This window comes from Ruegeria sp. AB11 (assembly GCF_056536325.1).
Genome location: NZ_JBQFJO010000002.1, coordinates 285853 through 342316 on the forward strand (window position 1 = coordinate 285853; position 56464 = coordinate 342316).

General features: G+C 54.5%; 54 protein-coding genes and 1 pseudogene (1 of these 55 cut by a window edge). 40 read left to right on the plus strand and 15 right to left on the minus strand.

Annotated elements, in window-relative coordinates; all coding sequences use genetic code 11:
• The 3 genes in view from ACR3EJ_RS20875 to ACR3EJ_RS20885 are tightly spaced (at most 51 nt apart) and all read left to right on the plus strand, a layout consistent with a single transcriptional unit that may run on beyond the window.
• Positions 1–242 carry the end of an FAD-binding oxidoreductase gene (locus ACR3EJ_RS20875; RefSeq protein ID WP_170703511.1) on the plus strand. 1414 nt of this gene lie to the left of the window's left edge, so 242 of the gene's 1656 nt are visible here — the last part of the coding sequence; its start codon lies off the left edge, out of view; it ends in the stop codon at positions 240–242.
• A gap of 51 nt (positions 243–293) precedes the next feature.
• On the plus strand, positions 294–1640 hold the full coding sequence (locus ACR3EJ_RS20880; protein ID WP_170547035.1) for a dihydrolipoyl dehydrogenase family protein: 1347 nt from the start codon (positions 294–296) through the stop codon (positions 1638–1640).
• A gap of 42 nt (positions 1641–1682) precedes the next feature.
• Positions 1683–2387 carry an SDR family NAD(P)-dependent oxidoreductase gene (locus ACR3EJ_RS20885; protein WP_170547031.1) on the plus strand — a complete coding sequence of 235 codons (705 nt, stop codon included), beginning with the start codon at positions 1683–1685 and terminating at the stop codon, positions 2385–2387.
• A gap of 349 nt (positions 2388–2736) precedes the next feature.
• Here the strand turns inward: ACR3EJ_RS20885 and ACR3EJ_RS20890 are convergent, their stop codons facing one another.
• Positions 2737–4416, minus strand: a complete 1680-nt coding sequence (locus ACR3EJ_RS20890; RefSeq protein WP_170547028.1) for a tetratricopeptide repeat protein — start codon at positions 4414–4416, stop codon at positions 2737–2739.
• A gap of 426 nt (positions 4417–4842) precedes the next feature.
• Here ACR3EJ_RS20890 and ACR3EJ_RS20895 point away from each other — a divergent pair, with 426 nt between their 5' ends.
• Positions 4843–5340, plus strand: coding sequence for a hypothetical protein (locus ACR3EJ_RS20895; RefSeq protein WP_170547025.1), 498 nt, complete (start codon positions 4843–4845; stop codon positions 5338–5340).
• Positions 5341–5575: 235 nt separating this feature from the next.
• Here the strand turns inward: ACR3EJ_RS20895 and ACR3EJ_RS20900 are convergent, their stop codons facing one another.
• Positions 5576–6463, minus strand: coding sequence for a LysR family transcriptional regulator (locus ACR3EJ_RS20900; protein WP_480423478.1), 888 nt, complete (start codon positions 6461–6463; stop codon positions 5576–5578).
• A gap of 156 nt (positions 6464–6619) precedes the next feature.
• Here ACR3EJ_RS20900 and ACR3EJ_RS20905 point away from each other — a divergent pair, with 156 nt between their 5' ends.
• From ACR3EJ_RS20905 to ACR3EJ_RS20920, 4 genes are read left to right on the plus strand one after another with little or no spacing between them, the layout of a single operon-like run.
• Positions 6620–7234, plus strand: coding sequence for a nitroreductase family protein (locus ACR3EJ_RS20905; protein WP_170547019.1), 615 nt, complete (start codon positions 6620–6622; stop codon positions 7232–7234).
• 9 nt (positions 7235–7243) lie between these two features.
• Positions 7244–8212, plus strand: coding sequence for a DMT family transporter (locus ACR3EJ_RS20910; RefSeq protein WP_170547016.1), 969 nt, complete (start codon positions 7244–7246; stop codon positions 8210–8212).
• 46 nt (positions 8213–8258) lie between these two features.
• Positions 8259–9332 (plus strand): DoxX family membrane protein, encoded by a 1074-nt coding sequence (locus ACR3EJ_RS20915; RefSeq protein ID WP_170547013.1) that lies wholly within the window; start codon positions 8259–8261, stop codon positions 9330–9332.
• Between the two features lie 46 nt (positions 9333–9378).
• Positions 9379–9726, plus strand: coding sequence for a hypothetical protein (locus ACR3EJ_RS20920; RefSeq protein ID WP_170547010.1), 348 nt, complete (start codon positions 9379–9381; stop codon positions 9724–9726).
• Positions 9727–9783: 57 nt separating this feature from the next.
• On the opposite strand, the gene ACR3EJ_RS20925 is transcribed toward ACR3EJ_RS20920, so the two are convergent.
• The 4 genes from ACR3EJ_RS20925 to ACR3EJ_RS20940 form a co-directional block, all read right to left on the minus strand.
• Complete coding sequence (locus tag ACR3EJ_RS20925; RefSeq protein WP_480423481.1) at positions 9784–10257, minus strand: hypothetical protein; 474 nt, start codon at positions 10255–10257, stop codon at positions 9784–9786.
• 187 nt (positions 10258–10444) lie between these two features.
• Positions 10445–11272: a Rossmann-fold NAD(P)-binding domain-containing protein gene (locus ACR3EJ_RS20930; protein ID WP_170547007.1), complete on the minus strand. Its 828-nt coding sequence runs from the start codon at positions 11270–11272 to the stop codon at positions 10445–10447.
• Positions 11273–11290: 18 nt separating this feature from the next.
• Complete coding sequence (locus tag ACR3EJ_RS20935; protein ID WP_170547004.1) at positions 11291–11908, minus strand: isochorismatase family protein; 618 nt, start codon at positions 11906–11908, stop codon at positions 11291–11293.
• A gap of 40 nt (positions 11909–11948) precedes the next feature.
• Positions 11949–12815: a pirin-like C-terminal cupin domain-containing protein gene (locus tag ACR3EJ_RS20940; protein ID WP_170547001.1), complete on the minus strand. Its 867-nt coding sequence runs from the start codon at positions 12813–12815 to the stop codon at positions 11949–11951.
• A 109-nt stretch (positions 12816–12924) separates the two neighbouring features.
• Here ACR3EJ_RS20940 and ACR3EJ_RS20945 point away from each other — a divergent pair, with 109 nt between their 5' ends.
• On the plus strand, positions 12925–13845 hold the full coding sequence (locus tag ACR3EJ_RS20945; protein ID WP_480423484.1) for a LysR substrate-binding domain-containing protein: 921 nt from the start codon (positions 12925–12927) through the stop codon (positions 13843–13845).
• Between the two features lie 261 nt (positions 13846–14106).
• On the opposite strand, the gene ACR3EJ_RS20950 is transcribed toward ACR3EJ_RS20945, so the two are convergent.
• The gene (locus ACR3EJ_RS20950; protein ID WP_170546995.1) at positions 14107–14811 is read right to left on the minus strand and encodes a helix-turn-helix transcriptional regulator; all 705 of its coding nucleotides are present in this window, start codon (positions 14809–14811) and stop codon (positions 14107–14109) included.
• Positions 14812–14919: 108 nt separating this feature from the next.
• On the opposite strand from ACR3EJ_RS20950, the gene ACR3EJ_RS20955 reads away from it, so the two are divergent.
• Together ACR3EJ_RS20955 and ACR3EJ_RS20960 are read left to right on the plus strand one after the other, a co-directional pair.
• Positions 14920–15357 carry a VOC family protein gene (locus ACR3EJ_RS20955; RefSeq protein ID WP_170546992.1) on the plus strand — a complete coding sequence of 146 codons (438 nt, stop codon included), beginning with the start codon at positions 14920–14922 and terminating at the stop codon, positions 15355–15357.
• Positions 15358–15397: 40 nt separating this feature from the next.
• Positions 15398–15754 (plus strand): VOC family protein, encoded by a 357-nt coding sequence (locus ACR3EJ_RS20960; protein WP_170546989.1) that lies wholly within the window; start codon positions 15398–15400, stop codon positions 15752–15754.
• A gap of 361 nt (positions 15755–16115) precedes the next feature.
• Here ACR3EJ_RS20960 and ACR3EJ_RS20965 read toward each other — a convergent pair whose 3' ends face one another.
• Together ACR3EJ_RS20965 and ACR3EJ_RS20970 are read right to left on the minus strand one after the other, a co-directional pair.
• Complete coding sequence (locus ACR3EJ_RS20965; protein ID WP_170546986.1) at positions 16116–16622, minus strand: ATP-binding protein; 507 nt, start codon at positions 16620–16622, stop codon at positions 16116–16118.
• A gap of 9 nt (positions 16623–16631) precedes the next feature.
• Positions 16632–17537: a LysR family transcriptional regulator gene (locus ACR3EJ_RS20970; RefSeq protein WP_170546984.1), complete on the minus strand. Its 906-nt coding sequence runs from the start codon at positions 17535–17537 to the stop codon at positions 16632–16634.
• Between the two features lie 97 nt (positions 17538–17634).
• Here ACR3EJ_RS20970 and ACR3EJ_RS20975 point away from each other — a divergent pair, with 97 nt between their 5' ends.
• Together ACR3EJ_RS20975 and ACR3EJ_RS20980 are read left to right on the plus strand one after the other, a co-directional pair.
• The gene (locus ACR3EJ_RS20975; RefSeq protein WP_170546981.1) at positions 17635–18282 is read left to right on the plus strand and encodes a class I SAM-dependent methyltransferase; all 648 of its coding nucleotides are present in this window, start codon (positions 17635–17637) and stop codon (positions 18280–18282) included.
• A 572-nt stretch (positions 18283–18854) separates the two neighbouring features.
• Positions 18855–19910 (plus strand): tyrosine-type recombinase/integrase, encoded by a 1056-nt coding sequence (locus ACR3EJ_RS20980; RefSeq protein ID WP_170546978.1) that lies wholly within the window; start codon positions 18855–18857, stop codon positions 19908–19910.
• An 84-nt stretch (positions 19911–19994) separates the two neighbouring features.
• Here ACR3EJ_RS20980 and ACR3EJ_RS20985 read toward each other — a convergent pair whose 3' ends face one another.
• A complete protein-coding gene (locus tag ACR3EJ_RS20985) occupies positions 19995–21047 on the minus strand; it encodes a ParB N-terminal domain-containing protein (protein WP_170546975.1) in 1053 nt (350 codons plus the stop codon).
• Positions 21044–22354, minus strand: a complete 1311-nt coding sequence (locus ACR3EJ_RS20990; protein WP_170546972.1) for an AAA family ATPase — start codon at positions 22352–22354, stop codon at positions 21044–21046. The genes ACR3EJ_RS20985 and ACR3EJ_RS20990 overlap by 4 nt, the downstream gene beginning before the upstream one ends.
• 374 nt (positions 22355–22728) lie before the next feature.
• On the opposite strand from ACR3EJ_RS20990, the gene ACR3EJ_RS20995 reads away from it, so the two are divergent.
• The 4 genes and pseudogenes from ACR3EJ_RS20995 to ACR3EJ_RS21010 all read left to right on the plus strand — a co-directional run bounded on the left by ACR3EJ_RS20995 (position 22729) and on the right by ACR3EJ_RS21010 (position 28086).
• A complete protein-coding gene (locus ACR3EJ_RS20995; RefSeq protein WP_170546969.1) occupies positions 22729–23427 on the plus strand; it encodes a hypothetical protein in 699 nt (232 codons plus the stop codon).
• Positions 23428–24585: 1158 nt separating this feature from the next.
• Complete coding sequence (locus ACR3EJ_RS21000; protein ID WP_480423488.1) at positions 24586–26283, plus strand: ABC transporter ATP-binding protein; 1698 nt, start codon at positions 24586–24588, stop codon at positions 26281–26283.
• A 7-nt stretch (positions 26284–26290) separates the two neighbouring features.
• The gene (locus ACR3EJ_RS21005) at positions 26291–27202 is read left to right on the plus strand and encodes a glycosyltransferase family A protein (RefSeq protein WP_170546961.1); all 912 of its coding nucleotides are present in this window, start codon (positions 26291–26293) and stop codon (positions 27200–27202) included.
• A 203-nt stretch (positions 27203–27405) separates the two neighbouring features.
• A pseudogene (locus ACR3EJ_RS21010) lies at positions 27406–28086 on the plus strand (IS6 family transposase).
• Positions 28087–28142: 56 nt separating this feature from the next.
• On the opposite strand, the gene ACR3EJ_RS21015 reads toward ACR3EJ_RS21010, so the two are convergent.
• Positions 28143–28853: a GntR family transcriptional regulator gene (locus tag ACR3EJ_RS21015; RefSeq protein ID WP_170546958.1), complete on the minus strand. Its 711-nt coding sequence runs from the start codon at positions 28851–28853 to the stop codon at positions 28143–28145.
• 228 nt (positions 28854–29081) lie between these two features.
• Between ACR3EJ_RS21015 and ACR3EJ_RS21020 the strand changes: the two genes are divergently transcribed.
• The 6 genes from ACR3EJ_RS21020 to ACR3EJ_RS21045 all read left to right on the plus strand — a co-directional run bounded on the left by ACR3EJ_RS21020 (position 29082) and on the right by ACR3EJ_RS21045 (position 34415).
• Positions 29082–30269, plus strand: a complete 1188-nt coding sequence (locus tag ACR3EJ_RS21020) for an ABC transporter substrate-binding protein (RefSeq protein ID WP_170546955.1) — start codon at positions 29082–29084, stop codon at positions 30267–30269.
• A 95-nt stretch (positions 30270–30364) separates the two neighbouring features.
• Entirely contained in the window at positions 30365–31234 is an 870-nt protein-coding gene (locus ACR3EJ_RS21025; RefSeq protein WP_010442322.1) for a branched-chain amino acid ABC transporter permease, read from the plus strand.
• A 4-nt stretch (positions 31235–31238) separates the two neighbouring features.
• Positions 31239–32225 carry a branched-chain amino acid ABC transporter permease gene (locus ACR3EJ_RS21030; RefSeq protein ID WP_170546952.1) on the plus strand — a complete coding sequence of 329 codons (987 nt, stop codon included), beginning with the start codon at positions 31239–31241 and terminating at the stop codon, positions 32223–32225.
• Positions 32222–33004, plus strand: coding sequence for an ABC transporter ATP-binding protein (locus ACR3EJ_RS21035; RefSeq protein ID WP_170546950.1), 783 nt, complete (start codon positions 32222–32224; stop codon positions 33002–33004). The genes ACR3EJ_RS21030 and ACR3EJ_RS21035 overlap by 4 nt, the downstream gene beginning before the upstream one ends.
• Before the next feature lie 3 nt (positions 33005–33007).
• Positions 33008–33730 carry an ABC transporter ATP-binding protein gene (locus ACR3EJ_RS21040; RefSeq protein WP_010442325.1) on the plus strand — a complete coding sequence of 241 codons (723 nt, stop codon included), beginning with the start codon at positions 33008–33010 and terminating at the stop codon, positions 33728–33730.
• 7 nt (positions 33731–33737) lie between these two features.
• A complete protein-coding gene (locus ACR3EJ_RS21045; RefSeq protein ID WP_170546947.1) occupies positions 33738–34415 on the plus strand; it encodes an aspartate/glutamate racemase family protein in 678 nt (225 codons plus the stop codon).
• Between the two features lie 272 nt (positions 34416–34687).
• On the opposite strand, the gene ACR3EJ_RS21050 is transcribed toward ACR3EJ_RS21045, so the two are convergent.
• Positions 34688–35374, minus strand: a complete 687-nt coding sequence (locus tag ACR3EJ_RS21050) for a GntR family transcriptional regulator (protein ID WP_170546943.1) — start codon at positions 35372–35374, stop codon at positions 34688–34690.
• A gap of 201 nt (positions 35375–35575) precedes the next feature.
• Here ACR3EJ_RS21050 and ACR3EJ_RS21055 point away from each other — a divergent pair, with 201 nt between their 5' ends.
• From ACR3EJ_RS21055 to ACR3EJ_RS21105, 11 genes are all read left to right on the plus strand, one after another.
• The gene (locus ACR3EJ_RS21055; protein ID WP_170546940.1) at positions 35576–36943 is read left to right on the plus strand and encodes an extracellular solute-binding protein; all 1368 of its coding nucleotides are present in this window, start codon (positions 35576–35578) and stop codon (positions 36941–36943) included.
• Between the two features lie 86 nt (positions 36944–37029).
• Positions 37030–37911, plus strand: a complete 882-nt coding sequence (locus ACR3EJ_RS21060; RefSeq protein ID WP_170546937.1) for a carbohydrate ABC transporter permease — start codon at positions 37030–37032, stop codon at positions 37909–37911.
• Positions 37908–38765 (plus strand): carbohydrate ABC transporter permease, encoded by an 858-nt coding sequence (locus ACR3EJ_RS21065; RefSeq protein WP_170546934.1) that lies wholly within the window; start codon positions 37908–37910, stop codon positions 38763–38765. The genes ACR3EJ_RS21060 and ACR3EJ_RS21065 overlap by 4 nt, the downstream gene beginning before the upstream one ends.
• A 4-nt stretch (positions 38766–38769) precedes the next feature.
• Complete coding sequence (locus ACR3EJ_RS21070; protein WP_170546931.1) at positions 38770–39813, plus strand: iron-containing alcohol dehydrogenase; 1044 nt, start codon at positions 38770–38772, stop codon at positions 39811–39813.
• Entirely contained in the window at positions 39810–40325 is a 516-nt protein-coding gene (locus tag ACR3EJ_RS21075; RefSeq protein ID WP_170546928.1) for a RidA family protein, read from the plus strand. Before ACR3EJ_RS21070 ends, ACR3EJ_RS21075 begins: the two co-directional genes overlap by 4 nt.
• Positions 40322–41374: a sn-glycerol-3-phosphate ABC transporter ATP-binding protein UgpC gene (locus tag ACR3EJ_RS21080; RefSeq protein WP_170546924.1), complete on the plus strand. Its 1053-nt coding sequence runs from the start codon at positions 40322–40324 to the stop codon at positions 41372–41374. The genes ACR3EJ_RS21075 and ACR3EJ_RS21080 overlap by 4 nt, the downstream gene beginning before the upstream one ends.
• A complete protein-coding gene (locus tag ACR3EJ_RS21085) occupies positions 41367–42575 on the plus strand; it encodes an aminotransferase class V-fold PLP-dependent enzyme (RefSeq protein WP_170546920.1) in 1209 nt (402 codons plus the stop codon). The genes ACR3EJ_RS21080 and ACR3EJ_RS21085 overlap by 8 nt, the downstream gene beginning before the upstream one ends.
• Positions 42565–43335 carry an SDR family oxidoreductase gene (locus ACR3EJ_RS21090; RefSeq protein WP_170546918.1) on the plus strand — a complete coding sequence of 257 codons (771 nt, stop codon included), beginning with the start codon at positions 42565–42567 and terminating at the stop codon, positions 43333–43335. The genes ACR3EJ_RS21085 and ACR3EJ_RS21090 overlap by 11 nt, the downstream gene beginning before the upstream one ends.
• Positions 43335–44210 carry an SMP-30/gluconolactonase/LRE family protein gene (locus ACR3EJ_RS21095; protein ID WP_170546915.1) on the plus strand — a complete coding sequence of 292 codons (876 nt, stop codon included), beginning with the start codon at positions 43335–43337 and terminating at the stop codon, positions 44208–44210. The genes ACR3EJ_RS21090 and ACR3EJ_RS21095 overlap by 1 nt, the downstream gene beginning before the upstream one ends.
• A 443-nt stretch (positions 44211–44653) precedes the next feature.
• The gene (locus tag ACR3EJ_RS21100) at positions 44654–45724 is read left to right on the plus strand and encodes an iron-containing alcohol dehydrogenase (protein ID WP_170546912.1); all 1071 of its coding nucleotides are present in this window, start codon (positions 44654–44656) and stop codon (positions 45722–45724) included.
• Between the two features lie 4 nt (positions 45725–45728).
• Positions 45729–46685, plus strand: coding sequence for a sugar kinase (locus ACR3EJ_RS21105; protein WP_170546909.1), 957 nt, complete (start codon positions 45729–45731; stop codon positions 46683–46685).
• A gap of 401 nt (positions 46686–47086) precedes the next feature.
• On the opposite strand, the gene ACR3EJ_RS21110 is transcribed toward ACR3EJ_RS21105, so the two are convergent.
• The gene (locus tag ACR3EJ_RS21110; protein WP_170546905.1) at positions 47087–48343 is read right to left on the minus strand and encodes a M20 family metallo-hydrolase; all 1257 of its coding nucleotides are present in this window, start codon (positions 48341–48343) and stop codon (positions 47087–47089) included.
• Positions 48344–48452: 109 nt separating this feature from the next.
• Between ACR3EJ_RS21110 and ACR3EJ_RS21115 the strand changes: the two genes are divergently transcribed.
• Together ACR3EJ_RS21115 and ACR3EJ_RS21120 are read left to right on the plus strand one after the other, a co-directional pair.
• The gene (locus ACR3EJ_RS21115) at positions 48453–49190 is read left to right on the plus strand and encodes a FadR/GntR family transcriptional regulator (RefSeq protein ID WP_480423495.1); all 738 of its coding nucleotides are present in this window, start codon (positions 48453–48455) and stop codon (positions 49188–49190) included.
• Positions 49190–50119: a glutaminase gene (locus tag ACR3EJ_RS21120; protein ID WP_170547104.1), complete on the plus strand. Its 930-nt coding sequence runs from the start codon at positions 49190–49192 to the stop codon at positions 50117–50119. Before ACR3EJ_RS21115 ends, ACR3EJ_RS21120 begins: the two co-directional genes overlap by 1 nt.
• On the opposite strand, the gene ACR3EJ_RS21125 is transcribed toward ACR3EJ_RS21120, so the two are convergent.
• Positions 50089–50778: a DUF1028 domain-containing protein gene (locus ACR3EJ_RS21125; RefSeq protein ID WP_170546902.1), complete on the minus strand. Its 690-nt coding sequence runs from the start codon at positions 50776–50778 to the stop codon at positions 50089–50091. The two genes, ACR3EJ_RS21120 and ACR3EJ_RS21125, sit on opposite strands and share 31 nt — an antisense overlap.
• 104 nt (positions 50779–50882) lie before the next feature.
• Between ACR3EJ_RS21125 and ACR3EJ_RS21130 the strand changes: the two genes are divergently transcribed.
• The 4 genes from ACR3EJ_RS21130 (at position 50883) to ACR3EJ_RS21145 (ending at position 56314) form a co-directional block, all read left to right on the plus strand.
• Positions 50883–52460: an ABC transporter substrate-binding protein gene (locus ACR3EJ_RS21130; protein WP_170546899.1), complete on the plus strand. Its 1578-nt coding sequence runs from the start codon at positions 50883–50885 to the stop codon at positions 52458–52460.
• 67 nt (positions 52461–52527) lie between these two features.
• Positions 52528–53475, plus strand: coding sequence for an ABC transporter permease (locus ACR3EJ_RS21135; RefSeq protein ID WP_170546897.1), 948 nt, complete (start codon positions 52528–52530; stop codon positions 53473–53475).
• On the plus strand, positions 53472–55355 hold the full coding sequence (locus ACR3EJ_RS21140; protein ID WP_170546894.1) for a dipeptide/oligopeptide/nickel ABC transporter permease/ATP-binding protein: 1884 nt from the start codon (positions 53472–53474) through the stop codon (positions 55353–55355). The genes ACR3EJ_RS21135 and ACR3EJ_RS21140 overlap by 4 nt, the downstream gene beginning before the upstream one ends.
• Positions 55352–56314, plus strand: coding sequence for an oligopeptide/dipeptide ABC transporter ATP-binding protein (locus ACR3EJ_RS21145; protein WP_170546891.1), 963 nt, complete (start codon positions 55352–55354; stop codon positions 56312–56314). Before ACR3EJ_RS21140 ends, ACR3EJ_RS21145 begins: the two co-directional genes overlap by 4 nt.
• Positions 56315–56464: the final 150 nt, after the last annotated feature.

The following is a 56464-nucleotide window of genomic DNA, read 5'->3' on the forward strand; positions in this document are numbered from 1 at the left end:
GGTCGGGGATCACGACTCATGTGGCGTATAGTCAACCTACGCCGGTGGATGAGATCGGGGTGGATTTTGACACGCATGGTCGCGTTGACGCAGCACTTCTGGCGCAACTGATCGACGATGCCAGCGCACATTATTTTCTGTGCGGCCCTGTCGGTTTCATGGCCGAGATGCAGACCGATCTGGAACGCCGAGGCATCTCTCCGGTGCATATTCATACCGAAAGTTTCGGTCCCGCTGGGTGATCTGACATGATCCTTCGGGGCAAATGAAACTCAAACCATAGGAGCAAGGACATGCGCGAATTTTATGATGTAGTGATTATCGGTGGCGGTAATGCCGGGTTTGGAGTGTCGGCCGTTGCGCATGAAGCCGGGAAATCCATCGCCTTTATCGAGGCCCGCGATTTTGGCGGCACCTGCCCCAATCGCGGCTGCACGCCTAAGAAAGTGCTGGTAGCAGCCGCCCACGCCATGCACGAGATCGAACGGGCCGCAACCCACGGGATCGACGTTGGCAAGCCACGGTTGGACTGGGCCAAACTGATCCAGCGGGAAAAGGATCTGATCGGGTTTATTCCGGACGCGATGCACGGGCTGGCCGAAAAACGCGGCGATGTTTTTCGTGGCACCGCGCGCTTCGTCGGACCGGACAGCGTCGATGTGGATGGTCAGGTCATCCGGGGCCGGAACATCGTCATTGCCACGGGATCGAAGCCAAGACCGCTGCCTATCCCCGGGGCCGAACACATGATCACCTCGGACGAGGTGTTGTCCGACCCTACCCTGCCGCGTGAGGTCGTGTTCATCGGCGGTGGTGTCATCGCAATGGAGTTCAGCCATGTCTACGCGCGTGCAGGGGTACAGGTGACGATCCTGGAGGCACTGCCGCAGCTATTGCCGCGTCTTGACAGTGACGCCGTTACCGCTTTGCGTGCCGAAACCGAACGCCTTGGCGTTGTTGTCAAAACCGGAGTGTCGGTGACGGCCATCGAAAAGACCGCCGATGGCCTAGACGTCCGGTTTCAGCGTGAAGGCCGCGACCAGAGCGTGACCGCCGAGCGGGTCGTCAACGGCGCGGGCCGTATCGCCAATATCGACGGCCTGAACCTGGAGGCTGGCGGCGTCGACCATGACGGGCTGCGCATTCTGATCGACGACACGATGCGGTCCACCTCGAACTCCACGGTCTGGGTGGTGGGTGATGCCGTCGCACATTCGGCGCAACTGTCCCCTGTTGCGACCTATGAAGGCCAGATCGTCGGCCACAATATCGTCAACGGCCCCACAAAAAAGCCGGACTACAGCGTGATCCCCAGCGCGGTCTATACGGTTCCGGCGCTCAGTTCCGTTGGCCTGACAGAGGCCGAAGCCCGCGAACGCGGTCTGGATGTGGCGGTCACGGTGTCGGACATGTCCGGCTGGTTCTCGGCCAAGACCTATGCTGAATCCGCAGCTTGGTCCAAAGTTCTGGTCGATCAGAACAATGACCGGATCGTGGGTGCCCATATCCTTGGGCATCATGGCGACGAGTTGATCCATCTCTTTGCCATGGCGATGCGCCACGGCATTCCCGCCAATGACCTCAAGACCTCGCTTTACGCCTTTCCGACCTTCGCGGCGGATATGAAGTCCCTGATCTAGGGTATCATCCGGCAAGCGAGATATTTCAGGAGGAGAGCCGTCATGAAAGATAAGGTCTGTATGATCACCGGAGTCGGCGACGGAACCGGAGCATCGGTTGCCCGCCGGTTTGCACGGGATGGGTACCGCGTCGCCTTGCTGGCCCGGAACACTGCGCGTTTGTCGGAGCTTGAAAAGGAACTGCCCGGCGCGCGGTCCTTCGCCTTCGACCTTGAGGACCTCGACCAGCTTGTCCGGGTCTGCCAGCAAGTGAATTCAGAGATGGGCACGCCCGAGGTGATCGTTCACAACGCCGTTCGCGCCACGTTCAAACCCTTCATGGAAGCGGACCCGCAAGAGTTGGAGCGTAATTTCCGGGTCAACACCACAAGCCTTTTGTACATGGCCCGCGAACTGACTCCAGCCATGGTGAAGCGCGGCAGCGGCGCGATCATTGTAACCGGCAACACGGCCGCACTGCGCGGTGTTCCAAATTACGGGCTTTTTGCTCCGACAAAAGCCGCACAAAGGATCTTTGCGCAGGCGCTTGCCCGCGAACTGGGACCGAAGGGCATCCACGTCGCCTATGTGGTGATCGATGCGGCCATCGACACGCCGTGGACCCGCGTGCCTTTTAACGCCGATATGCCCGAGGAGTTTTTCAGCAAACCCGACGCCATCGCTGCAGAGGTCTTTCATATCGCCCATCAGGACCAGTCCACATGGTCCTTCGATGTGGAGCTGCGGCCCTTCGGGGAAAAATGGTGAGTCTTTAGCTGGTCACTCGCAGGCCGATTGAGTTCAATCAGATATGCGGACTACCCAGTGATCGGAAGACGCCTTTTTTCCCCAATACGTGGGCATGGGGCAAAGGGTTTCAGTGTTCAGCCCTGGCACCTGGAGGATGGGATCAACAATGTGCCTGTCCGATTCTAAAGTCTAGGTATTGCTGATGTATTCGTATGTTGTCGGACCGTTGAAAGGAAAACGAAGATCCATGAATGACAATCCGGCCTTCAAACATAGCCCGTCGTCGACAGCATTTTGACCATTCGGCAGACAGGTTGCGGCAGCCCGTCGTTGCCAAGTGTTCAGCACGCGAAAACTTGGATCCGTATTATTCCGGCCATTCCAGCAGAATGATCTTGTAGCTGGGGCTGTTTCGGTAGTCTGGGAACGCTTCTTCGATACTCGAAAAAGCTGAATTCGACGCCTCAACTTTTCCTAAACGTTCCAGCGCAAGAGCCTCATGAATTCGCCCCGGAAGGAATCGGGGATTTCTCGTTACCGTTCGCCGAAAATTGGACAGAGCAGTTTCGAAGTCACCAAGCGCAAAGTAAGCCCGCCCAAGCGCCAGAGTGTAAGTTACGCTGTAGTTTGGATTTAGTTCAATCGCCCGATGGATTGCATTCAGCGCCCCTTCTCCGTCCGATGCCGCGGAGTGGATCATCGATTTCCACAATAGTGCATCGGCAAAATTCGGATCCAGGGTGATCGCAGTTTCTACTGACTTTTGCGCTTCGGTAAGTTCCCTGTGCCATCGGAGAGCCCAAGCAAGGTTGGCGTGGGCCATCGGCAAACGTTGATCAATCCTGATTGCCTTGTTGGCAAGTTCGACGGCGCGTTCGATTGTCTCGCCTTCGGAAGAGTTAATCCCACTGAGAAACGCAAATGTCAGCGCGCGAGCCTTCCAGGCATACGCCTCTGCATAATCCGGGTCGGCGTCAATGGCACTCTGGAACAGCGCGATGGCCTCGGTAACGCCTGCTGCATCAAGATGCCAAAATCGCTCTTGACCGCGAAGGTATAGATCATGAGCCTCGACGCTGGCCGTGTTTCTATGGCTCAATCGTTCTACTTCAGCATCGGTCAGAACCACTTCCAAGGCACTTACGATCTGAGCGGTCACCTCGTCCTGAACATCAAATACATCCGAAACGCCCCGATCAAATCGCGCGGCCCAGATGTGACCCTCGGAGGCGACATCAATCAGCTGGGCGGTAATCCTCAGGCGGTCGCCTTGCTTGCGCACGCTGCCTTCCAGAACGTAACGGACATTCAGATCGTTTCCGACCTCTCGGATGGTGACCGACCTGCCCTTGTAGACGAAGGTGGAATGCCGGGCGATGACACGAAGTCCCGAAATCACAGACAGATCCGTAATAATATCTTCAGTGATGCCGTCGCTAAAATACTCCTGCTCCGGGTCTGCGCTCATGTTGTCAAACGGAAGTACCGCAACCGAATGATCGGTTGATGGAAGAGGTGAAGGCATTTCCCCAGAGTCCTGGCTGAACGCTGACCAAAGGAGAAAAGACATGCCGGCAAAAACGGCCACCAGTGCTGGGTATGCAAGACGGCGCGACATAAGCGCGGTGCCCGTTTGATCGGAACGCTCATTCTGGTCCGAACACTCAGACATGCGCATTGTGATGACCGGCACGTACCCACCCTTCGGTAAATCTATGAGGATCGGGTCGTTCTTGCCCATTGTTGCATAATAGTCGGCAATTCTGGACCGCAACCGCCCGGCTTCAACCCGAACGATTGCATCCGTGGCCGGGTCAAAATCCTGTCCTCGATCAAAGACATCTATGCCGATAGAGAATTGGTTTAGGTCAGAATCCTTGCGCGCTAGAGACCGTTCGACAATGTACCGCAGGAATTTGCTTTGCCGGTCGGCCTGTGCGAATGCCCTGTGGTCGAGAATGCGCTCCAGCTGCTCCCGAACTTCTTTGGTGTCGATATTGTCAGAATTCGCGATCCGAGCCCCCTGACCTGCCACTCTGTCTAACATACGCAACCGTCTCAAGTGTGTCTAACAACGGACCTCGACGCTTCGATCGGTCTGCAACGTAGCCGCAGATACCTATAAGCAATTACTTTTAAATACTTTTCATGAGAGTTACGCCAGCTGGTAACTCTACGATAACCGCTACGTACTTCCGGGTTTCGGATTTTGTTCGCACCTTAAACCCAATCCATTCATTGCAAAGGAAAGGGCGACCAAATGACCGAAGCGTTTACTCGCACACGCAAGTTAGTGAAGCAGGTCAGAACCTTTCTTTCCGATTGGGACGAGGCCATCCACGCAGACCCTACGGATCAATTGCTGTTTCGTATTCAGCAAATGGAAAGGCGTCTCGACAATTTGGAAGCGTCCGAAACCGCTTGCGCTGACACAATCTCCGTCAGGTGAGCCAAGCCAGAAAGGAACCAAAAGATGTCCGTTGATCAGATTTTTTTGTTGCAGTTCGCTCTTAGTCTCGTGGTCTGCACGCTTGTTGCGATCCGAATTTCGCCAGTACTGAACAAACTTGAGTGGCCGGATGCAATGTTCTGGCTGACAGTTCCTCATGCGCTACGACATCTGGGGCTGGTTTTCCTTGTTCCTGGCGTGGTCGCGGAATCGATGCCCGGCGAGTTTGCTGCGGAAGCAGGCTACGGAGATCTGAGTTCAGCAATCGCCGGCATACTGACGCTAATCGCATTGTGGCGTGGCTGGGCCATCGCTGTACCTCTCTTGTGGGTGCTAAATGTTGTCGGCGTCTTTGACCTTATGAACGCGCTGAGGCAGCTTGAGGCCGTTCCGCATTTCAACGCGGCCTGGTACATCCCGACCTTTGTGGTCCCGGTTCTTCTGGTTACACATGCGATGATGATTATTCGGCTGATCCGTCATGCAACAGGGTCTCGATTAACCGCTGAGCAGCCACAATAAAGACACCTATTGTATCCGTGAAACCAGAAAAGGACGTGCATCCTCCAGGACGCGCGTCCCTGCCAGGGCCTACCTTCCGCGATTGCTGGAACTTACCCCGATTGAAAGGGCCCGATTTAACTCCAATGGTGAGGACGCAATGATGCCTACTGAACAGTTCCTTCCGTCAACACAGCGCGGTCGACGACTAACTGCGCAGTGGGTCGGCGCATTCGCGCGCCAGGTGCGAGCGCATCTATCCCTGAAGTTCTTCAACAAGAAAATCGAGAAACACCCGGACCTTCGACATCACGTAGCGCCGGGAGGGATAAACGGCGTAGAGTCCGGTTTCGTTCGGCGTCCAGTCTTCCAGAGCCGTACTCAGCCGTCCCGCGGCAAGATCTTCCGCGACATACATACGAGGGACAAGGCTCAGACCGAACCCGGCACGCAAGGCATCCCGGACCGCAAGGCTGGAGGACACCTTGTAGCGACCGCGAACGGGGACTTTGACGGTTCGCCGGCCCTGCATGAACGTCCATTGAACGGCATGGTCCGACAAGGTGAACTGGACGCAATTGTGCTGCGCCAGATCCTCGGGCCGGGTTGGACGACCGTGCTGTTCGAAATAAGATGGTGCCGCGCAGACGACGTGATCCATGATCATCAGCTTTCGCGCAATCAGCCCCGAGTCCTCAAGATTGTCGCTCCCGCGCAGAGCTACATCAAACCCTTCTTCCACCAGATTGACCCGCCGGTCATACAGCCTCAGATCCAGCGTCAGATCGGGATAACGGTCAAGAAACTTCGGGATTTTTTCCGACAGGCCGATCAGCGTCACCGTAACTGGTGCGCTCACACGCAAAACGCCCGATGGCGTATCCTGAATGGCCTGAAGTGTTGCGTCGGCCTCATTCAAATCATCCAGGACTTGCACGACACGCTCGAAATACAGCGTGCCGGCCTCGGTCAGACTCATGCGTCGGGTCGTGCGATTGATCAGACGCGCCGAAAGATGCCCCTCCAACTCACCGACATTCTTATTGATCGCAGCAGGAGACAAGTTCAACTTGCGCGCCGCAGCTGCGAAACTGCCAAGCTCGACCACGGTTCGAAACACGGTAAGGGCGGTCATACGGTCCATGATTGTTTACTATAAGTGAAGTAAGACTTCATCGATAGCCGTATTCTCTACTTTCATGCATCTCTGTATTTCTTAAGGCATCAAGCTGCGTAGGCGATTTTGGCCACGCATCCACGACAGGACAGAACGTCCGAGTAGATGACTAGGAGTCCCGAAATGCAAACATTCAGAACCGCCCACCATCCAATCGAACCGCTCTTCCTGGATCGCTGGTCCCCACGCGCATATGAAGCAAAACCCATGCCCAATGCCGATCTTCTGACCATCCTTGAAGCAGGCCGTTGGGCGCCCTCGGCATTCAACGTCCAGCCCTGGCGATTTCTGTATGCCCATCGCACCGACAAACATTGGACGGATTTCCTGTCGGTGCTGGACCCAGAAAACCGGCAATGGGCCGGATCGGCGTCGGCACTGATCTATCTGATCTCGGACACGGTGATGCCAGCTGATGAAGACAGGCCCGAGATGATCTCGAAATATAACAGCTTCGATGCTGGGTCCGCCTGGATGCAGATGGCGCTTCAGGCATCCGCGCTCGGGTATGCCGCCCATGCCATGGCGGGCCTCGATTTCGAACATGCGACTACAGTTCTGGGTTTGCCGGACCGGTTTCGACTTGAGGTGGGGATCACTATCGGCCGCCCCGCCGAGGCCATTCGGCTTCCGCACGATCTGCGTGTGCGCGAGTTGCCTAGCAACCGGTATCCGCTTGAGCAGATTTCCTACCCTAGTCCCTACCCCGCCCGCTTCACCGCACTCGCAGCAGAATAGGAGGCTCCTATGTCACGCCACCCAAACACAACCGTCGAACCTCGGGAGGTCGGAACCGATCTGCATGTCCACGGCTTGATGCTGTTGGCGACTTTTCTGGTGGCCACGTCGTTTCCGGTGGTGGCCGCCATCACAGACAGTCTGGATAGTGTTGTGCTGACCTTTGTGCGGTTCACGCTTGCGACACTGCTATTCGCTCCGCTGGTGGCGTGGCGCTTCGGCATCGTCCGTCCCAGCCTGCGCGACCTGTTGCGCTACAGTCTGCTCAGCCTTCTGCTGGTCACGTTTTTCTGGTGTATGTTTGCATCCCTGAGAATGACCACACCGCTGAACACGGCGGCAATCTTTTCGGTAAGCCCCGTCATTACCGCAGGCATGGCAGCGATCCTATTGCGCGAACGGATAACACGAAGCGCGCGAATTGCGCTTCCCCTCGGCGCGATTGGCGCGATTTGGGTGATATTCCGCGGTGATTTGACCGCACTTCTCGCACTGCAGATTGGCATGGGCGACCTGTTGTTCTTTGCAGGCACCATGGCGCTGGCCAGCTATACCACATTGGTCAAGGTTTTGCACAAAGGCGAGCCTATGGCCCAGATGACATTCTGGATATTGGCCACCGGATCGATCTGGCTTTTGTTAGTGTCGCTGCCCCGTCTTGGTAGTGTTTCCTGGGCCGAGATCCCGATACGCACTTTGGCAGGCATCACCTATTTGTCGGTCTTCACCACCATCGTCACCTTTTTCCTGTTTCAGTGGAGTACAACCCACATCGGCCCTACCCGTGTGATGTCCTACACGTTCCTCAACCCGACTCTGGTGCTTGTGATCGGTTTATTTGCGGGAAACACCCTGCCACCATTGGCAACCTGGCCGGGCATGGTGATGGCGATCGCAGCTACAGTCATTCTCCAGTCGGACTTCACCCGATGGTTCGGGTATATGAGACGGGTCGTGCGGCCTGTCGCGCCGAGTTAAGCCAATCGAATTCAACTGCTGTCCTGGGAAACGAAAGGATCGCGAAATGCCAAGTGTTCAACATCGTCTTTTTGCCACGATCCACCGTCCCGCCTTCCAGTGTCTGACCAGTCCTGACCGGACCAAACCAAGACTGCCAGCATTTGGCCTCGGTGGGTTAGTGGGCCTGCTGATAGCTCCGAATGCAACACAAGCGCATGTCCGTTGGTTTGTCGATCCCAACAGCCCCGAGGTTGCAACATTCGAGCCTTATACTCTGTTCGACCCCGCTGTTTTGATCTGGATCGCGATCGCAACTGTCTTGATTGGAACTGCAATCTTCCTCGACTCTCGGTTGCCGACGGTTCCGATCGCCAACACCAAAATTCGCCATGACGTCATGGAGTTGATGCGGATCCTTACCGGTATTTCCTTTCTTTTGACCGCGTATGATGGCGCGCTGGTCGCCCCTCACCTGCAGGCCCATGGCGGCTTTGGGCTGTTTCTGGTGTTCCTGCAGGCCGGGATCGGGATTCTCTTGCTTAGTAACCACTTCCTGCACCATGCCGCGATCCTGATGCTGATCCTGTTCATAGGTATGATGATCCAGTTCGGCGTCGTTCGGTCGTTCGAATATGTCAACGTCGTAGGTATCGCGCTCTTCCTGCTCTTCAATTATTTCCCGACCGATGAATTGCGCGCAAAATTGAAACCATACTCTGTAGACATGCTGCGGATATTTACTGGGCTTTCGCTGATCATGCTCGGTATTTTTGAGAAGCTGCATGGTGCCGCGCTCGGCCAGGCATACCTCTCTGAGTATCAATGGAATTTCATGCAACTGCTTGGCTTCGACTGGTTCAGCGACAGGCTCTTTGTCCTTTCTGCCGGGGTTATGGAAGTTGTTTTTGGTCTCATCCTGGTTCTGGGCGTTGTCACCCGTCTGAACATCCTGGTTGTTGCCGGGTTGATGCTAATCTCCAACGCTGTGTTCATCTTGCAAAACGAGCAGGACGAAGCGCTTAAAGAACTGATTGGCCACCTGCCCATCATAGCAACCGCGCTGATCCTGCTGCTGTTGGGATACGGGCAACGGCTGAAGATCACAGCGCGAAGATCTGCCAAGGTCGCATTGGCCTGATCTACGGGTCGGGTCCGTCAGCCGCACATCTGTTTCGGAGGCTACGATGAAACTACCCAGAAAACTTGAAATCCCGCTGATGTACGTCCTCTATTGGACCCTCGGTTGCCTGTTTCTCGGTATACTGATCGCACCTGCGGTCAGAACCTTTGACGCTGATCCATCTGTCGACCGCGCGCATGGCCATGCACAACTTCACAGCCAAGTCGAAGTTGATCCAGACAACGCACTGGAAGTGTCGATCGAAGTTGTTAAGGACGCGCTCGCCGGTTGGAATGTCTACGTGGCTGTCGAGAACTTTCGGTTTTCACCTGAGCGGGTCAACCAAGCCAACACACCAAACGAAGGGCACGCCCATCTCTACCTGAATGGCAATAAGGTCACGCGGCTCTAAGGAACCGCATTTCACATGACGGGATTGCAACCGGGGCAAAACGTCGTCTCAGTCAGTCTAAACACGAACGACCACTCTGATCTGGTGTTGGGGGGCGAACCAATTGAGGCTGCGGCGTTGGTCGTTGTGGGTGATGGATGAAGGGTTTTGTCGTAACGGGGTTTTTCCAGCGGCTTCGGCACTTTCTTCACCCCCAAGCGACATTGACACCACAACAACCTGTAGCGCGCACCGTTGGCTGCCGTAACGCAAACCTGAAACTGTTAGTGACGAAAGAAGAAGATCTTTCTTTTCAGATGCATGGAAAAATACGCGCCAACGCGTCACAATAGGTGGCCGTGAATCGTCATCGGTACATTGAAGAACACAGTGACGCCAAAACAGCCGACAATGTACACCGGAGCCGACAGAAGGATCAGGACCATCCAGCGCAATGACCGAATAGCCAATGATCAAAAGCGAGACCGGTGCCATGCCCAAAAACAAGCTCATGAACACCCAGCGGTAAACTTCGCGATTGATGACTTGCATGGCCCTTGCGCCTGCGCCAGTGACCGCATGAGAAAATCCGAAAACGCAAATAACACTCCGCCGATTAGCGCATAGGCCAGAATTGCGAACTGAATCATAGCTACAAAAAAACGGGGATATGCCTGACCTCTGTTTTTGGATGAGGAATGGCGGGAAGCGAAATGCATCCCGTAGATTACCTCTGAGATCAAACGCTTAATGACCAGGCACCAGAAGCAGCAGCCTTCACCGCATAGTCGTTGAAATCTCGTGGCGCTCGGCCCAGGGCACGTTGAACGCCGTGGGTGAGATGGGCGTTGCGACCGTCCAGAGTTTCGCGGGCGATCGCTGTAAAGACATCGGCGACAAAGTCGTCTCCGGCTTGAGCGACATTAGCGTGGAAGTCTTCGAAGGTAATCGGCACGTGCTGAACAGGGCGCCCAATCGCCTCAGTCAGCGAAAACGCCATCTCGGCGAAGGTCATGAGGCGCGGCCCAGTGACTTCGTAACGTTCTCCCATATGCCCGTCTTCAGTCAGCGCGGCAACGACCACATCAGCGATATCGTCGATGTCGATGATCGGCTCAGCGATGTCACCGCCAGGCATGGGCAGAACGCCGCCAAGGATCGGGTCGCGCAAGTAACCTTCCGAAAAGTTCTGCGCGAACCACGCAGACCGCACGATGGTAAACCCAACGCCGGAGTTGCGGATCACCTCTTCGCCCATAGTAGCAAAATGTTCGCCCCTGCCAGACAGCAACACGATGTGCTGCAACCCGGTGTCCAAGGCCACCTTTGCGAAGCCTTCCAGCTTTTCGATGGCACCGGGGAAGGCCAGGTCAGGGAAAAAGGTGACATAGGCTTTGGAAACGTCAGTCAGGATCGGTGCCCAGGTCGTCGGATACTCCCAGTCAAACGGCGTGTCCGAACGGCGTGCGCCGCGCCTGACGGTCATGCCTTTCGCTTCGAGTTTCGTGGCGACGCGTGATCCGGTTTTTCCAGTGGCACCGATGACTAGGATTGGTTGCTTTGTCATTTTTGCATCCTCCGAAAGCTAAGCCGCACTCGCACGGACTTGGCCAACCAGGATCGACCAATCCATGCCCAGGGCACCGTAGACATCCCAGGCCTGATTGCTCGCATTGTCGGCGAGAATTTCGATCATCAGGCTAGCACCATCGGCGACAACAACCCCGGCCTGGGTCAGACGGACCAAAGCGGTCTCGCGCTTTGTCATATTGAAGGTGCCGCTGGCATCCACAGCGACATAAGCCTCAAACCCCTCGCGCACCGCCCTCATTGCAGGAAACGCCGCGCAAACTTCGAGGGATAAGCCCGCGAAAATCAGCTTGCTCCGCCCGGTTGCGCGAATGGCTTCTTCCACCCGTGGGTCATCCCACGCATTGACCGTTGTGCGGTCGATAAAAGTCTGGTCAGGCAGAGCATCCTGCAGTTCAGGGATGGCAGGCCCCCATAACGTCTCTGACGAGGTGGTGGTTGTGACAATCGGCAGGCCAAGGGCCTTTGCGGCCTTGGCCAGACCAACAATATTGTGTTTCAGATCGGCAATCGAATAGTCGCGGATGCCGGTCATCAGCCCGACCTGATTGTCCACAAACACGACGGCGGCATTCTCACGGGTCAACGGTTCGGGGTTGTGCAAAGGGGTCATGGTTTTCTCCTTTCTGAATAGGTCTTTGGTGATGATGATTTCAGTCGATTGATCCGAGGCGACCGGACCGGTAGGCCGCCTCGACTGCATCAAGCTCTTCCGTGCTGCCCATGGCGTATGGACCTCGTTGGACAAAGGCCTCGCGAAGAGGCCGGCCCCGGAACAGGACGATGTGCGCGCCGTCTTGCGCGGAGAACGAGATATTCGTTGCTCCGGCGATTGCGATTGCGTTGCCGGGCTGCAGATCGGAAGACCCTGCGTTCCACGTCACGCGGGTGGTGCCCTTGATGGCGAGGATCCAGGCGTGTTGGTCCTTGTCGCCCGTATGCGTAAACCGGCCACCGGGAATTATGTCGATATCAAGCAGTGTTAACGGGTTGTCCGGCGCAACAGCTCCCTGAAAACCGCCGCATTCACCAAGAACAAGCCGTGCAGTGGCGCTGTCGCCAGCAAGCCGTGGAATGTCCTTCGCCGCCACGAGAAAGGCGGCAGGAGCGTCATGCCGGTGCTCAGCCGAGAGATTGACAAAAACCTGCAGGGCGTGGGTTCTTGCGCCGGGACGGGGCGCTTCGTTGTGCAGTGCCCCGCGCGCTGCCTTGAACCAATAAAGATCACCGGGCGCCAGATCGAGGTCATTACCGATGGAGTCACGATTGTGAAACGCGCCTTCACTGTCCTCGAACATAACCGTCACGGCGGACAGCCCGGCATGAGCATGTGTCCCGAAGGTGGGCTGCGTCATGGTGAAATGATCCACCATGATCAGCGGGTCCATCAATCCCCGGAAGTCTGCGTGCTGATAGCTTTTTGCCTGAAAGCCGTCGCCAATCGTGAGTGGGCGACCCTCACTTTGGGCATGGGTTTCGCAAGGGACGCCTGCGAGCTTGTCGATAGGTTGCGTGTTCATGTCAGTCTCTCGCTTTTGTTGGAATGATAATAAATGCGAGACAATCGAACGAAAATCAGCCAATATCAGAACCTATCGTTCTATTGGTAGAACAATGAGAGGTGTCAGGATGGATCTCAACGACGCATTCTATTTTGTTCAAGTTGTTGAAAAGGGCGGCTTCTCCGCCGCGGCGCGATCGCTGAACGTCCCGAAATCGCGCCTCAGCCGGCGTGTGAGACAACTTGAGGATGACCTTAATGTCCGCCTCTTGCAGCGAACATCGCGCATCGTCACAACGACGGAGATTGGAGAGGAATACTATCGCCATGCCAGAGACGCGTTGACCCGGTTCGAGATCGCCGAAACCGCCGTCCGGCGCAAAACCAACATTATTGAAGGCACCGTCACACTGTCCTGTTCTGTGGGGATGGCGCAATTCGGCCTCGATCAGATCTTGCCTCGTTTCTTGCAAGACAATCCCGGCGTGACGGTCGTACAGCGGGCGTCAAATCAGATGGAGGATTTGATCAAGGGCGGCATCGACGTGGCCATTCGCGGCCATGTGGACACTCTGCCGGACTCAAGCCTGATCCAGATGCGGTTGGCGCGGGTGGTATGGCACCTGTTCTGCTCGCCTGAGTTCAATGACACTTTGGATCAATGTGACGATCCGACTGCGCTGGCAGATCACCCGGCCTTGGTCCTTGGTCGGCCTGAAAAAACACACCAATGGGTACTAACGGACGGAGATGGGCAAACTGCATCGATTCCGTGCCAAATGCGCCTCGCCAGCGATGACATGTCGACGCTCATAAACGCAGCAGCCTTGTCCCTTGGGCTTGTCGCTTTGCCAGCCTATGTGTGTCGATCACAAGTAGATGCCGGAACGCTGGTGAGGGTTCTGCCGGGTTGGACAGCGGGCCATCCCCAAATCAGCCTCTTGATGCCATCGCGAAAAGGCATGCTGCCGGCATTAGAAGCTCTCCTAAGTTTCTTGAAACAGGAATTGCCGACCGTTCTGGCAAGCGATCTACCAGCAGCGGCATAGCAAATTGTCAATCGGTCGCAGTGCACTCGAATTGCACCCGCGCACTAAAACGGTGCAAATCAGTTCATCGACTATCAGTGTATATGGGCTATTCTCTCCAAGGCTGTATCCATCTCACTTCACATCCTCCCATAGTTGCGGCTTCTGAATCGCCCTAAGTCGCTGCGTTCGCCTGCATGACAACCGGCCCATTCCGGCATTGGCCATCCCTCGAGCGCTGCTCTGCAGCTTCTCCAAAGTGCTCCTTCGGCAACCCGTGTCTTATGCCCCCTCTTCATAGCGCTTACGTTCTGCATCCGTTGCGCTGCGCCACTCCGCGCGAAGCAGGTCCATTCGCCGAGGAATACTGTCTTCAAGGACCTCCGCCTCAATGATCCGTTCTGTCCGAAAGTAACGAAAACCCTGTCGCATTTCGCACCACGCGGCGATGATGCGGCTGGTGTCCCGATAGCCCAGCAATATGGGCCAGATCACACGACTGGTCTTTTGGCCCGAGTTGTCTGAGTATTTCAGGGCTATCTTCTTGCGGCGCCGAATGGCCAGACGAATGGCCGCGGCGCCGAGTACTTCATCCGGCTGAACGACGGGCGCGACGCTGACTGCCGGTTGAAGAAACGACGTCCGGTACCTTTCAGGTGCGACAGCTTCCAGCTTGGTGATCAGCTTCTCAGCCGCCAGTGCAAGCTCGGGTTCGCCTCGGGTCTGGACCCACAGCACGCCAAGCATAACGGCCTCGATCTCGTCCGGGGTGAACATCAGCGGTGGCATGTGAAAGCCGGGCTCCAACACATAGCCGACCCCGGCCTCGCCATTGATTGGCACGCCCTGCCCCATCAGCGCAGCAACATCCCGATACACCGTACGTTTGGTTACGCCCAGTTCGTTACCAATGGACTGGGCTGAGATCGGGCCCTTGGCACGTCTCAGGATCTCGATGACTTCAAATAGCCTGTCGCCGCGCCTCATGGGATCTCCTTTCGATGAAACAGATCATACTGACACCATACTGACAACACGCTGTCAGCATAGGCGCGGTAGAAGCAGGAAAGACATCCAAAAAACGGAGACCAGGATATGAGACGTTTCATTGCTCTAACCCTCGCTGCGGTTCTGCCAACAGCGCTCGTTGCGGAGTCGGCGGAGCAGCCGGGAACCGCGCCGATCATGGCCATGGGCGCCTATGTGCCGACCGATAACATGGAGGAGTCTGAGGCCTTCTACCGCGCCCTGTTCGACAGTGAACCGACAATCGGGCTACCTGAATTCGTGGCGTTTAACGTGGCTGGTGGCTGGTTCGCAATCGTGTCACGGGACAAGTACGCACCGGGGTCCGAGGCAGGTTTGGGCGCGGTTCCCTACCTGCAATCCGCGGATCTTGAGATCTTGTATGCCCGTGCCGTTGCCGCCGGAGTGACCACACCGAAGATCATTGAAGAGCCGGGCATCCACCTGCTCAAGATCACCGATCCGAATGATCAACTGATCGAGTTCTTCAGACTGACAGATCAGTGACACTCTCAACACTACGCGCTATCTCAACGGACATCGCACCATGCATATGAACTACTGCGTCGTCGGCACCAACGACATGGGCGCCGCAACGCGCTTTTATGACCAGCTATTTGGCCAAACAGGCTTGGAGCGCATCTCGCCCACTGACAGAATGACATACTGGCTCGGACCTGATTTTGCTTTCGCAGTTGCCATCCCGTTCGACGAAAAACCTGCCACCAATGGAAACGGAACCATGGTCGGCTTCAGCGTCGGGTCGGCTGAAGAGGTTGAAAGGCTGTACGCATTGGCCGTCGAGCTTGGTGGCAAAAGCGAAGGCGAGCCGAACCAACGTGGACCGCGCTTCTCGGCCTACGTCAGGGATCTGGACGGCAACAAGATCTGCCTCTCCGCCTGAGGCAGGTCGCAAGTGAAGTTTCCAATTGAAATGACAAGGTTTTGAAACTCGTTCTTTTGGGCGCGAATGGGCGGACAGGTAAGCTTGTACTCGAAGCTGTGCTCGCATAGGATGCTTGATCCGGTGATAGCAGGTGTCTTGACCATGCCCTCTGGTGATGTGCGCGAACCGATAGAGATCGTTCTTGCGCTGTTGTGTTTTTGGGTTGCAATCCAAGAGAGGCAAAAGAAGGCGGGTAACAAAAACAATGCTACGGCGTAGCCCCCCAGAGTTTTGCCGCATTGCAATCTCATCATAAATGTTTGGCCATTCGTTCCTAGGGATTGGGTGGCCGCACCTTTCTTCGCGTGGTGAAGTGAACCTACTTGAGCCTGGATTTCAGATGGTGAGTTAAGATTTGAAAACCCTCGTCAGGTGATGGCGGTACAAAATGCCGCGCGATACGTCGAAACTGTTCATCGGTTGCGGCAAAGGCATGGGCGCCTTCTTTGTTGCGCCCGTGCAGCCTATCCAGACAGACCTCGTCCGGCACATCCAGAAAGTGGAGTATCTGCGCCGCCCCTGTACCTTTATTCAGCCCACGCGCCCACCTTCGGTTTTCGAGGGTATTTGCCGGGAAATCGAGGACGACCGAAACCCCGGCGACCAGCATTGATGTTACATGTGGGCCCATGATCTGACTAAGTTTCGATGCGCATCTCACATAGTCCTGTAGTGAAGACATCTCGTCACCAAACAGGGCGCTCAGCCATTGATCTTCGGAAATGAGAACTGCTGAATTTTGGCGCGACAGCTCCGCCGCCAGAGTGGATTTTCCGGAAGCGACTTTGCCGCACAGCAAGTGGAGAGTTGGGACCGCATGTGACATTGAGGCTTCCTATGTGTTTCTACTTTTCTGATCGCCTAGCCGCTCCGCAAGCTGGTCGAATACCAGTCGGATCCGCTTTGCGGTGTGCAATTCCGAGTGCGTCGCTAGCCAAATCGGAAACCTGAAGGGCTCGCGGTCTGGCAAGACTCTCTCAATACCGGGTGTTAATGCGGCTATATCATCCGACATCACACTGACGCCAAATCCGTGCCGCACCATCTCCCACGAAACGATCCCGCTTTGCGAACCGATCCGGAAGTTCTGCCTTGTGACGTCGATGCCGGCCGGGTTTAGGAATCCGACCATTGTGTCCACATCTCCAAACCCCACGAAGTCCAGTTTGGCGAGGTCGTCTGCGTTTTTGGGACGCCCAACCTGGTCAAGATACGAAGGTGCCGCATAAAAGTTTGCTGTCGCCTCTGCCACAAGTCTTGCAATCAAATCTGGTTGCGTCGGGCGTACATGTCTGATGGCGATATCGGCTTCACGCCGTTGAATATCACGTATATCATTTGCAGCGACAACATCGATTTCAAGACGTGGCGCCGCAAGCCTGATCTGCTTCAGGATCCGCGGTAACTGAAACGCTGACATCACGTCGGACGCAGTGATCCTGACTTGCCCTTCGATAGCTTGTGACTGGCTTGTCGCGGTCAGTGAGATCCTGCTCGCAACATCCGCCATTTCCCGAACGTGCAACAAAAGTTCGGTGCCAGTAGCTGTCAGTTTCAGCGACTTACCAACCCGTTCAAACAAGGTGATGCCAAGCGACTGCTCCAGCCCTGCAACCTGGCGACCTACTGTAGGCTGAGTTTGCTCAAGCACGCGTGCAGCCGCGGAGAACGAGCCCTCTTCCGCTGTTGCGAGAAAAGACCGCACCTGGTTCCAGTCGAAGTTGATGGCCTTCCAATTCATGCATTTATGCATAACAGTTCTGCGAACTCTGGCAATTCCATAAGACCGCGTTTGAAAGTATCGGGTGCAGCAAACACCTATTAAAGCGAGGAATACCATGGCTACTTTGTCCAAGGACGCCGCATTCTGGAGCAAGATATCGCGCAAGTACGCGGCTGATCCTATCCGGAACATGGAAGGATACCTGAACACGCTCGAGCGTACGAAGTCTTATCTCAAGGCGGAAGACAACGTGTTGGAAATCGGCTGCGGGACGGGTTCAACGGCACTGATGCTTGCGCCGAACGTTGCCCATGTTACCGCGACCGATCTTGCGCCTGGTATGATCGAGATTGCCAATGAAAAGCGCTCGGAAGAATGCCTGGAAAACGTAACATTCAAAGTGGCTGAAGTTCTGGAGCATCGACTTGATGTGGGATTGTATGACGCAATCCTGGCACATAACCTGCTTCATCTCGTGCCTGACCTCGAGGATGCGCTCGCGCATATATTTTCATTGACGAAGCCCGGCGGAGTTTTCATTTCAAAAACAGTTTGTGCGCCGGAGAACGGAGGTGTCAAATATGCGGCAATCAGTCGGATCGCGATCCCAATCATGCAGGCTCTTGGGAAAGCGCCCTTTGTTAACTTTATCTCCGCGCAACAACTCGAACGAAAAATTGTCAACACCGGCTTCGAGGTAATAGAGACCTCGGATCAGGCCGGAATGCTGCCTAGTCGATACGTTGTCGCGAAAAAGCACTGAGTACGTTGCAACCAAGTTTCGAGACGCGAAATACGAACGCTCCAATCGAAAACAGATCGGGATCTCAATCGCTTTGCAGATATCTGTAATTACCTGTTGTCTCGCTGAGTGAACCAGATTGCATGAGGCCTCCACGGGCTTCAACTGATGTCCAAATCGCGGTCATGACTATGCCCATGGGTCGGTCACCTCTTCGAATTGCGAAAATCTCGGTATGCCGGGGCGGGAAGCCTTCAACGTTTAATGGGACGAGTGCGCCGGACGCGAGGTCCTCACTCATCATATGTTCTGGGATGTCTTGGGCACACCTCTCAAACGGATCGGTCCTATGCACAGCCAACCACAAACCAATCCTGAAGTCAGTTGCCCACGTCAAAAGATTGCAGTGAGATCCGTATGTTAAGCTATGTCAAAAACTCTATCGGGTTATTAATCCCCTTACCCACTTAACGCGCAAAAGTAACTCATTTTGCTTGTTACATTTGCCCTACCTCAGAATATCTATCATATCTGATAATATCCCTTATTACGTGTGATTGATTTTGCCCTGAAATCGGGGTAGAATGGCCCTTATGAAACCCCCTGCCCCGTATCTACCGACCGCCTCCCCTGCCCTGTCGCAGGCGGATCAGGAGGCGCTCACTGATCTTTATGTGCGCGGCACACCGGAAAACACGCTGCGGGCATATGAACGGGATCTGCTCTATGTGACAGCGTGGAAACAAGCACGGTTCGACGCCGCATTGGACTGGCCTGAGGCCGAGGCCACCGCCCTGGCCTTCATTCTCGATCACGCCCGGGATCTGAATGACGCACCAGAAACGGATGTGGCGCGCGAAACCGCAGAAGCGCTGATCGCTCAGGGGCTGCGCAAGTCCCTCGCCTGCCCTGCCCCGTCAACGCTGGACCGGCGCATCGCCTCCTGGCTGGCCTTTCATCGAATGAAGAACCTGATTTCGCCCTTCGACGCGCCCCAGGTCAAGCAAGCACGCGCCCATGCCCGCCACGCCGCTGCCCGGCCCCCGGCCCCAAAATCGCAGCATCCGATCACCCGCGATGTACTGGAACAGCTGCTGGCCACCTGCCACGGCACGCGCCGCGATGGCCGCGACCGGGCGCTGTTGATGCTCGGCTGGGCTTCGGGCGGTCGGAGGCGCTCGGAGATCACCGAGTTGATGCGCGAGGATGTCTCGCTCAAGGAATTTGACAAGAGCGGCGTCGTCTGGCTCTCGCTGCTGGAGACCAAGACCACCCAGAAGGGCGAGACCCCGCGACTGGTGCTGAAGGGGCGCGCCGCGCAAGCCTTGGTGCATTGGATCGAGATTGGCGGGATCGAGGATGGACCGCTGTTCCGCCCTGTCTCAAAAGCGGATCGTGTGCTGAAACGTCGTCTGAGCCCGGATGCGATTTATCAGATCGTCAAACACCGCCTGAAACAAGCCGGATTGCCCGAGGATTTTGCCTCGCCCCACGGGCTGCGCTCGGGGTTTCTGACTCAGGCCGCACTGGACGGTGCGCCCATCCAGGCCGCCATGCGCCTGTCACTGCACCGCTCCCTGGCCCAAGCGCAGAAATACTACGATGACGTCGATATCGCGGAGAATCCAGCCACAGATCTGTTGGGGTAAGTTGGGGCTAAACGAAGAAGGCGGTAACCCATGGGTTACCGCCATTAAAATCAAAAAACGCAAGCATGGGTAACCCGCGGGTTACTACTCGTTCAAAACAGCTTCGAAAGCTTCAACCGCCCTCTGGAGCTTAGAACGATCAATCGAACTAAAGTCTTGACCAGACAATATTCTGCACTCTCCCTTTCGCGCAGTGATTTTTGAAGCGCCCACGTGGAACTCATACTTCACGCTCTCGACTTTCTCACGTCGCTTGCCTCTACCACGTTCAGAATCAGTATCTGCCAAGAAAGCATCAAGTACCTCGTTTTGCTCTTGAACTGTGGATGCGCGCGCCAACACATCTCTTAACACAGCAGCTGAACCCGACGAAGCTCGAAGTTTCCGCGCAACTTCAACGCCAAGGTTTCTGGAGACACTCTTAGGAAACGGCAACGCGCCTTCAAGTTCATTGAGCAGGTAAACAAAGCTACGAATATAAGAGCGTTTCATCTTGTGCAGGGATGAATAAAGCCTTCCGACCAAAGCTTCTGCATCCCCTGCCCCCAACTCAGAATCGTTGGAAGCAAGAATTGCCACTTGCGCCATCTCAGCAAAAGTCAGGTCCTCTCGAACAACATTCTCTTCAACCATGTCAATGTAAAGGTCGATGCGATCACTCTGGGATTCGGCAACTCGCGCTGTAACATTGGAAAACCGTTCATCACCGGTCTCTTCATAAAGCTGCTTAAGAGCAGTTACTCGTCTCCAACCCTTTTTTAGCTGGAAACGACCATCTGAATCCTTATAAAGCTCTATGGGCTCCTTCTGGCCGCGTTCCTGAATAGAAGCCTTGAGTTCATCCATCTCATCCGAACTTGCGACGGCCGATAGATCCAAGCGATCTCTTGGAAGATCCGTCGTAAGAATTTCATTGATGCTGACTGCAACCAAAACTCGCCCCTCGTCACGAGCTTTGCGATACTCCTTGGCATCGGAGGCATTTTGCCGTCGCTGTTCGACACGGTTCTCAGTGCTTTCATTTAAACTGTTTGCTGTCTCGCGTACCGCAGCCCCCATTGGACCCACTTCGCGGCGGCGTGTTTTCTTGAGGTCATCTTCATCAATTGGAGTAAAGCCAAATTTGTTACCGCTCATTCTACCCGCTCCTCAACTTTAGTACGCGCCTCCCAGGCCCGTAAGACGACATCCTTAAATTCACTGTATGCATTATCAAAGGACAGACGCGCCCGTTTCCATGTGTCCCGAGTCATCTGCCTATAGTCCTGCTCGTAGACAGACATCTGGAACCTACCAGATTGCTCGACCGCACGTGTCATTTCGATGGGATTTTGACAGACATCGGCCCCGAAGACATTTTTGAAAGCGTCCATCATCGCGACATGCAGAGAGTTGCTGGCCTCAAAGCGAGTCATGAGAACACGTATGTCATCGAACCTTTTAGGAAGAGTGATACCAGCATCCTGTGCAATACGTTCGAAACCGTTAGTTATGTCTTCTAAAGCGTCGCCAAGCTGACCAAGATAACTCGTTGTGCTGTCATACTCCCAATAACCAGGACCAGACGGAATATAGAGGATATCAGCGGCAAAGGCCGCATTCAAAGACTGGTACCCAATTGCAGGCGGGCAATCGAAAACAATCAAATCATATTGGTCGTCTGGCAACTCATCGAGATATCTTGCGACGCATCCAAAAAAACTCCATGCCTTATGAATGGACCTATACTGAGCGGAAGCAAATTCAACGAACGCGGCGTTCGCGCAGCTCGGAATGATGTCAATCGTCGACCATGAAGTTCTTTGAATGAAATCCTGAACACGCTGTGCGCCGATCGACTGAACATCTTCTGGCAACTCGTCGGCAGTGGGGTAGGGGCAATCTGCAGGATCATCATATTCGTCCGCAATCCGGTTCGCCTCACGGCAGAGGTCGCGACACATAATGCCCCAGACAGTATTCCACTCTCTTACTTCAGCCAGACCCATTGAATGAGTGAGTGTCGCCTGGGGGTCAAAATCCACCACCAAAACACGATAACCATCAAGCGCGGCCGCATTCGCCAAGTGCTGAGCAACGACAGTTTTGCCGACACCACCCTTAAAGTTCGAAACCGCCACTCTCATAGCCCGGCCTGCCGGCCTTTGAGGCAGAAGGCTCCTACCCCTAAATCTCAAACGCCGTCTCAACTCATTAATCTCAGCAAGAGAAAACCATCTTTGCCGTCCATCATCTTCAGTCGCACCTTGCGGAAGAGACGGGTCTTCGGCCAACTTCTTTCTCAAGGTGTCGGCCGGGACATCAAACATGAACTGGCTAATTTCCCAGATTGAGAATGGTCGAAGAACTTTCTCGTCTGCAGGCGAGAAAGTAGCGCGGCGGACGGCAGCCTGTTGAGCCAGGCTTCGCTCGTTCATAGCTTGAAGGTCGGTGTGGTCACGCATGATGTTGCTCTTGTTATATGACGGTTGTCTTTTAATAACGCGATTTTCGGAAACTGCAAAACGTAAAGAATAGAATTTCCGCTTTTTTGCCTATGATCCGTTAAATACGGGATGAAATTCGAATGCCAGGCTATGTTTTGGTGACAAGCATCAATCACTAACTAGATATATGGTGACATTCACCCTCAAATAGGGTGTCATCCTGCATGTCACCTATTACCTATTAACCGAATTTTCTTTTGATTTTGAAAAATGAAGTGGGTATCCTGCTTTTTAAAGTTTGTTGACAAACTACGGGATTTCATCACACTGAACCCAATTGATGGAATCGGACAGCAAGACCGATCCGTTCGAGGCACAGTGGCAGTATCAAAATGGAAATAAAACGATTTACAGGACATCAGGCCGGTTCACAGAAGTACGATCTACTAACTGCAATCTCTGTTGCGGGATTATGTGGTACACCCGGTTTTCAAAATTCAATGATGCGGCTCATTGCGTTGATAACCGCCCGATACAACTGGCGCACTGATGAGCTGACGGTCGGACAAAAGGAAATGGCCCGCCTCTGGTCTGTGGACCAGCGAACCGTCAAGCGAGAAATTAAGCGGTTGACGAGTTATAACATGCTTCTTCAGCTTAGGCCCGGAGTTAGAGGCCGTGTTGCGGCGTACCGACTCAACTACGCGGAAATTTATTGCCTAAGCAAACCAGTTTGGCAAAATGTTGGTTCTGATTTTGTATCACGCATGGAAATGCAAATACCAAAACCATCCGAAAAGGTCGTTCATGTTCAATTTGGTCAAGAAAAACAATTAGAAGTCGAACCTGAGAGACAAGATCTTCAAAGTCCGTGGGGCAGGGCGCTCCAACGCCTATCAGAGTCAGAAATTTTATTGTTCAAATGTTGGTATCGTGACCTTCAACTTGTTGAAACCCAAGATCAGACAATCACCTTGCGTGCGCCAAGCAAGTTCATTGCACAGTACATTCAGTCTCACCATTTGAAGCCTTTGCTTGGAGCTATCCAACTTGAATTTGGGCGAATTCAGAAGGTGCGTCTGATAGGCTAACTGGAACATGCCGTTGCTTTGCTTGAATTTGTTTGAATTAAACCAGTCAGATTTTCAGATTGAAACTAGTAGAGAACCGTTCTTTGTCGCAGTCGTTGGTCGGAATGTTGCAGCTTCGCGTGTTAATTCCAATTGAGGCTTGGTCTGCAATGATATTTGGGAAAGTCTTGTGATCTATTTCAATGGCGCGCTCTACCCAGTATCTGTGATCCTATTTGCGGTCTACTTCTGCGTTCGAAACGGCGTTTTCTGTCGTGATCTAGAAGAAATACCGGCTGAAAGTAGTGTTAAGGTCGAACATGCGAGGATGAACAGCTGGTTAGTAATGTATTCATCCTTGGCGGGTAGCAAATCAAAGAAATGAACAAAATCTACAAGCAGGATCACCGGTTCATCAAGCAGCTTACGAGGCCCGTGCTTCGCGTCAAATGCTTCACCCCAGTTGTTGCAGGCATCGAAACAGCCAATTTGATCGGTAAGAGGCCGCTGGAACGTTCGGCATGCGGATTCCGCTAACTTGCAGAGTTCGCTGGATAATTGAAGCTAGTCAGAGTGATAGCTTTATTCCTCTGCAATGTTTGCGACAGTTCCACAGATTCTACTTGGTACGGTTGAGGTCTGGCCCATTATCGGATAAGACATTCTGGATCGGATGCAACATGAATCCGATCAGTACAACAATATTGTCGCGTTTTAGTCAAAACCAGCTACCTCTCTCCCTCGAAGAGAGGGGGGCTGCGCGCAAGTTCAGACCATCTTACATGGGTGCGATCCCGAGTTTTGGGTCAGTTGGTTTCAACATTTGAACGAGGCCGAAAGGGTAGGGGCCCAGGCTATGCTTGTCGCGCCTTCTTGTATATTGCCCAATACATTGCTTAGAAGCGGTCAGGGCGGGTTTTGGCGGCTTATACTCGTGTCGACCCACCGATCAGGACATTGCGCTTCGAAACCGTGGAATAAGGCGGAATACCGCGTGGGCTTGCCCAATAGAGAGCGGGCGACTATCTAGCGGACACGATTTATGAGTCTGTCATAACAGACATGTCTCGATCCTGATCACAGTGGGCATGTGCATTGCAAAAGATCAAATCAAAGTTTGCGGCAGTACTAAGCGATTCCGTCTTGTGGCGTTTGCTGTCAGAGAACATGCGGGAGCAAATGCTGCCGTATACCATTGCAATTATCGCGATGGTGTTTGTGGCGGGGACTACAGCTGGTATCGCGTTCATCATGCGCGATGTCGTTGACTCGCTGTTCGACAGTGAAAATTCGGCCAAGATCTTTAGCGTTTCGATGGCCGTGTTCACTATTTTCTTGGTTAAAGGTGTCGCCACTTACGTCCAGGTTGTAGCATTGACCCGCGCTGGGAACCGGATCGTATCAAAACAGCAGATCAAGCTATATGACAAGCTTTTGCGGCAGGGCGTATCTTTCTTTAACCTGACCGAAAGCTCGGATTTGCTGTTGAGAGTGACACAGACAGCACAGGCTGCGCGGACGGTTATCGAAATTATGGTCACGACCGCCGTTCGAGACATGCTTACATTGATCGGTTTGCTTGCCGTGATGTTCTATCAGCAACCAGTCTTGTCCCTCTTTACGCTAATCGTCGGCCCGCTTGCAATTCTGGGGGTTCGGATGCTGCTTCGTAAGGTCCGCGATATTGCGGATATGGAGCTGCAGTCGATGAGTGCGATCATGAAAGTCATTCAGGAGACGTCGGCCGGAATTCGGGTGGTCAAGTCCTTTGGACTAGAAGAACGCATGGCCGAACAGATGAATTCGGCAGTTAAAAGCGTCGAAAAACGCCGAAATAAGCTTGCTCGCTTGCAAGCGGCAACCAGCCCACTGACTGATATTCTGGCAGGATTTGCAATTGCGTCGGTCATCGGGCTGAGTGCAGGTAAATTGTTTGGTGCAGCGGCCTCTACCCCGGGTGAACTGATGTCATTCGTTACCGCTGTGATGATGGCGTATGAACCTGCGAAGCGTCTGACCAAGGTGCGGGTGAAGATGGAAGTGGGTTTGCGGCGTGTTAAAATGCTTTTCAGCATGCTGGACGAGCCGGAAACCCTGCCTGAGGAAGTTAATCCCAAAGCGTTGCCAGATGGGCCTCGCAAAGTCGTGTTTGACGATGTTGTATTCGGCTACACTCGGCGTGATCCGATCTTGAAGGGGCTTTCGTTGACCTTTGAGGCCGGCAAGACGACCGCTTTGGTTGGCTTATCTGGTGGCGGAAAGTCGACCATTTTGAACCTTGCATTGCGCCTATATGATCCAAATAGTGGTTCGATTTCGATCGATGGCCAAGACATAAAATACGCCTCTTTCAAGACATTGCGCCAGAATATGTCCTTTGTCGGCCAAGAGACATTTCTTTTCTCAGCGTCGATCGCCGACAATATTCGCTTTGGCCGAGAGGGAGCGACACAAGAGGACGTGATCGAGGCCGCCAAGGCCGCAAACGCCTATGATTTCATCATGACATTGGAGCAGGGCTTTGACACCATGGTGGGCGAAAACGGAGCCTTCTTATCTGGCGGTCAGAAACAGCGCCTCGCGATCGCCCGCGCGTTGTTGCGCGATAGCCCCATTCTGTTGCTGGACGAGCCGACGAGTGCGCTGGACTCAAAGTCGGAACATCTGGTGCAGGAAGCGCTAAGCAGGCTTACAGAGGGGCGTACAACAATTATCGTTGCGCACCGCCTTTCAACGATTATGCACGCGGACAAGATTGTTGTGATTGAAAGTGGAGAAGTGTTGGAGCAAGGGAGCGCCAAACATTTGTTGAAAGAACAAGGCCCCTTCAAAACCTTGTACGACCATCAGTATTCTAACGCAGTTAGCGCAGAGTGAGCTTGGTTTGACGCAGCAATCTGCAAGACGACCGGCGCGGCGACCACTGGCCGCGACCGTCATTATTCCAACTTACCACAGTTGGAATCAACTTCAGATCTGTCTGGACTGTTTGGCTTCCCAAACCCTGAATGCCGATCAGTTTGAGATTATTGCGGTAAACAATGATCCGTCCGACCAAATTCCGTCTGAGTTTCGCTTGCCTGCAAACGCTCGTATATTGAGCGAAGCAAAGCCGGGCTCATACGCGGCACGAAACCGCGGTATTGATGACGCGAATGCTGACCTATTTTTCTTTACCGATTCAGATTGTCAGCCTGACCCTCAGTATCTGAAAGCTGGATTGAAGATAGCCCAGGATCACCCTGAGGTTGGGCGGTTCGGAGGTAATGTTGTACTGATCCCTAACGGGGAAGAATGGACGACAACGGAATTGTATGACGTTCATCTTGGTCTGGAGCAGCAGAAGTGGGTTGAGCGTGGCAGAGCTGTTACTGCCAACCTGATTTTGCGTCGCAGTGTGATAGATCAAGTTGGTCGGTTCAACGACAAGGTTTTGTCAGGTGGTGATATGGAATGGAACGATCGCGCAAAAGCTGCAGGCGAACCTATCCTTTTTGCCGAGGAAGCCATTGTAAGACATCCAGCGCGTAGAAGTCTTGGGGAACACATCACCAAAGCCCGCCGAATTGAAGGCGCGCGTTTGCGTAGGAACGCGAAGCGTGGAATTGTGAATTACATACCACCCGTTCACAAGCTGATCCCGTCGTTTAAGACTCTGAAAAATCTTCTTGGAAAATCCGATCTATCTACCCGACGAGCCCTTGGAGTTTGGGGTGTCCATTATGTTCTTCGAGTGGTGAAGATAACTGAAACTATTCGTCTGCTCTGGCTACGACGCGCCGATCAGCGGAAATAGGGCTAATTAAACAGATCTCTTCATGTACTTGGTTTGAAAACTCAAATTCTTTGCGAAGCTAGGCTTTTGCGTAGTAGTCATAAGTATAATATTTTGATTATTAAGACGCGTTGATGATGGCTCTGTTGCAAACTCTTATCCATTGACCTTCGTGGCTTTAGCGCATGTGTGGCGAACGACACTATCCAGTTGATGGTTGGTCCATGATTTCTTTCAAAGGTGCGCAATATCCGAAGGATGTTATCCTATTCGCAGTCTTCTTTTACGTCCGATACGGAGTGTCGTACCGAGATCTGGAAGAAATCATGGCAGAACGCGGTGTATCGGTTGATCATGCGACACTGAACCGTTGGGTGACACAATGCTCAAGCGCAATTGCTGATGTAGCGCGCCGCAGGAAAGGGCCATGTGATCGCTCTTGGAGAATGGATGAGACTTACATCAAGGTGAAGGGTGCGTGGGTCTATCTCTATCGGGCCGTCGATAAATACGGCAAAACGCTTGATTTCATGTTTTCACCACATCGAAACAAGCCTGCCGCGACGAACTTCTTCGCTCGGATACTGGAGGTCAATGGTTTGCCACGGAAGATTGTCATCGACAAAAGCGGAACTAACACGGCTGGCATCAAGGCCATAAACAAGATGCTGAAAGGCTTTGGTTGCCCGATCCCGATTGAGATGGTCAGGCGGAAATACCTGAACAACATCGTGGAACAGGACCATTGTTTCATCAAGAGACGCATCCGGCCAATGCTAGGGTTCAAGGCATTTGCTTAAGCGGCGTCAACCCTCGACGGAATCGAAGTGGCGCACATGATCCGCAAAGATCAAATCGCGCCCGGACTCTGTCCCTTTCAACAATTCAGAGAACTGCTCGCATAACAATGAAGGTCAGATGTATTTCTTTGAATATCGGAACACTTCGCAACAGTACCAAGTTACATGCGCCCGGTGAGTATCTTAGCCAGATCGGGTTCAACCTTTCGGGTTTGTTCCAAATCCAGACTGTTTTTTACGTGGAGGAGGTGGTGTTGGATATTGTCTTCCGCGGATTGTGGGTCACCACTCACGATCGCATCAATGATCGAGGCGTGCTCATCATCGGGACACGAAGAGTCCCTGTTAGTTCCAAACAATGCCACGATCAGAGATGACCGGGTCACCAACTCGCGCACAACCCGTGTAAGTACCGAATTGTTGTGGCATTTGGCCAGTTCCACATGAAATTCACCTGAAAGCCGGATGATCTCAGTTCGATCATTTGCTGCCCGAGCTTCATCTTCTTCTTTGACATGTGTCCGTAGCGCGTCGATTCCTAGGCTGCCGTTCTCATGTGCCAGTGTACGTATGATGCCAGATTCAATCATCAAGCGGGCCTCAAAAACCTCTCGAGCTTCGTCAGGGCTTGGACAGGCTATAAAGGCGCCACGGTTGGAGTGCAGTTCAACAATGCCTTGGCTGCTCAATAACAACAAAGCTCGGCGAACGCGCATTCGGCCTACGCCAAAAGTCTCGCACAAGGTTTGTTCACTCAATTTGGTTCTGGGCGCCAGCTTCTGTTCCATGACCGCAGAATAAATTCGGTCAACGATCAATTGTTCATCCGGATCGGATTGGACGGCGTCGAGTTTTTGATGGGCGTCTGTCATCTTGTTCCGATTTGGCAGGAATACATGTCGATCGTACTTAACCGTACAACTTCTAACTGACAATATATCGGTCTTCTGTTTGCAATATCAACAATCACGTTCTCTAAAAGTGTTGACACAGATTGTTAACAATGCAGTATCCAAGAGGCATTCCGGGATTCGACCGGTCGCATTGTTTACTTCGCCAAGCGCCCAGAAGAGGCGCCGAGACCTCATAGGGAGGAAAGAATGAAACGTAGAAAACTGATTAAATCCTCGGTCGCATTGGCCTTGACCGCATCCGTGCTTGGCTCGGCTGCCTGGGCGGATAACCCCGTACTTAAGATCGGCTTTGTCGGGGTAACCTCGGGTCCGGCGGCGGCTTGGGGCATCTCTAACCAGCGATCGATGGAGGCGAGGGCAGACTGGATTAACGAATCCGGCGGTTACCAGATTGGCGATACCACTTACGATATCGAAATCGTTTCATTCGACGATCAGAAAGACCCCAAACGTGCGATCGCTGGCATGGAAAAAATGGCGCAGGAAGGAATCCACTATGTGGTTGGTCCCAACGTGGATGACGGCGCAGCCGCCGTTCGCCCAGTTGCCGAAGCAAAAGGGATCATGTATTTTCCATATGCTTTCCCGAAAGAGCTCTACACAGCGCCGGCATCGAATGCGGTTCTGGGCATGGTTGCTAACTACCAGTCAGGTCCAGCGATTTATAAGTATCTGAAGGACGAAAAGGGCGTGAAGACGGTGGCTTTTGTTGCTGCCAACGAGTCTGATCCGCTGAGCCAGCGTGACGGCGGGGTCGCTGCGGCCAATGCGCTGGGTCTTGAAGTTGTCTCTGACAATGTGACGTATCAGGTGGACACTACGGACTTTACCCCAGTTCTGACGCCGGTCATGCGGACACAACCTGATCTGCTGGTCCTGTCGGGTGTTTCACCGGCCAATGCCCCTCAGCTGATCCGTTCGGCTCGAGAGCTTGGGTTCCAGGGAATAATTTCAACTGAGACGGCGCAGGATGCGACGGTTTTGCGCGAAGGCGCAGGTGATCTGGCCAACGGGTTCATCTCGGTGGGTGGCGCTTCGACCCCTGAAATCGCATCGGATGACATGAAGGAATTCGTCAAGCGCTACACTGACATGTTCGGCGAATATAACGACGAGTCGAATACCAAGGTCTATGCGCTGGAGTATATTCTGGCGACGCTAAATGCCAATCCGGCAGGTATCGACGATGTGAACGCTTTCCAGACCACAATGGACACGTTCGAAGCACCAAATCCCTTCATGAAGGGCGATGCTAAGATGCGGTATGTCGGTACGACATCGTTCGGGCAAAAGCGTCAGATCGCGGTTCCGCTGGTGGTAAATGTCTACCAGGACGGAGAGTTTGAAACACTCTTTGTCGCCGAAGTCGACTGAGGCAATACTCCCAACCAAGGCAATCGCCTAACGAGCCTCAATCCCTCCCGGGCTGATGTTCAGCCCGGGATACCCGAACCTTACGCGGGACTCCAATGGAACAGATACTAGCAAATGGCATCTATCTGGGCGCGCAATATGCGATGATCGCCTTAGGACTGACGCTGATCTTCGCCCTGATGAACGTACTGAATTTTGCTCACGGACAGATGTACGTTCTCGGCGGCTTCGTCACTTACACCTTTTACGGGCAGCTTGGTTGGCCATTCATCCTGGCGTTGCTTGCGTCCTGTATCACCCTGGCAGTACTTGGCGCACTCATCGAACGGTTCTTGTTTGCGCCAGTGATACGACGATCGTCGCGCGAAGAAAGCACAATGCTGCTGGCGGCGGGACTGGCGTTTCTGTTTGACGCGGTCATCCTGCTTGTCTTTGGAGAAAAACAGCGTGGCGTGCCCAAGATTGTCGACGGTGTCTTCAACTGGGATTTCAGGCTGATCATGCCTTATGATCGGATCCTGATCTGCGTGCTGGCCATTCTCTCAATCGTCACCTTCATTCTGTTCATGCAATATTCCAAAACCGGCCGCGCCTTGCGTGCGCTGGCGCAGGACAGAACCGCGGCCCAGCTTATGGGCGTGAATGTTGCCCGGTACTCTATGATCGGGTTTGCCCTGGGTGCGATGCTGGCTGGTCTGGTCGGCGGCCTGCTGGTGACCATCACAGGCGTCAATCTGGGCATGGGCGGACCGACCTCGATCAAAGCCTTCATGATGGTAATGATCGGCGGCGCAGGCGTGATTTCCGGCGCGATTGCGGGCGGCATCATCCTTGGCTTCATGGAAGCTATTGGTTTGGCGGTTCTGTCGCAATATGGCGATATCACCTATCTGCTGATCTTCGTCTCACTGATGATTTTCCTGGCCATCCGCCCGCAGGGCTTGATGGGCAAACCGTGGGGTTAACACTGTGCCGAAACTTTCCACGATCCAATGGGCCGGTTTGGCGTTTTTCCTACTGGCCATCTTCGTTGCCGTTCCCGGCTTTATCGCGGCGTCCGGGCGGTCTGACCTTTACTATACGCTGACCTCGGTTGCGCTGCTTTCGATTGCCAGTGCCGGTGTCTGGCTGACTTTCTATATTGGCCGCATCAATATCGGGCAGGGCGCTTTTGCCCTGATCGGAGCCTATGTCTCGGCCATTCTTGTGACGAAGGCTGGCATGTCTTTTTGGTTGTCTCTGCCGCTGGCGGGTCTGTTTGCGGCAGGGGTCGCCGTGTTGATTGGCTTACCGATCCTGCGGCTGCGGGGGGTGTACTTTGCGATGATCTCGCTGGTACTGACGCAGGTCGTCACCCTGACCGCGCTGGCCTTGCCCGTCACCAATGGGGCCAAGGGGATTACCTCGATCCCGCTTCCCGGGGGTGTGTCGATCCTGGGTCTTACCCTGATCCCGGATTTCGCGACGCTCGAGAATCCACGGTTAGCCTTCTACTACTCGGCCTGTGTGCTTATGGTGCTGACCTTTGCCGCCATGTACCGGCTGGTGAATTCGCGCCTCGGCCACCTGTGCCGATCGATGCAGCAGAACGAGGAACTGGCCAGTTCCATTGGCGTGAACATCTCATATATCCGCATCATCATCTTTGCTATTTCCTCCTTTCTGGGCGGCATTGGCGGAGCCATGTTCGGATCGATTGCACAATCGGTCTATCCGTCCAGCTTTCAGGTCGCTGACAGTGTGAACTTCATGCTGAACTGCTTCCTCGGTGGTCTGGGCTATGTGTTTGGTCCGATGTTGGGCACACTGGTTCTGTATTTTGGATGGGATCTGTTGTTCGAATTGGGTCGCTTCCAACTGCTCGCCTATTCCAGCCTGCTGATCATCCTGATGCTGTTCCTGCCGAACGGGCTGCTTAGCCTGCGGCTGCCGGGCAAGAAAGGAGATGACAAATGAGCCATCTTCTGGAAGTCCGCCACGTCACCAAAAAATTCGGCGGGTTGACCGCCAACAGCGATATCTCATTCAACGTCAATGAAAACGAGATCCTGTCGGTGATTGGACCAAACGGTGCCGGAAAGAGCACCTTGTTCAAGATGATCTCGTCGTTTCTGCCGACGACCGCCGGAGAAGTGCTGTTCAAGGGTGAGAGGATTTCGAACCTGAAACCGCATGTGGTGGCGCGCAAGGGAGTGGTCCGCACGTTTCAGGAAACGACGATCTTCAAGTCCATGACCGTGCGCGAAAGCGTCATCGTGGCCCAGCACCTGCGCGCCCGCGCCTCGCTGGCCGGGTATTTCTGGGGCACGAGAACGGCACATGAAGACGTCGACAGTTTTGGCCAGTATGCCGATGACCTGATCGAATTCCTCGGCATGACCGAGATCGCCAACGAGCAGGCCTCGAACCTGCCGCAGGGCAACCTGCGCGCCCTGGGGATCGCCATCGGACTTGCCACCGACCCCAAGGTCCTGCTGCTGGATGAGCCTTTTGCGGGCATGAACCACGACGAGACCATGAAAATGGTCAATCTGGTCCGCAAGGTGCGCGATGACAGGGGTGTCACGGTGCTGTTGGTGGAACATGACATGCCCGCAGTGATGAACATCTCGGATCGGATCGTGGTGCTGAATTTCGGCGAAATGATCGCCGAGGGCACCCCGGCGGAAATCCAGAACAACGAAAAGGTCATCGAAGCCTATCTGGGCAGCGCCGATGACGAGATCGGGATCTGAGCCATGAGCAAGATGCTGGAATTCAAAGATGTCGAGCTTTACTACGATCACGTCTATGCGCTGAAGGGCGTGTCGATTGATCTTGAGCAAGGTGAAACCGTCGCCCTTATCGGAGCCAATGGTGCGGGCAAAAGCTCCATCCTGCGGGCGATCACTGGGCTGGCGAAGATCAAGTCCGGTTCGGTTGCGTTCGAGGGCGAAGATATCGCAGGAACCAACCCGGCTGAGATAGTCTCGAAAGGCATTGCGATGGTGCCAGAGGGGCGGCGGGTCTTTCCTTATATGACGGTCAAAGACAACCTGCTGATGGGGGCATTCACCCGTTCAAATAAAGCGGATGTGCACCGCACCTTGGATTCCGTTCTGGAACGGTTTCCGCGTCTGAGAGAGCGCTATAGCCAGTCCGCTGGTACACTCTCGGGCGGCGAACAGCAGATGATGGTGATCGGGCGCGCCTTGATGGCCAAACCTCGACTACTGCTGCTGGATGAACCTTCGCTGGGCATCGCGCCCAAGTTGGTTCAGGACATTGCCCGCTCAATAGTGGCGATCAACCGGGACGAAGGAGTGTCGGTGCTGCTAGTCGAGCAGAACTCGCGCATGGCGCTGTCGATCTCACACCGCGCCTATGCGCTAACGACAGGAAATGTGGTCATTTCAGGAAACTCCAAGGAACTTTTGACCGATCCGCGGATCAAAGCTGCCTACCTGGGCGGAGAAGTGTGAGGATGTTGTGAAACTTCTAGTCGTCAATCCCAACACTACCAGTTCCATGACGCGAAAGATAGAAGAGGCAGCGCGGGCTGCTGCGCATCCTGAAACCATGATTATCGCTGCCACTTCCCAAGACGGTCCCGCCAGCATACAGGGCTATCTGGATGTCTCTACCTGCGTTCCCGGATTGCTGGAGGTTGTGAACGGGCATCCGGACGCAGATGCAATTGTTGTGGCTTGTTTCGACGATACTGGGGTCGACGCCGTGCGCTGCGTCACTTCGGCGCCAGTCATCGGTGTTGGGGAAGCGGCCTACCATGCGGCATCTATGATCAGTCCAAAATTCAGTGTCATCACTACATTGTCCCGGTCTTTGGCAGGGCTGGAGGCTAACTTGTTGCGATACGGTCTGGATCGTCGCTGCGTTCGAGTTCGGGCATCGGATGTGCCGGTTCTGAAGCTCGAGGAAAACGATCCGGTGACAATCGACAAGATACGGGTCGAAATTCGCGCTGCCATCGAGGAAGATAGGGCTGAGGCCATTGTGTTGGGCTGCGCGGGGATGACTGACCTCATGTCGCATCTATCGGAAGAATTCAAACTGCCCGTTGTCGATGGTGTTGCCTGTGCCGTTACCTTTGCCGAAGCTTTGGTCAAAGCCAAACTCACGACTTCGAAACTTTGTTCCTATTCCTGATCCGATTAACCGCCTTTCCAGCGGTTTATAGGGTTGTGTTGCAAATTTTTGGAACGATCAGAGTACCAGTCGTTCGCTGCGGGTGCGAACGGCACTATTAACCATCGCGAAAGCGGACATAGGTACATCGACTACCACTAGGTAAAATTTACGACTCTCGAAGTATCGGCCGCTACGACCTACTCAATTAACTGGCTTGTCAGTTGGTAATTGTTTTTGTCAGGCGTTCACCCCATCAAAATGTTCTTTGGAAACCTTCAAACCCGTTGTGTTCATAGAGCCGATGATGCGGCCATGCCGACCAAAAAGCTCTCTACTTCTGAGCGAGCCACTTCGGGTTCTTCCGACCTTATCGCATCTGCGATCTTTGAAAGACGGTCATGAAAATGCTTGCGTACAAGATTTGCAACGGGCGCCTGATCTGTGCCGCCGTCAAACTTGTTAGCGCGGCGCGCAGAGACAATCTGGTCGAAAGTCCAACACAGAAATCCGTTGCCAGCTTCGACGTAGTAGAGCTTTGCGAAACCATAGATTTCTTCTTTGAACTGCAGCCATGTAGGGGCATCGAGGATCCGTTCCAGAGCATCATCCAGATCATTCAAGAAGCTGGCAGTGGGAGCTTCTGCTGCCCGAGCTGCGACCGATGGCTCGATCAACAGTCGGGCTTCAAGCGTTTCGTGGAAGTCATGTGATCTCTCGAGCGACATATCAACGGACGCTTCATCCAATTCTATGATCTGCGCTGCTCGTTCAGACAAATAGGTACCACTGCCTATCTTGCGCTCGACCAGACCATCACGCTGAAGAACCAAAAGCGCATCCCTTATCTGAGTGCGCGAGGCGTTCATGGATTCGGCAAGCTTGCGTTCGTTCGGAATTCGGTGCCCCGGTAGGATTTCACCTGACCGAAGTAGATCACGGATCTCCTGATAAACGCGGTCAGCGGCTCGGTTTTTCATATCAGCGTCCAAATTGCTCAAGTGGTCAACCATTCGCATAATCGAAACGAAATGCCAAGTTGTCATGGCTGAAACCCCAAGATTCACTGAATTTAGTTGACAATTGGTCGCGTAATTTGCCTAATTGGTTGACCGCTTCCAAAAAATTAGAGATTCGGTTGACCAATGCCCTTTAGCGGCAGCTATCAACAGGAGGAAATGATGACCATTCAGCGCCGCGAAAATCACTTTCGCGCTACCCTTCTGACCGCCGGTTCAATTCTGGCGTTCGGCTTATCTACCTCAGATGCCCTGGCGGAATTTTCTTGGGACCAACTCGCGGGCCAATCCGTCACTGTAATGATGCCTGAACATCCGGTGACTGATGGGGTGCGTGCAGTTATGGATCAGTTCGAAGCAGACACCGGTATCGATGTAAATCTTCAAACAATGGCCGAAGACCTGTATTTCGACCGGATGGAGGTTGCCCTAAGGGGAACTGGCGGCAATTCCCAGATGGACGTCTATTTTCTGCCGATGGATTCCACAGCATATACGCAACATACAAACGGATTGGTTCATTCGCTCCAGGGTTTCATCGACAATCCCGACTTGACTGCGCCCGACTACGACTTGGCAGACATTCCTGCAGGTTTCATGGATTCCACTAAATACGACATTGACGGAACATGGGAGTATCACGGTATTCCGGCATCGTTCGAGACCTACATCCTGTTCGCAAATATGGATCATGTCGATCAATATCTGGGTGGCCAAATGCCGGCCACAATGGAAGAGCTGATCGCAGCCGCGCAGAAAGTCAAAGAAGATAGCGACGGTGCAGTTGCTGGTGCGGTGTTGCGTGGAATTCGATCGGATACGTTGATCGACACAATCACTGGCTTTGTAAACAACTCGGTCGGGCCGACCGATCGATCTGCTCCCTACAACGTCTGGTTCGAGGGGGGATGGGATAACCCGAAAATGGATAATCCCGATATCGTGCGCGGGCTCGCCAATTATGCTGAGTTGATGAAGGCCGGCCCTGTCAACATTCAGGCGATGGACTGGCCTGACGCTTCGCAATTCTTCCAGGCTGGAGGTGCTGCTTTCTTTATTGATGCCAGCTTGTTTGCCCCAGGCTTCGAGAACGCGGATGAAAGCCCGATTGCAGGCAAGATCGGGTATTCCGTGATCCCCGTCGATAATGCTGAGGGCGATCCTTATACAGCGCATTGGCAATGGGGTTTTGGCATTCCGCAGAATGCGACCAATCCCGACGCTGGCTGGCTGTTCATCCAATACATGTCGAATGCGGACAACGCGACAACCATTGGAAAATTCCATGGCGGAGCACCACGACTGTCAACTTGGGAAGATGCCGACTATGCAGCGAGCTTCCCGCAGGGATATGTCGATGCAGTGGCCGCAGCCATGCCAAACTCGCAAACTTCGGTGGTCCAGCGCGCGGGTTGGAGCGAATTCGCGCTTCGCATCGTTGATGTCATTCAGGCGATCTATGGCGGTGCCGACCCAACTGAGTCCGGCGCCGCAGCGCAGGCTGATTTCAAGAAGCTGGCTGCTAACTGAGCCATCCATAACTCTGGGCCTCAAGGCTTTGCGGCCCAGAGCAACGCCTCGCAACATCAAAACAACTTTTCTGATAGCAAGGTGACATGACCTCTTTGCTCAAACCCTTAGGCAATGCTTCCGCATTCTGGTTCATCCTGCCGTGTGTTTTGGTGCTTGCGATGACGTCGCTTTACCCGATTGGATTCGGGATGGTGGTGTCGCTGACCAACTGGAATTGGGGCAACCAGTTTGACTATGTCGGCATGTCTAATTTCACCGCTCTTCTTTCTGACAGCGAGTTCTGGACGGTTATGCGAAACACGGTGGTTTTCGCGACATTTGCAACAACGGTCGAAGTCGCTCTGGGTTTGTATCTGGCGGTTCAGGTGGATAAATTATCCATAAGAACTGATCTGATCCGTGCGTTAATCATGTTGCCGCTTATGGTCTCGGGCATAGTTGTAGCCCTGATGTCGAAGGTGATGTTCGACCCGTTTCTTGGAATCGTGAACCATCTTATTGGTGCTGTAGGTCTTGGGCCTTCTGCCTTTTACGGCTCTGCCGCAACGGCCATGCCGTCAATAATCGTGGTGGACGTCTGGTGGCAAACCGCTTTTGTTTTCATCATCTTGCTTGCTGGCCTTCGCGGATTGCCCGTTGACCCGATTGAAGCGGCGCGCGTTGAAGGTGCAAGTGAATTCACAATCTTTTGGCGGATCAAGCTACCAATGCTTCGGTCACTTTTGATAACCGTGGTCATCATTCGCGCGATAGATACGCTGAAAATCTTTGACATCGTCTTCGGTACAACCGGCGGCGGCCCGGGGATGGCGACCGAGGTTGTGCAGACATTTGTCTACCGAACCGCCTATAGCTATCAGCAAATCGGCAAAGCGATGGCGACGATCATATTGTTCTCGTTGCTAATCCTCTTCATTGCACTGGCTCTTCAGATGCTGCAACAGCGCATGGAGGAAAGGGGATGAGCGTTACCGAGCACCTGCCGCAAAAGTCCCGTCCGTCGGAGCGTTTGTCGACGTGGTGGGCATACGTCTTCACCGGCGCGATGGTATTGTTCAGCCTATTCCCAGTGTATTGGGTGCTCGCGACTTCTCTCAAATCTAAGAAAGACGGGTTGGCCAACCCACCCCTTTGGATATTTGATCCGACGACCGCGAACTATCTGAAACTTTGGACGCACGATACGTTCAAGTACACCTTCCTAAACTCCGTGATCGTGACAATCATTGGTGTCGCGCTGTCACTGGCGATTGCAATCCCGACTGCGTACGCACTTGTTCGGATGAAAATTCGCGGTCGGAACATCGTCGGCGTCTGGTTGATCCTCGCCTATATGCTGCCTGAGTTCCTGTTCGTGCTTCCGATGTTCTCGCTATATCAGTGGACGGGTCTTTATGATACGCATATCGGCTTGGCGTTGATGTATCAGGTACATGTGCTGCCATTGTCCATTTGGCTGCTGAGCTCCTTCTTTCGTGAAATCAATCCCGCGATTGATGAAGCTGCGCGAATAGAAGGGGCGAGCAATTTTCAAATCCTGACAAAAATCTACATTCCTTGCACTTTGCCAGGGATGGTAGCGACAGCGATCCTGAATGCCATCTGGATCTGGAACGAACTCGCAATTGCTTTGGGTCTCACATTTTCGAAAGCACAAACGGTCACGTTGGGCGTGACCAGTTTTCGCGGTTATGCCGCGCTTGATTGGGGGGCAATGACGGCGGCATCGATCATCGCGATAATTCCCATGCTGATCTTTGCCATTGTCGCACAAAAACACATCGTCAAAGGGTTGACCCTAGGCGCAGTCAAAGGTTGAGAATATGCCATTCAAAGAAGCCGATATTGATCAGTTTCCTACCGTTTTCGGGCGGAACCTTTTGGCAGAGATTCCAAATTTTGTGCGTCCTAAAATGTTGATCGTAACGATGGAGGATCTGTGGCCCATCTTCGGTCCGGCCTTGCCACAGGATGCCCTAGTCTACTTTGTCGAGTCGATGGAACGTTCCCAGTTAGAGAGCAATCTTGCCATGTTCTCTGATGTTGCATCGATCGTCGGGCTCGGCGGGGGACAGGCTATCGATGCCGCCAAATACTTTGCCTGGCGCCTAAACCTACCGCTGTTCCAGTTTCCCACGTCCCTGTCTGTTGACGCCGTATTCGGCCACCGCGCTGGCGTGCGAGAGAACAGCGTCGTCAAATATGTAGGTTGGGCTGTGCCGGAAACAGTCTACATCGATCTGGATATTATTGAGGGTGCACCCCGCGCATTGAACATCGGCGGTGTGGGTGACGTGTTCTGTTTCATAACCGGGGTCATGGACTGGCGCTACGCTCTTGCCCATGGGAAGTGCGAGAAGCGTTGGCCGTATGACGAAAGCTTAGCACAGATTTCATTGTCCAAGGCCGAAGCTGCGTTGGCCGAGTTAAATGAAATTAAGGAGCTCAGCCCGCGTGGAATAGAGATCATGGTCAATGCCCTGAAATGGGGTGGTGCATCGTATCATGGGGCAGGCTGGAATCCACGTCACATCGAAGGTGTTGAACATTATATCTTTTATGCGCTCGAAGCTGGGACTGGCAAAAAGTTTCTGCATGGACAGGCGGTATGCCTGGGCCTTGTGATTGGCGCAATGATGCACGCAAACCGCGCTGATGAGCTATTGAATGCGGTTGTTTCACTCGGGGTCGATATCCGACCTTCAGCGTTAGGTGTCACTTGGGATGATGTTTTTGATGCAATGCGAGATCTTATGGGGTTCGTGGACCGCGAAAACCTCGCCTTCGGCATCGCAAACGAGTTCGTCGTTACTGACAGTTTTTTGATAGAAGCGCGGGAAATGATTGAGGAGGCGTATTCAGTATGAGCTCCGAACCAAGAACCAAATCACTTTACTCACCACCACCCGAGACCCAGCTGGAAGCGCTGGGATTGAAGCTACCGCAAGTTCCTGATGTCGTTGGAAATTTCGATCTTGGGTCGGTCGATGGAACAACGCTTTATCTTTCCGGTCAAGGTCCACTTTTAGAGAATGGGCAGTTGGCCCAAGGCAAAGTTGGTCTCGACGTGAGCGTTGCAGAGGCTCGTCATCACGCGATGCGGACTGGCCTGGTCCTGATCAGCGCGATGAAAGAGATACTGGGTTCGCTCGAACATGTAGCGCAAATCCGTAAAGTGTTTGGAATGGTCAACAGCGTCCCCGATTTTGCAGACCACCCCGAAGTGATCAACGGATGCTCCGACCTTTTCTGTGACGTTTTCGGGTCGCGTGGGCGGCATTCGCGCGCGGCTGTTGGCATGGGATCGCTGCCGGGAAATATCACCGTTGAGATCGATGCTATTGTCTCAGTTTCTCCTGATTGGGATTCACGGACATGAGTGAAGTTAGATTTGTGAACGCGTCAAAACGCTATGGCGATGTCGAGGTGATCAAGGGTCTCAATCTGCAAGTGCACGAGGGCGAGTTCATGGTGCTTGTCGGCCCGTCGGGATGTGCAAAGTCGACCACTCTCAGAATGATCGCTGGGTTAGAGAGTATTTCGTCGGGCGACTTGATGATCGGGAACCAACGGGCGAACAATCTGACACCGGCCGAACGAAATATCTCTATGGTGTTTCAGTCCTACGCCCTGTTTCCAAACATGTCGGTCAGGGAAAACCTGTCTTTTGGTCTGAAACTGCGCAAAACCGATCAGGCCACCGTAGATTCAGAGGTGGATCGAGTGGCTCAGATGTTGGGTCTTGGCGAATTGCTCGATCGCAAGCCTCGCCAACTGTCGGGCGGACAGGCGCAACGGGTCGCCCTAGGGCGTGCGATGATCCGCGAACCGTCCGCGTTTCTTTTTGACGAACCATTGTCCAATCTGGATGCTGAATTGCGGGTGCAGATGCGCGGAGAGATTTCTCAGATGCAAAAGGATCTTGGAACAACAACGGTTTACGTCACGCACGATCAAGTCGAGGCGATGACCATGGGACATCGGATCGCAGTTATGAACAGAGGGCGGGTCATGCAGGTTGGCACTCCGATCGAGCTATATGAAAGCCCGTCAAACACCTTTGTAGCGGGGTTCATTGGCAGCCCCCGAATGAACCTTGTCACGGCTGAAACGCTTCTTGCAGGGGCTGAAACGGTGGATAGTCGAATTTCTCCGCGTTCAGGATCACTGCTGGGAATCCGCCCAGAGCACGTAACAATCGATGAGAGTGAAGGGTTTGGGATCGGGTCGGCATGTGTGGATCGCATGGAGGATCTGGGCCACGAGGCACTTATACATCTGACCACAGCACACGGCACCGTTCTGACTGCGCGCGCGGGGGGCGAGATACGCGGTCGTGTAGCACCGGGCCAGGGCGTAACATTGGGAATTCGCCCGGAGCACCTGCACGTTTTCAATGCTGACGGTGGGGAGCGTTTCAATGACTAACGACCCTTTTGAACGATGGGGTTTGACGCCGGTGATCAATGCGGCGGGGACCATGACAAGCATCGGCGCGTCCCGCGTTGCACCATCCACCCGTGCACTTGTAGACAAGGTTTTGGCGTCCTTTGTAGATATGGACGAATTGCAAGCGTGCGCAAGCTCGGTCATTACCCGTCTCACCGGCGCTGAGGCCGGCTGTGTAACGGCCTGCTCGGCTGCGGCTATGACTCAAACCGTCGCCGCTTGTTTGACCGGAATCGATCTCGCTCGCATCGAAATTCTACCGCAGACGGACCGCGAGCACCGTGTTCTGCTGCCGATGGGACATATGATCAACTACGGCGCACCAGTGGATCAGGCCATTCGCTTGGCCGGCGCCGATGTCGTTCCAGTTGGAACCGCGGCCGCGTGTGAAGAATGGCATCTGCGTGCTGCGCTTCAGATGGGAGCAACCGCGGCTATGTATGTGGTGTCACACCACACGGTGCAAGAGAACGAACTGCCAATGGACCTGTTCATTGCCTGCTGCCGAGAATACGGCGTTCCGGTCATTGTCGACATGGCATCGGAATTTGATCTGAGGGGGCCCATTACGATGGGCGCGTCCGCCGTTATCTACTCTGGCCATAAGTTTCTGGGTGGCGTCACCAGCGGAATTGTTGCTGGAAACTCTGACCTAATACGGGCCACGTACCTGCAACACCGCGGTATTGGACGCACTATGAAAGCCGGGAAAGAAAGCGTTGCTGGCGCGATGGCTGCACTGGAGTTGTGGGAAAAACGCGATCACGACGCGGCGAAATCCTACGAAGAAGCACTCGTTGACGGCTGGATCAAGGACTTGTCGGGTATTCCCGGGTTTACCTTGGATCGGCACGCGGACTGGACCGGAAACCCGATCACGCGCCTGCAAATAACCGTTAACCCCAAAGTGGCAGGCTTTAATGCCTGGGAACTGGCGGATCGGCTCTCGGCCAGAACCCCACGTATTATCGTTCGCGATGATCTTATAGAGCGGCAGGAAATTTATTTGGATCCCTGCAACCTGACGCCGGAGGAGGCAGAATTGGTTTCCGATGCCATCACCAAGGAAGCGGCGCGATATCGATCCGAATGCAATGGGCTGCAACAGAGCTGGAGTGATGTCAAACGCGCAAGAGCAACTTCGGCGTTAAGCTGGACGGGAGAAGGCAATGCTTCTTGAGGGGCGCCGTATTCTTGTGACCGGCGCAGCGCGGGGCATTGGTCTTGCGGTCGCACGGGCCTGCCTAAAGCAAGGTGGCGATGTGCTGATGACGGATAAGGACTGCACCGCCCTAGATCAGGCGGCAATGGGCTTAAAAGAGTACTCCGACCGATTGCGCCATTGTGCATTGGACGTTAGCGATCCAGTGAGCATTGAGACCGCGCTGTCCGATATCAGCGATTGGCCCGCACTGGATGGTCTGATCAATAATGCAGCTGTGCTCGATATTAGTGATGCAGGGGCGGTCACCGACGATCGCTTTGCCCAAGTTCTGGACACGAACTTGACAGGGGCACTGCGCGTTACCCGAGCGGCCTTGCCCAAGCTCGGCGATTCCGCAACCCCGGCAATTGTCAACACATTGTCCACTCAAGCATTCTTCGGGGTGTCCAAATCGGCGGCATATGCGACCGCTAAGGGTGGCTTATTAATGTTAACTCGATCCATGGCAGTGGATTTTGGCTCACAGGGAATTCGGGTCAACGCTGTGGCACCTGGTTTCATCGACACTCGCATGGCTTTGACCGAGGAAGGTCTGCATGAACACGAGGCAGATGACTTCAAGAGCCACTATATCGCGGAAGGTCGAATACCACTACGACGTCCGGGTACGCCCGAAGATTGCACGGGTGCTTATGTCTATCTCTTGTCTGACCTTTCCAGATACGTCACCGGTCAGGTGATCTGCGTGGACGGTGGTCTGAGTGCGACTTACTGATGGCTTCTAACCCGGATATCCGTCAGCCCAGCAAGGTAAATACCGTCCTAGGCGAAGGCGTGCGTTACGACAAGGCCAGCGACTCGATACTGTGGCTGGATATTCCAGAAAGCCGAGCGTGGCGCTTATTTTCAGACGGTTATGAAGAAGAGTTGAATTTGGGTCAAAACGCTGCCTTTGCCTGCCTAACGCAAAGTGGAAGTATCCTGGCGGGGGGAGAAGACGGTTTCTCCGTAGACAGTGTTCCACTGGTCCAGAACTGGCTTGGGGTCGACGAAGTTCTGAATGACGGAGCAGTGCATCCCTCGGGCAAGTTTTTAATTTTCGGAAGCCGCGACCGCGACGAAGAAAAACCCAATGGCCGCATGTGGGTTTTGGGCCGTGAATTGGTCGTACTCTCCTGGTCATTTACGGTGTTTAACGGCCCAGCGTTCAGTCCCTGTGGAAAGTTCATCTACTTTGCAGATTCCCCTGAACGTATTATCTATTCCGCCCCGTTTGATCCGATTTCGGGAGAAGTGGGTGAGTGCAGAATTTTCGCTGAATTGCCCGAGGCTCAGGGTTATCCAGATGGCATGATCTGTGACGACGAAGGCGGGCTTTGGTCTGCGCATTGGGACGGCGGTTGTATCACCCGGTATCTGCAGGACGGTTCCGTTGATCGCCGTATTTTGATGCCTGCGCAAAGGATAACCTCTGTTGCGTTTCGCGGCAGCACGGTTTTTGCAGCGAGTGCGCGTTTGGACACCCCCGAAGACTTACCCGAAGATCAAGGAGGTAACCTGTTCGCTTTTGACGCTGGACGCAGCGGCCCTCCCGCGCCTCGTTTGAAGCAACACGATTTACTCAGCTTGTCCGAAATTTTGAAACGATGACTCAGATTACAAATCATACATTGCTCTGTCGGCAGGAGGCGCCTGATCCCCTAAACCCGGTGGTCGCCAACACGAAGGGCACAAGGGCCAAAGCGAGAGTGGAGCATGTGATCACGTTAACTGAGGATAAACCGAACCTGGTGATTTGTTTGCCAGCCGGCAGTACTCCAGGACTGTTTTATTCTTGCTTGCGTATTTCACGAATTTTGGGAAAGGCCGGTTTCTCCGAGGCCCGCATTGTTGCGGTCGATGAATGTCTTGGTGCTTCGCCAAACTTGTCTAGATCGGAAAAGTACGATGCCCTAGGGGCATTGATACATTGTTCTGCTCCGACGTTTTGGTCAGTTGCGGCATTTCGAGACCTCGCTCGAGTCACAATCACCGCCACCATCGAATTGTTGGTTCCGAAAACCTCATCACACAAACCAAGGATGAAGCAGTAAATGGCACATCTACAGTGTTCTCACGCTCACAACGCATTGAACTATGGCTTTCCCACCGTGTTGGGAAGGGGTTTGTTGGGTGAATTTCGAAATTTCGTTAATCCACCTTTCCTAGTTGTCACGATGCAAGACCTTTGGCCGATCTTTGGTCATCACTTCGATGGGGCGGATTGCAAGACCTATTTCTGTGGTTCAATAGAACGCAGCGATCTTGAGCAGGATGTAGCTAAGCTCGGTGAAATTCGAGCCATCGTTGGCCTCGGTGGCGGGCAGGCGTTGGATGTCGCAAAATACTTCTCCTGGCGCTTGAATCTTCCCTTGTTCCAGGCGCCGACGGCGCTCTCGGTCAATGCAGTTTATGGCCAACGGTCTGGGATCAGGATAGACGGTAAAGTGGTTTATCAGGGGTGGGCCGTACCCGAAGCCATCTACATCGACTACGATGTTCTCGCAGCCTGCCCACCAGCGCTTAACTGGTCCGGGATCGGGGATATACTGTGTTTTCACACAGGTGTTCTTGATTGGCGCTATGCCGAAAGGGAAGGGCAGATCGAGGACAAGTGGCGCTTTGACGAAGGATTGGCTCAGCAGTCGCTTTCGAAGGTAAGGACAATCGTCGAGAACATCGACAATATTCGCGACATGAATGACCGCGGAATTGAGGCTCTGGTCGACGGTCTGAAATGGGGAACCACATACCACGGCGCAGGTTGGTGCCCAAGGCACATTGAAGGTACGGATCATTTCCTGTTCTACACGTTGGAAAAAATGACTGGCAAAAAATTTCTACACGGCCAACCTGTGGGATTGGGCGTATTGGTCGGATCGATGCTTCACGAAGATGGTGCGGATGAGATGCTGGACACCATTTCGAGCATCGGGCTGGATATCAGGCCAGAAGCAATGGGGCTCAGCTGGGATCAATTCGAAGACGGGCTTCGTGCGATGCGCGCTTATGTGAATGATGTCGGTCTTTGGCATTCGATCGCCCACGACGCGCCGATATCGGATGGCTTTATTGCAGACCTTAGAAAGCGACTAGGTACTGCTTACAAATACAAGTCGATCTAATGTGATGACAACATTGGATGAAGTCAGAGGTCGCAAAAATGTTCGCGTTGCCTCGATTGGCGAATGCATGGTCGAGTTTTCAAATATTGATTTGTCTCAAAACTCAGCTTCCATCGCCGTTGCTGGCGACACCCTTAACACTGCCATCTATCTCGCTCGTTCAGTCTGCCGAGGTGAGATAGGCGTGAGTTTTTTGACATGTCTAGGATGTGATCCGCTTTCGCTAAAGATGATTGAAGCAATTGCGAGCGAAGGCATCGACTGTAGCTTAATTGGAAGTATCAAGAGTCGATATCCTGGGCTTTACGTTGTCAATACAGACGATCATTGCGAACGCTCATTCGCTTATTGGCGATCCGAATCCGCTGCTCGACAGTTGTTTCAACAAGATCGACCAAATCTGTGTGATCTAGAGCGCTTTGACGTTGTCTATCTCAGTGGTATTACTCTTGCCATTCTTGAAAATAATCAAAGAGAACGACTAATCGAGACATGTGAGGAGTTGCGAGGCAGAGGCACGGTCATTGCGTTCGACACCAACTACAGATCAGTGCTTTGGGGCACAGTAGCTGAGGCGCAAAGCCACTATGACGCTATGTTTTCGACTACGGATGTGGCCTTTCCTTCGGTGGATGACATCAATGATATCTATGGAAAGGTTTCAAAATCCCAAGCCTTGGACAGCCTTCATTCCAGAGGCATTCTGGAAATTGTTCTGCGAGATGGCGCGAACGGAACCACTGTTCGCAGCCACGGAGAGGGAGATACTTCGCTTGAGCCTGATCCTGTCGATGTTGTCGACACTACCGCAGCTGGGGACGCATTTAACGGAGCATACCTCGCTGCTCGACTTCTGGGCAGTGAAATAACTGCCGCACTAAAGGATGCTCAAGATCTTGTGTATCAAGTCCTTAGTTTTAAAGGCGCGGTTGTTCCTAAATCCAAATTTGATGATTGGTGATTCTAGTGACCTATAGATATGGTCTTATCGCATTTTCGGCACAAACGCCTTTCCTCTTGAGCAATCCTGACTTGGCGAGAATTACAGTGCGACCTTGAAATGTCCGGACTGAATTTAGTTTGGTAACTTATCACTGCTTAACTGAATGCTCGCTTTGCTCGAGTTGTGGAGAACAGTAATGCCCAGTCTAATGCGCTCTGAGTGAATTCCTTTTGCAGTTAACTTTACAGGTGCAGGGAATGGAAGCTTCAATGGGCAGTAATGCGGCGGCTGGATGTGGTAAGCAACTGCGGGTAATAGCTAAATTTTGCTTGGATGCCGAATATTCGTTTGAAACTTTGGCGAACCAAGACTGCCGATTAGAATTCCCCTCCGAGAGTTTGGGATCGCCAAGAAAGCCGTCATCGAGATGTTTTGGCGGGACGTTTGAGTCTATCTGCGTATCTGGTCGCAAGTCGTTTGACGGCTTGTTCGAGAACATCCACGGCTGCGTTCATGCTATTGGCATCGGCGTATTCGTCCGGGCGATGGCTTACACCTGCGCGGCAGGGAATGAAGAGCATTGCAACCGGACAGATATCCGCCATCGCGGACGCATCGTGGGTAGCACCTGACATCAAACGCAGGGCTGCGTGGCCCGTGTCCTCGGCCGCTTCCGATAGCGTCGTCATGAGCTCGTCGTCGCTGGGGACAGCGCGCTGTTCGTAAGTGCGCGTGATCGAAAACTGGAGGCCTGTTGTGCTGCACCAGTCATCTGCAAACTTTTTCACTTCATCTGCGAAATGATCGCGACACGTGTCTTCTTCGGCGCGCACTTCAAGGGTGAACTCGACAATTTCAGGCACTGCGTTCACTGCACCGGGACCAATCGATAGCGTCCCGACGGTTGCCCTGAGATTTTTTTTCGCCGTCGCGCGTGCGTTGATTTCACCGATCAGGTGGGCAGCCCCTACAAGCGCGTCACGGCGGCCCACCATCGGGACAGTTCCCGCGTGACCGGTTTTTCCAGTGACCGTAACGTTATAGCGGGCAATGCCGCATATGGCCGTGACAATCCCTATCGGGACGTTTGCATCTTCAAGAACCGGGCCCTGCTCGATATGTGCTTCGAGATACCCCGCAATTGACTTGGGATCGCGCTTGCTCGTCAACGCCTGCTTCGGGTTGGCCCCGAAAGCGCGCATGGCGTCACCCATCACGGTGCCTTGCCGATCGGTCATTTCGAATACAGTTGAGTCCAGCGTCCCGGCTAGCGCCCGCGGACCGATCAGAGCAGTCGGAAACCGAACGCCTTCTTCGTCGGCAAAGGCAAGGACTTCGATGCCGACGGGAAGCGCGTCCCATAGGCCCTCGAAGCGTTTTGCCACAAGACAGCCGAGGGCGATCCCCATGATCCCGTCAAACTGACCGCCGTTGGGAACACTGTCCTGATGCGAGCCCATTAGGATGACCGGCTTGCCTGTCGCATTTGGTGACCGCCCGACGAGTGTACCGGCGGCGTCCAGTTCGGTGGACAGCCCGGCATCCTTCATCCAACCCTTTATCTCGTCCAGCGCGGCCTTATGCTCGGGCGTCCAGGGCAGGCGCGTAACGCCTTCCTCTGTTGCGCTATGTTTGGAAATGGCCGAGAGACGCTGGGCGGCGATGTCACCATCCATGATATTTTCCTTGAATTTATCATGATAAATTGATTCCATGGTTTAACGGCGATCACGCCGTTACGCTACAAAAAAAGAGAGGAGCGCCTTGGCTTCGCAGAAAACACAGATGAAACGGAAGAGATCGCGCCCCATTCAGGTTGCCGATGAAATCAAGTCTTGGGTGGTCGAGCAAGGGCTTCAGCCGGGGGATCGCCTGCCCAGTGAACCTGAACTCATCGAACGGTTTCAGATGTCCAAGGGGACAATCCGTGAGGCCATGCGACTGTTGCAAGCGCAAGGTCTTGTCGCCACGAAGACGGGCCCGGGCGGCGGCAGTTTTGTCGGCGAAGTGACGACAGAACGCGCGCACGCGCTGCTTGCTAACTTCTTTTATTTCAAGAACGTCTCCATCGACGACATCTATCAAGTGCGCGTGGCGCTTGAACCGGAGAACGCTGCGTCGCTCGCTGGGCGGTTGTCGGCGCTTCAACTTCAAGAGCTTCGCGATATTACGATGCGCTATGATACCCCTGCAGAATCAGCCGAGGAAGAGCGCGCTCAGCATGTCGACTCACTTCTGTTCCATGCCAAACTGGCGGATTATGCTGAGAACCCGATCCTAGGGTTCATGATAGGGTTTCTTGCCGAGATTCTGACCCAGTTGACGGTCTACAAGCGCCTTTATTCCAAGCCGAACCACAAGCTTTGGCGCGAAGGCCGAGACCACCAGATCGCGCTGATCGAGGCGTTGCGAAAAGACGACCCTGACCGCGCGAGGGACATCATGCTGGAGCACATGAGACTCGCCCGCCGCCTAATGGAAGATCAGGAGGCCGTCGTTATGAAGCGGTTCATCGCGGAGTGATTTCCACCACATTTGCCGGTTTACAGCAGATTGCCGAGCAAGGGGTCGCAGAAGCAATTGAAAAGGCCGATTGGGGGCAGGTTGCGACCTACATCCCCGAGTTGGCCTCGATCGCGCCTGATCAGGTTGGGGTCGCGATCGCTCTGCATGACGGTGCGGTAGTGCGGGCAGGGCAAGCCGAAACGCCTTTCTCTATCCAGAGTGTCTCAAAGGTATTTGCACTGGCTGCGGTTCTGGGCCGGGTCGGCGATGATCTTTGGTTGCGCGTAGGGCGCGAGCCCTCTGGCACAGCCTTTGACAGCGTGGTGTTGCTGGAACGAGAGGAGGGGCGTCCGCGCAACCCGTTCATCAACGCGGGAGCGCTTGTCACTACGGACGCTATGATTGGTGGGCGAGAGCCTAAAGATGCCCTCGCCGAGCTTGTTCGTTTTGTGCGCGCAGCGGCGCAAGACGATGACATACATATCAACAAGCGTGTGGCGGAGTCGGAAAAGGCCTCAGGGCATCGGAACCTAGCGCTCGCTCATTACCTGAAATCGCATGGAAATCTGTCGAATACGCCCGAGCGGGTTTTTGGCACCTACTGTCACCAGTGTGCGATCGAGATGAGCTGCGTGCAACTCGCCCGTGCGGGTTCGGTTCTGGCGCAGCTTCCTGATGCCACTGGACTAATATCAGAAAAGCGTGCGCGCCGGATTTGTGCGCTCATGATGACGTGCGGCCACTACGATGGTTCGGGGGAGTTTGCGTTTCGCGTCGGTCTGCCGGGCAAAAGCGGCGTAGGTGGTGGAATCCTGATTGTCGCACCCGGGCGGGCATCGATCGCCGTCTGGTCGCCCGGTTTGGATCGCTATGGCAATTCGAAGGTCGGCACGCGGCTGGCCGAGTATCTTGCGGATCAGACGGGCTGGTCCGCCTTTTCAAGGTAAGGCTCTGCGCGTTCGGGGTCGTCAAGCGTTGGGACGAGCATAGCCCAGTCCGCGTATGTGCCGGACGTTGCGGCCTGGTGCAGGGCGCGCAGGTCAGAAAGCGGTGTAGCGCTTTTGTCGACGCGCAGGGTCAGCGGAGCTGCGCTGCGGTTGACAATCAGCAAAGCGGCGGACAGCAGCCCCCGACTGTCACCGCCTTCTAGTGAAGCGGCCTCGAGCGCGGCCAAAAGTCGTTCGGCAAAAGAGCCTTCGGTGGCTAGGAAGCCGTTGAAACAGGCGTCAATCACGTCATCACTTTTCAAAAGATTTCCCGCAACAATAACGTTCGATCCAGAACGGCTTCTCGCCGCAGGGATGCTGTCTTCCCCGGTGAAGGCGAAAACTCCACCCTTCGGATCGAGCGCCGCGAGTTGCCTCTGCGCTCGTCCCGCGTCGGCGTTTACGACGCCCAAGACCGCATCCTTGGCGCTTTTCCCGGCCCGCATGGCGGCGAGAGTGTCTGTCCCCCACATCGTCGAAGGCAATGATCCCTGCGAGGCTGAGAGGCCTGATTCGGCGTCTCCGCGGAGCACCCACCCCCCTACGCAGAGGCTTCCCGTAGTTGCTGCACCCCCGTAACTGCCTGTTTCTTTGTCAAAAGCCAGGATTGAGATCGTCACTTGGGCACCTCCTTGCGAGTGGGCTTGAATTTATCATGAAAATTTGGCCTGATGCAATTTATCATGAAAAATAATCTAAGAACATCACAACGGAGGTAAAGCCAATGTCGCTCTTTTCTTTCACACGGCGGACACTGCTGGCTTCGGGTGCGGCGATAGCGCTGGCCCTCGGAGCGGTCAGTGGCGCCACAGCCCAAACGCCGCCCGGCGTCCTTATTGTCGGGCAGATCGCGGAACCAAAAGCGCTCGACCCGGCGGCGGTCACCGCGGTCAATGATTTCCGGATACTGATGAATGTCTACGACGGACTTGTCCGCTACAAGGATGGCACGCTTGAAGTTGAGCCCGCGCTTGCGACGGATTGGGCGATTTCCGAAGACGGCACGGAGTACACCTTCAACCTGCGCGAGGGCGTGACCTTTCATGACGGTAGCCCTTTCAACGCTGAAGCGGTGAAGTTCAACTTCGACCGTATGCTGGACGAAAGCCATCCGTATCACGACACCGGCCCGTTCCCGCTGGCGTTCTTCTTCTCGGCTGTCGAAAACGTCGAGGTGGTCGACGACCTCACGGTGAAATTCAAACTGAACGCTCCATACGCGCCATTCCTGTCGAACCTGGCCTACCCAACCGGTTTGATCGTTTCGCCCGCTGCCGTGGAACAGCACGGCGCCGATTTTGGGCGCAATCCCTCTGGAACAGGTCCGTTCACCTTCGCCGAATGGCGCGCCAACGAGGCGGTGGTAATCGAAGGCAACCCCGATTATTGGGACGGCGCACCCTCGCTTCAAGCGGTCGTCTTCCGCCCGATCACGGATGCCAACACGCGGACAGCAGAGATGCTGGCAGGCGGCATTGACCTGATGGTCGAGGTGCCGCCAGTCGCGCTGAGCCAGTTCGAAGGCGATCAGTACACCGTTCATGAACAGGCTGGACCGCACGTCTGGTTCCTGATCCTGAACGCGAAAGAAGGGCCGTTTGCCGACGTCCGCGCGCGCCAGGCCGCGAACTACGCGATCAACAAGGAAGCCATCGTCAACGACGTTCTGGAAGGCACGGCTGATGTTGCGGCCGGTCCTACTCCGCCGGCATTCGCATGGGCTTATAACCCCGATCTGGAACCGTACCCATATGACCCCGACAAGGCACGCGAACTTATCGCCGAAGCCGGTGTCGAAGGCGCAGAGCTAACTTTCTACGTAACCGAAGGCGGCTCGGGTATGCTTGATCCGGTGGCCATGGGCACCGCGATGCAGGCCGACCTGGAAGCCGTAGGGTTTGATGTCAAGATCGAGACCTACGAGTGGAATACCTTCCTCGGGAACGTGAACCCTGGCCTCGAAGGCAAAGCTGACATGGCGCAGATGGCTTGGATGACGAACGACCCGGATACGCTGCCATTCCTGGCACTTCGCACTTCGGCCTGGCCTGAAGAAGGCGGGTTCAACTCGGGCTACTATTCCAACCCGAAGGTCGATGAATTGCTCGAAGCGGCCCGCGCTGCGACCGATCAGGACAAACGCGCAGCTCTCTACAAAGAGATGCAAACCATCGTTCAGGAAGATGCGCCTTGGGTTTTTGTTGCGAACTGGAAACAGAACGCTGTCACAAGCGATCGAGTCGAAGACTTTGCGCTGCAGCCATCGTTCTTCCTCCTTCTCGACGACGTTACAAAAAACTGATCCTCCCTGGGGGGCAAACATGCGGGTTTGCCCCTCCACATTTCTCCTAAAGCACTCGGGGTGAGCGATGGCGGGTTACATTCTGAAACGACTGCTTTCAGCGATCCCTGTGCTGTTTGGTATCACGATCATCGTTTTTCTCATCATGGCGTTGATCCCAGGTGATCCGGCGACGGCCATCCTGGGAAGCTATGCCACGCCCGACAACGTCGAAAAACTGAACCGCGATCTCGGCCTGGATAAGCCTTTAGTGCAACAGTATTTCATCTGGCTCAGTAACATGATGACCGGTGACTTTGGCACCTCGTTCGCGCTCAACCGGCCGGTCATCGACGAGGTTCTGGAGCGGTTTAACGCAACGCTGGTCCTAGCCGGAACCGCATTCCTGCTTTGCTCTATTTTCGGGGTCGCCGCGGGCGTCATTTCGGCGGCCAACCAGTATGGCTGGGCGGACAAGGGGATTACCTTCGTGGTGCTTTTGGGCATTTCGATCCCGTCGTTTTTCCTTGGGATGATGATGATCTTGTTTTTTGCCGTGAACCTCAGGTGGTTCCCAGTGTCAGGCATGTGGCCAATCTATGGTGACCGAGACTTCGCAGCCCTCATTTCGCACCTGACGCTTCCCGCCATCGCCCTTGCGGTCGTTGCCACCGGGGTTATTGCCCGTTTGGCCCGGTCAGCAATGTTGGAGGTCTTGCGACAGGACTTCATCCGCACCGCTCGAGCAAAAGGCGTGGCCGAAGGCGGCGTAATCTGGCGTCATGCGCTCAAGGCCGCGATGGTCTCGATCATCCCGGTGCTGGGCATTCAAGCAGGCTTTGTCCTATCTGGCGCAGTCTACATAGAAATCGTTTTCCAGTGGCCGGGCGTGGGTCGCATGCTGGTCGATGCCATCCTCAAACGTGACATCCTGTTAGTTCAGGGCGGGGTAGTCTTCGTGGCAGCCTGCTACGTGCTTTTTAACATCGCCGTCGATGTCGCCCAAAGCCTGCTTGATCCGAGGATCAAGACATGATCGCGTTTCTCAACCTTCTCGCGCGGAACCGGCTTGCTATGGCGGGTGGGATCGTTCTGTCGCTTGTTATCCTGCTGGTTCTATTGACACCGCTACTGCCGCTGGCCGACCCGGACGTGACGGACACCGGCAACCGTTTCAAGCCGCCGTTCTCCGAGGGTGCGCTCCTTGGAACCGATCATCTCGGGCGCGATCTCTTGTCGCGCCTCCTCTGGGGCACTCAGCTTTCGCTCGCCGTTGGTTTCGCCGCGGCAATCATCGCTGCGACCATCGGGGCCACCATCGGAATCGTCGCAGGATTCTATGGTGGTCGAACGGACAACATCATCATGCGCGGCGTCGATATGCTGATGGCGTTTCCTTATATCCTGCTCGCGCTCGCCATTGTCGCGGCCCTGGGACCGGGCCTGTTCAACGCGTTGATTGCCGTTGCTGCGGTGAATGTGCCGTTCTTTGCCCGCAACATTCGCGGCATCACCGTCGGCATTGCACACAAGGAATTTGTCGATGCCGCGCGGCTGGCGGGTATGTCGAACCCCCGGATCATCCTGACCGAAGTTCTTCCCAACGTCATTCCAGTTATCATCATCGCAATGTCGACAACAATCGGCTGGATGATCCTTGAGACGGCGGGCCTGTCATTTCTCGGCCTCGGGTCGCAGCCACCGCAGGCTGATCTCGGCTCGATGCTTGGCGAAGCGCGCTCGGCACTGATTACGAACCCACACACGTCGATTGTGCCGGGGATCATGATCCTGATCATCGTGATGTCGATCAACCTGCTTGGCGACGGCGTCCGCGACGCGCTCGATCCGCGCCTGAAATCCGGCGCGCTGTCGCGGCCTTTGGCAGCGACGATGGTAAAGCGCGATGCACCCGCCCCTGCGTCCGAAGATAAGGGGCTGCTCGAAGTGCAGGAGTTGCAAACGCAGTTCCATGTCAAGCACCGCGTCTATCGTGCTGTCGGTGGCGTCTCGCTGCATGTCGAAAAGGGCGAATGCCTCGGCATCATCGGCGAGTCTGGGTCCGGCAAGTCCGTCACCGCTCTTTCCGTCATGGGCCTCGTCGCTTCGCCGCCAGGGGTCATCACCGGCGGCGCGGTCCGATATGAGGGCAATGATCTTGTTGGTGCACCCTACAAACAACTCCGCGACATGCGCGGGCGCAACGTCGCCTACATCTTCCAAGACCCGTTGGCCACACTTCACCCGCTTTACCGTGTCGGAGAACAGCTTGTCGAAGCGATCCGTTCGCATCGGCAGATTGGCAAAGAGGAAGGCCGCGCGAAGGCAATTGAGTTGCTCGAAGCGGTGCGTATTCCAAACGCCGAGAAGCGGATCAGTGATTACCCGCACGAAATGTCCGGTGGCATGAGGCAGCGTGTCGGAATCGCCATGGCGCTGGCCAATGATCCCGATGTCATCATCGCCGACGAGCCGACAACCGCGCTCGATGTGACTGTACAGGCGCAAATCCTTGCTCTTCTCGACGACCTCAGAAAATCTCGCGGGCTTGCCATCGTCTTTATCACCCATGACTTTGGAGTCGTAGCGCAACTATGCGACCGTGTCGCCGTCATGTACGCGGGCCGCATCGTCGAGGAAGGCCAAACCAGCGATGTTCTCGACAACCCCCGCCACCCCTACACCGCGCGCCTGATGGCTTGCGTTCCCGAGCTCGGCGAGGGGAAACGACGGCTCGAAGCCATCCCGGGCCTGCCGCCCGTGGTCGACAATTTACCTGCTGGCTGTGCCTTTGCTGACCGTTGCCACAACGCAAAGGATGTGTGTCGCCAAGGCGACGTGCCGTTAGAGCGCGACGGCACACGTGCCGTACGATGCCTCTTCCCCGAAACGCCGTTTAAGGAGGCTGCGGAATGAGCGATGCACTGACGCTCGACAACCTGTCGAAAACGTTCCCCGTGGGGCGGAGTCTTTTTGGTGCAGCCTCCGGTTGGGTGAAGGCGGTGCACCCCATCACACTTTCGGTCACGAAAAACGAAACCCTCGGCATTGTTGGCGAGTCGGGCTGTGGAAAGTCCACACTGGCGCGAATGCTCGTCGGCCTCCTGCCGCCGACCACTGGCACGATCCAGATTGAAGGCGCAGCACTCAACAAGGCGGACCCGGCGGATTTCGGTAGACGTATACAATACGTGTTCCAGGATCCGATTTCCTCGCTCAATCCAAGAAAAACGATCCGCCAGGTCATGGAAGCGCCGCTTAGGCAACTTCACGGGATGGCGAAACCCGAGCGCGACAAGCGGATCGCCGAGATCTTCGCGAGCGTGAACCTGCGAGAGGAGTTCCTCGAACGCTACCCACACGAGTTCTCGGGCGGACAGGCCCAGCGAATCGGAATCGCGCGTGCCCTGGCGGCAAATGCTCGGATTCTTATCCTCGATGAACCGGTTTCGGCGCTTGATGTTTCGGTGCAGGCACAGGTTTTGAACTTACTTGCCGATCTGAAGAAAGAGTTCGATCTGACCTACCTGTTCATCAGCCATGACCTAGCGGTTGTCGAAGCGGTAAGCGACCGGATCGCGGTGCTTTACTTTGGATCGGTTGTGGAACTTGGCCCCGCCGAGGTGGTCTTTGCCAATCCGCGCCATCCTTACACCAAGCTTCTTGCCGACAGCGCGCCGGTGGTCGGTCGCGCATTGACCGCGCCGGAGGCAAAAGGGATAGAACTCCCGAACCCGCTGGACCCACCGCCCGGATGCGCCTTCGCGGCGCGGTGCCCATACGCAACCGGTCGCTGCCGATCTCAGGAGCCCGCCTTGGAAGACGCCGAAGGCGGAGCCAAAGTTGCTTGTTTTCATCCGCTTGCTGATGTCTGAACACTAGTTTTCGATTACCAAGTCATGATCGTCGCCTGACATCTTGCAAAATAAGCTGCGCAAGCAGCTAATGGCGTTTGTGGATGGCTCCTGCTTAGCAAGACATTTTTGATCCGATTTGTGCATTCGTCGGAAGCAGTCATGTGTCCG

What these genes read in the sequence shown, in the direction of transcription:
- ACR3EJ_RS20880 (WP_170547035.1), top strand. Translation starts at nt 294, where the DNA reads ATGCGCGAATTTTATGATGTAGTGATTATCGGTGGCGGTAATGCCGGG.
- ACR3EJ_RS20885 (WP_170547031.1), top strand. Translation starts at nt 1,683, where the DNA reads ATGAAAGATAAGGTCTGTATGATCACCGGAGTCGGCGACGGAACCGGA.
- ACR3EJ_RS20890 (WP_170547028.1), bottom strand. Translation starts at nt 4,416, where the DNA reads ATGTTAGACAGAGTGGCAGGTCAGGGGGCTCGGATCGCGAATTCTGAC.
- ACR3EJ_RS20895 (WP_170547025.1), top strand. Translation starts at nt 4,843, where the DNA reads ATGTCCGTTGATCAGATTTTTTTGTTGCAGTTCGCTCTTAGTCTCGTG.
- ACR3EJ_RS20900 (WP_480423478.1), bottom strand. Translation starts at nt 6,463, where the DNA reads ATGGACCGTATGACCGCCCTTACCGTGTTTCGAACCGTGGTCGAGCTT.
- ACR3EJ_RS20905 (WP_170547019.1), top strand. Translation starts at nt 6,620, where the DNA reads ATGCAAACATTCAGAACCGCCCACCATCCAATCGAACCGCTCTTCCTG.
- ACR3EJ_RS20910 (WP_170547016.1), top strand. Translation starts at nt 7,244, where the DNA reads ATGTCACGCCACCCAAACACAACCGTCGAACCTCGGGAGGTCGGAACC.
- ACR3EJ_RS20915 (WP_170547013.1), top strand. Translation starts at nt 8,259, where the DNA reads ATGCCAAGTGTTCAACATCGTCTTTTTGCCACGATCCACCGTCCCGCC.
- ACR3EJ_RS20920 (WP_170547010.1), top strand. Translation starts at nt 9,379, where the DNA reads ATGAAACTACCCAGAAAACTTGAAATCCCGCTGATGTACGTCCTCTAT.
- ACR3EJ_RS20925 (WP_480423481.1), bottom strand. Translation starts at nt 10,257, where the DNA reads ATGCAAGTCATCAATCGCGAAGTTTACCGCTGGGTGTTCATGAGCTTG.
- ACR3EJ_RS20930 (WP_170547007.1), bottom strand. Translation starts at nt 11,272, where the DNA reads ATGACAAAGCAACCAATCCTAGTCATCGGTGCCACTGGAAAAACCGGA.
- ACR3EJ_RS20935 (WP_170547004.1), bottom strand. Translation starts at nt 11,908, where the DNA reads ATGACCCCTTTGCACAACCCCGAACCGTTGACCCGTGAGAATGCCGCC.
- ACR3EJ_RS20940 (WP_170547001.1), bottom strand. Translation starts at nt 12,815, where the DNA reads ATGAACACGCAACCTATCGACAAGCTCGCAGGCGTCCCTTGCGAAACC.
- ACR3EJ_RS20945 (WP_480423484.1), top strand. Translation starts at nt 12,925, where the DNA reads ATGGATCTCAACGACGCATTCTATTTTGTTCAAGTTGTTGAAAAGGGC.
- ACR3EJ_RS20950 (WP_170546995.1), bottom strand. Translation starts at nt 14,811, where the DNA reads ATGAGGCGCGGCGACAGGCTATTTGAAGTCATCGAGATCCTGAGACGT.
- ACR3EJ_RS20955 (WP_170546992.1), top strand. Translation starts at nt 14,920, where the DNA reads ATGAGACGTTTCATTGCTCTAACCCTCGCTGCGGTTCTGCCAACAGCG.
- ACR3EJ_RS20960 (WP_170546989.1), top strand. Translation starts at nt 15,398, where the DNA reads ATGCATATGAACTACTGCGTCGTCGGCACCAACGACATGGGCGCCGCA.
- ACR3EJ_RS20965 (WP_170546986.1), bottom strand. Translation starts at nt 16,622, where the DNA reads ATGTCACATGCGGTCCCAACTCTCCACTTGCTGTGCGGCAAAGTCGCT.
- ACR3EJ_RS20970 (WP_170546984.1), bottom strand. Translation starts at nt 17,537, where the DNA reads ATGAATTGGAAGGCCATCAACTTCGACTGGAACCAGGTGCGGTCTTTT.
- ACR3EJ_RS20975 (WP_170546981.1), top strand. Translation starts at nt 17,635, where the DNA reads ATGGCTACTTTGTCCAAGGACGCCGCATTCTGGAGCAAGATATCGCGC.
- ACR3EJ_RS20980 (WP_170546978.1), top strand. Translation starts at nt 18,855, where the DNA reads ATGAAACCCCCTGCCCCGTATCTACCGACCGCCTCCCCTGCCCTGTCG.
- ACR3EJ_RS20985 (WP_170546975.1), bottom strand. Translation starts at nt 21,047, where the DNA reads ATGAGCGGTAACAAATTTGGCTTTACTCCAATTGATGAAGATGACCTC.
- ACR3EJ_RS20990 (WP_170546972.1), bottom strand. Translation starts at nt 22,354, where the DNA reads ATGCGTGACCACACCGACCTTCAAGCTATGAACGAGCGAAGCCTGGCT.
- ACR3EJ_RS20995 (WP_170546969.1), top strand. Translation starts at nt 22,729, where the DNA reads ATGGAAATAAAACGATTTACAGGACATCAGGCCGGTTCACAGAAGTAC.
- ACR3EJ_RS21000 (WP_480423488.1), top strand. Translation starts at nt 24,586, where the DNA reads ATGCTGCCGTATACCATTGCAATTATCGCGATGGTGTTTGTGGCGGGG.
- ACR3EJ_RS21015 (WP_170546958.1), bottom strand. Translation starts at nt 28,853, where the DNA reads ATGACAGACGCCCATCAAAAACTCGACGCCGTCCAATCCGATCCGGAT.
- ACR3EJ_RS21020 (WP_170546955.1), top strand. Translation starts at nt 29,082, where the DNA reads ATGAAACGTAGAAAACTGATTAAATCCTCGGTCGCATTGGCCTTGACC.
- ACR3EJ_RS21025 (WP_010442322.1), top strand. Translation starts at nt 30,365, where the DNA reads ATGGAACAGATACTAGCAAATGGCATCTATCTGGGCGCGCAATATGCG.
- ACR3EJ_RS21035 (WP_170546950.1), top strand. Translation starts at nt 32,222, where the DNA reads ATGAGCCATCTTCTGGAAGTCCGCCACGTCACCAAAAAATTCGGCGGG.
- ACR3EJ_RS21040 (WP_010442325.1), top strand. Translation starts at nt 33,008, where the DNA reads ATGAGCAAGATGCTGGAATTCAAAGATGTCGAGCTTTACTACGATCAC.
- ACR3EJ_RS21050 (WP_170546943.1), bottom strand. Translation starts at nt 35,374, where the DNA reads ATGAAAAACCGAGCCGCTGACCGCGTTTATCAGGAGATCCGTGATCTA.
- ACR3EJ_RS21055 (WP_170546940.1), top strand. Translation starts at nt 35,576, where the DNA reads ATGACCATTCAGCGCCGCGAAAATCACTTTCGCGCTACCCTTCTGACC.
- ACR3EJ_RS21060 (WP_170546937.1), top strand. Translation starts at nt 37,030, where the DNA reads ATGACCTCTTTGCTCAAACCCTTAGGCAATGCTTCCGCATTCTGGTTC.
- ACR3EJ_RS21065 (WP_170546934.1), top strand. Translation starts at nt 37,908, where the DNA reads ATGAGCGTTACCGAGCACCTGCCGCAAAAGTCCCGTCCGTCGGAGCGT.
- ACR3EJ_RS21070 (WP_170546931.1), top strand. Translation starts at nt 38,770, where the DNA reads ATGCCATTCAAAGAAGCCGATATTGATCAGTTTCCTACCGTTTTCGGG.
- ACR3EJ_RS21075 (WP_170546928.1), top strand. Translation starts at nt 39,810, where the DNA reads ATGAGCTCCGAACCAAGAACCAAATCACTTTACTCACCACCACCCGAG.
- ACR3EJ_RS21080 (WP_170546924.1), top strand. Translation starts at nt 40,322, where the DNA reads ATGAGTGAAGTTAGATTTGTGAACGCGTCAAAACGCTATGGCGATGTC.
- ACR3EJ_RS21085 (WP_170546920.1), top strand. Translation starts at nt 41,367, where the DNA reads ATGACTAACGACCCTTTTGAACGATGGGGTTTGACGCCGGTGATCAAT.
- ACR3EJ_RS21090 (WP_170546918.1), top strand. Translation starts at nt 42,565, where the DNA reads ATGCTTCTTGAGGGGCGCCGTATTCTTGTGACCGGCGCAGCGCGGGGC.
- ACR3EJ_RS21095 (WP_170546915.1), top strand. Translation starts at nt 43,335, where the DNA reads ATGGCTTCTAACCCGGATATCCGTCAGCCCAGCAAGGTAAATACCGTC.
- ACR3EJ_RS21100 (WP_170546912.1), top strand. Translation starts at nt 44,654, where the DNA reads ATGGCACATCTACAGTGTTCTCACGCTCACAACGCATTGAACTATGGC.
- ACR3EJ_RS21105 (WP_170546909.1), top strand. Translation starts at nt 45,729, where the DNA reads ATGACAACATTGGATGAAGTCAGAGGTCGCAAAAATGTTCGCGTTGCC.
- ACR3EJ_RS21110 (WP_170546905.1), bottom strand. Translation starts at nt 48,343, where the DNA reads ATGGATGGTGACATCGCCGCCCAGCGTCTCTCGGCCATTTCCAAACAT.
- ACR3EJ_RS21115 (WP_480423495.1), top strand. Translation starts at nt 48,453, where the DNA reads ATGAAACGGAAGAGATCGCGCCCCATTCAGGTTGCCGATGAAATCAAG.
- ACR3EJ_RS21130 (WP_170546899.1), top strand. Translation starts at nt 50,883, where the DNA reads ATGTCGCTCTTTTCTTTCACACGGCGGACACTGCTGGCTTCGGGTGCG.
- ACR3EJ_RS21135 (WP_170546897.1), top strand. Translation starts at nt 52,528, where the DNA reads ATGGCGGGTTACATTCTGAAACGACTGCTTTCAGCGATCCCTGTGCTG.
- ACR3EJ_RS21140 (WP_170546894.1), top strand. Translation starts at nt 53,472, where the DNA reads ATGATCGCGTTTCTCAACCTTCTCGCGCGGAACCGGCTTGCTATGGCG.
- ACR3EJ_RS21145 (WP_170546891.1), top strand. Translation starts at nt 55,352, where the DNA reads ATGAGCGATGCACTGACGCTCGACAACCTGTCGAAAACGTTCCCCGTG.